Annotated in this window: 53 protein-coding genes and 7 pseudogenes (2 of these 60 only partly in view); 29 read left to right on the top strand and 31 right to left on the bottom strand. The window is 61.0% G+C overall.

Annotation, left to right across the window (positions count from 1 at the left end; genetic code table 11):
• Together ACVWW1_RS15725 and ACVWW1_RS15720 are read left to right on the top strand one after the other, a co-directional pair.
• Nucleotides 1-231: the 3' portion of a hypothetical protein gene (locus ACVWW1_RS15725; protein ID WP_456656444.1), read on the top strand. 3 nt of this gene lie to the left of the window's left edge; only the last 231 of its 234 coding nucleotides appear in the window; its start codon lies off the left edge, out of view; it ends in the stop codon at nt 229-231.
• A 102-nt stretch (nt 232-333) separates the two neighbouring features.
• Entirely contained in the window at nt 334-1,506 is a 1,173-nt protein-coding gene (locus tag ACVWW1_RS15720) for a patatin-like phospholipase family protein (RefSeq protein ID WP_456656443.1), read from the top strand.
• An 11-nt stretch (nt 1,507-1,517) separates the two neighbouring features.
• Here ACVWW1_RS15720 and ACVWW1_RS15715 read toward each other — a convergent pair whose 3' ends face one another.
• The 4 genes and pseudogenes from ACVWW1_RS15715 to ACVWW1_RS15700 all read right to left on the bottom strand — a co-directional run bounded on the left by ACVWW1_RS15715 (nt 1,518) and on the right by ACVWW1_RS15700 (nt 4,892).
• A complete protein-coding gene (locus tag ACVWW1_RS15715) occupies nt 1,518-1,919 on the bottom strand; it encodes a hypothetical protein (RefSeq protein WP_456656442.1) in 402 nt (133 codons plus the stop codon).
• Nucleotides 1,916-2,839: an alpha/beta fold hydrolase gene (locus tag ACVWW1_RS15710; RefSeq protein ID WP_456656441.1), complete on the bottom strand. Its 924-nt coding sequence runs from the start codon at nt 2,837-2,839 to the stop codon at nt 1,916-1,918. The genes ACVWW1_RS15715 and ACVWW1_RS15710 overlap by 4 nt, the downstream gene beginning before the upstream one ends.
• Before the next feature lie 11 nt (nt 2,840-2,850).
• Nucleotides 2,851-3,678: a hypothetical protein gene (locus ACVWW1_RS15705; RefSeq protein WP_456656440.1), complete on the bottom strand. Its 828-nt coding sequence runs from the start codon at nt 3,676-3,678 to the stop codon at nt 2,851-2,853.
• Nucleotides 3,679-3,700: 22 nt separating this feature from the next.
• Nucleotides 3,701-4,892, bottom strand: a pseudogene (locus tag ACVWW1_RS15700) (thiolase family protein).
• A 369-nt stretch (nt 4,893-5,261) separates the two neighbouring features.
• Here ACVWW1_RS15700 and ACVWW1_RS15695 point away from each other — a divergent pair.
• From ACVWW1_RS15695 to ACVWW1_RS15645, 11 genes and pseudogenes are all read left to right on the top strand, one after another.
• Nucleotides 5,262-8,111, top strand: coding sequence for an ATP-binding protein (locus ACVWW1_RS15695; protein ID WP_456656439.1), 2,850 nt, complete (start codon nt 5,262-5,264; stop codon nt 8,109-8,111).
• Between the two features lie 249 nt (nt 8,112-8,360).
• Nucleotides 8,361-8,645: a hypothetical protein gene (locus ACVWW1_RS15690; RefSeq protein WP_456656438.1), complete on the top strand. Its 285-nt coding sequence runs from the start codon at nt 8,361-8,363 to the stop codon at nt 8,643-8,645.
• Nucleotides 8,646-9,118: 473 nt separating this feature from the next.
• The gene (locus ACVWW1_RS15685) at nt 9,119-9,604 is read left to right on the top strand and encodes a carboxymuconolactone decarboxylase family protein (protein ID WP_456656437.1); all 486 of its coding nucleotides are present in this window, start codon (nt 9,119-9,121) and stop codon (nt 9,602-9,604) included.
• Nucleotides 9,605-9,673: 69 nt separating this feature from the next.
• Nucleotides 9,674-10,378, top strand: a complete 705-nt coding sequence (locus ACVWW1_RS15680; RefSeq protein ID WP_456656436.1) for a glutathione binding-like protein — start codon at nt 9,674-9,676, stop codon at nt 10,376-10,378.
• A gap of 134 nt (nt 10,379-10,512) precedes the next feature.
• Nucleotides 10,513-10,981: pseudogene (locus tag ACVWW1_RS15675) on the top strand (2,4'-dihydroxyacetophenone dioxygenase family protein).
• A 93-nt stretch (nt 10,982-11,074) separates the two neighbouring features.
• Nucleotides 11,075-11,803, top strand: a complete 729-nt coding sequence (locus ACVWW1_RS15670; RefSeq protein ID WP_456656686.1) for an alpha/beta fold hydrolase — start codon at nt 11,075-11,077, stop codon at nt 11,801-11,803.
• Nucleotides 11,804-11,815: 12 nt separating this feature from the next.
• Nucleotides 11,816-12,757, top strand: coding sequence for a D-2-hydroxyacid dehydrogenase family protein (locus ACVWW1_RS15665; protein WP_456656435.1), 942 nt, complete (start codon nt 11,816-11,818; stop codon nt 12,755-12,757).
• A gap of 49 nt (nt 12,758-12,806) precedes the next feature.
• Complete coding sequence (locus ACVWW1_RS15660) at nt 12,807-13,952, top strand: SDR family oxidoreductase (protein ID WP_456656434.1); 1,146 nt, start codon at nt 12,807-12,809, stop codon at nt 13,950-13,952.
• A 17-nt stretch (nt 13,953-13,969) separates the two neighbouring features.
• Nucleotides 13,970-14,720, top strand: a pseudogene (locus ACVWW1_RS15655) (SDR family NAD(P)-dependent oxidoreductase).
• Between the two features lie 30 nt (nt 14,721-14,750).
• Entirely contained in the window at nt 14,751-14,948 is a 198-nt protein-coding gene (locus ACVWW1_RS15650) for a DUF2798 domain-containing protein (protein ID WP_456656433.1), read from the top strand.
• A gap of 966 nt (nt 14,949-15,914) precedes the next feature.
• Complete coding sequence (locus tag ACVWW1_RS15645) at nt 15,915-17,342, top strand: hypothetical protein (RefSeq protein WP_456656432.1); 1,428 nt, start codon at nt 15,915-15,917, stop codon at nt 17,340-17,342.
• Nucleotides 17,343-17,486: 144 nt separating this feature from the next.
• Here ACVWW1_RS15645 and ACVWW1_RS15640 read toward each other — a convergent pair whose 3' ends face one another.
• The 4 genes from ACVWW1_RS15640 to ACVWW1_RS15625 all read right to left on the bottom strand — a co-directional run bounded on the left by ACVWW1_RS15640 (nt 17,487) and on the right by ACVWW1_RS15625 (nt 20,562).
• On the bottom strand, nt 17,487-18,410 hold the full coding sequence (locus tag ACVWW1_RS15640) for a glycosyltransferase (protein WP_456656431.1): 924 nt from the start codon (nt 18,408-18,410) through the stop codon (nt 17,487-17,489).
• Nucleotides 18,411-18,805: 395 nt separating this feature from the next.
• Nucleotides 18,806-19,645 carry a universal stress protein gene (locus tag ACVWW1_RS15635; RefSeq protein ID WP_456656430.1) on the bottom strand — a complete coding sequence of 280 codons (840 nt, stop codon included), beginning with the start codon at nt 19,643-19,645 and terminating at the stop codon, nt 18,806-18,808.
• 185 nt (nt 19,646-19,830) lie between these two features.
• On the bottom strand, nt 19,831-20,406 hold the full coding sequence (locus ACVWW1_RS15630; RefSeq protein ID WP_456656429.1) for a hypothetical protein: 576 nt from the start codon (nt 20,404-20,406) through the stop codon (nt 19,831-19,833).
• A 9-nt stretch (nt 20,407-20,415) separates the two neighbouring features.
• A complete protein-coding gene (locus ACVWW1_RS15625) occupies nt 20,416-20,562 on the bottom strand; it encodes a hypothetical protein (protein WP_456656428.1) in 147 nt (48 codons plus the stop codon).
• 684 nt (nt 20,563-21,246) lie between these two features.
• On the opposite strand from ACVWW1_RS15625, the gene ACVWW1_RS15620 reads away from it, so the two are divergent.
• Entirely contained in the window at nt 21,247-21,465 is a 219-nt protein-coding gene (locus ACVWW1_RS15620; protein ID WP_143046844.1) for a hypothetical protein, read from the top strand.
• 250 nt (nt 21,466-21,715) lie between these two features.
• Here ACVWW1_RS15620 and ACVWW1_RS15615 read toward each other — a convergent pair whose 3' ends face one another.
• The 8 genes from ACVWW1_RS15615 to ACVWW1_RS15580 all read right to left on the bottom strand — a co-directional run bounded on the left by ACVWW1_RS15615 (nt 21,716) and on the right by ACVWW1_RS15580 (nt 28,918).
• Complete coding sequence (locus tag ACVWW1_RS15615; RefSeq protein ID WP_456656427.1) at nt 21,716-22,270, bottom strand: thioredoxin family protein; 555 nt, start codon at nt 22,268-22,270, stop codon at nt 21,716-21,718.
• Nucleotides 22,271-22,541: 271 nt separating this feature from the next.
• Nucleotides 22,542-23,384, bottom strand: a complete 843-nt coding sequence (locus ACVWW1_RS15610; RefSeq protein ID WP_456656426.1) for a DUF1194 domain-containing protein — start codon at nt 23,382-23,384, stop codon at nt 22,542-22,544.
• Between the two features lie 879 nt (nt 23,385-24,263).
• Complete coding sequence (locus tag ACVWW1_RS15605; protein WP_456656425.1) at nt 24,264-24,998, bottom strand: transglycosylase SLT domain-containing protein; 735 nt, start codon at nt 24,996-24,998, stop codon at nt 24,264-24,266.
• Nucleotides 24,999-25,542: 544 nt separating this feature from the next.
• Nucleotides 25,543-26,154, bottom strand: a complete 612-nt coding sequence (locus ACVWW1_RS15600) for a hypothetical protein (protein WP_456656424.1) — start codon at nt 26,152-26,154, stop codon at nt 25,543-25,545.
• Nucleotides 26,151-26,486: a recombinase family protein gene (locus tag ACVWW1_RS15595; protein ID WP_456656685.1), complete on the bottom strand. Its 336-nt coding sequence runs from the start codon at nt 26,484-26,486 to the stop codon at nt 26,151-26,153. The genes ACVWW1_RS15600 and ACVWW1_RS15595 overlap by 4 nt, the downstream gene beginning before the upstream one ends.
• Nucleotides 26,458-26,673 carry a recombinase family protein gene (locus ACVWW1_RS15590; protein ID WP_456656423.1) on the bottom strand — a complete coding sequence of 72 codons (216 nt, stop codon included), beginning with the start codon at nt 26,671-26,673 and terminating at the stop codon, nt 26,458-26,460. Before ACVWW1_RS15590 ends, ACVWW1_RS15595 begins: the two co-directional genes overlap by 29 nt.
• A complete protein-coding gene (locus tag ACVWW1_RS15585) occupies nt 26,636-27,178 on the bottom strand; it encodes a recombinase family protein (protein ID WP_456656422.1) in 543 nt (180 codons plus the stop codon). The genes ACVWW1_RS15590 and ACVWW1_RS15585 overlap by 38 nt, the downstream gene beginning before the upstream one ends.
• 846 nt (nt 27,179-28,024) lie before the next feature.
• Nucleotides 28,025-28,918: a 3'-5' exonuclease gene (locus ACVWW1_RS15580; protein WP_456656421.1), complete on the bottom strand. Its 894-nt coding sequence runs from the start codon at nt 28,916-28,918 to the stop codon at nt 28,025-28,027.
• A gap of 349 nt (nt 28,919-29,267) precedes the next feature.
• Between ACVWW1_RS15580 and ACVWW1_RS15575 the strand changes: the two genes are divergently transcribed.
• Nucleotides 29,268-29,480 (top strand): hypothetical protein, encoded by a 213-nt coding sequence (locus ACVWW1_RS15575; RefSeq protein ID WP_456656420.1) that lies wholly within the window; start codon nt 29,268-29,270, stop codon nt 29,478-29,480.
• A gap of 158 nt (nt 29,481-29,638) precedes the next feature.
• A complete protein-coding gene (locus ACVWW1_RS15570) occupies nt 29,639-29,821 on the top strand; it encodes a hypothetical protein (RefSeq protein ID WP_456656419.1) in 183 nt (60 codons plus the stop codon).
• Between the two features lie 953 nt (nt 29,822-30,774).
• Here the strand turns inward: ACVWW1_RS15570 and ACVWW1_RS15565 are convergent.
• From ACVWW1_RS15565 to ACVWW1_RS15520, 10 genes and pseudogenes are all read right to left on the bottom strand, one after another.
• Nucleotides 30,775-31,858: pseudogene (locus tag ACVWW1_RS15565) on the bottom strand (alpha/beta fold hydrolase).
• Nucleotides 31,855-32,700, bottom strand: a complete 846-nt coding sequence (locus ACVWW1_RS15560) for an alpha/beta fold hydrolase (protein WP_456656418.1) — start codon at nt 32,698-32,700, stop codon at nt 31,855-31,857. The pseudogene ACVWW1_RS15565 and the gene ACVWW1_RS15560 overlap by 4 nt, the downstream one beginning before the upstream one ends.
• Complete coding sequence (locus tag ACVWW1_RS15555) at nt 32,582-33,313, bottom strand: alpha/beta fold hydrolase (protein ID WP_456656417.1); 732 nt, start codon at nt 33,311-33,313, stop codon at nt 32,582-32,584. The genes ACVWW1_RS15560 and ACVWW1_RS15555 overlap by 119 nt, the downstream gene beginning before the upstream one ends.
• A 13-nt stretch (nt 33,314-33,326) precedes the next feature.
• Nucleotides 33,327-34,091: an SDR family NAD(P)-dependent oxidoreductase gene (locus tag ACVWW1_RS15550; RefSeq protein ID WP_456656416.1), complete on the bottom strand. Its 765-nt coding sequence runs from the start codon at nt 34,089-34,091 to the stop codon at nt 33,327-33,329.
• Between the two features lie 33 nt (nt 34,092-34,124).
• Nucleotides 34,125-35,837 (bottom strand): thiamine pyrophosphate-binding protein, encoded by a 1,713-nt coding sequence (locus tag ACVWW1_RS15545; protein ID WP_456656415.1) that lies wholly within the window; start codon nt 35,835-35,837, stop codon nt 34,125-34,127.
• Nucleotides 35,838-35,867: 30 nt separating this feature from the next.
• Complete coding sequence (locus tag ACVWW1_RS15540) at nt 35,868-36,125, bottom strand: AEC family transporter (RefSeq protein WP_456656684.1); 258 nt, start codon at nt 36,123-36,125, stop codon at nt 35,868-35,870.
• Between the two features lie 52 nt (nt 36,126-36,177).
• Nucleotides 36,178-36,807, bottom strand: coding sequence for an AEC family transporter (locus ACVWW1_RS15535; RefSeq protein WP_456656414.1), 630 nt, complete (start codon nt 36,805-36,807; stop codon nt 36,178-36,180).
• Between the two features lie 45 nt (nt 36,808-36,852).
• On the bottom strand, nt 36,853-38,406 hold the full coding sequence (locus tag ACVWW1_RS15530; protein ID WP_456656413.1) for an AMP-binding protein: 1,554 nt from the start codon (nt 38,404-38,406) through the stop codon (nt 36,853-36,855).
• A 33-nt stretch (nt 38,407-38,439) separates the two neighbouring features.
• Nucleotides 38,440-40,318: pseudogene (locus tag ACVWW1_RS15525) on the bottom strand (TRAP transporter large permease).
• A 5-nt stretch (nt 40,319-40,323) separates the two neighbouring features.
• Nucleotides 40,324-41,346: a TRAP transporter substrate-binding protein gene (locus ACVWW1_RS15520; protein WP_456656683.1), complete on the bottom strand. Its 1,023-nt coding sequence runs from the start codon at nt 41,344-41,346 to the stop codon at nt 40,324-40,326.
• 138 nt (nt 41,347-41,484) lie between these two features.
• Between ACVWW1_RS15520 and ACVWW1_RS15515 the strand changes: the two genes are divergently transcribed.
• Genes ACVWW1_RS15515 through ACVWW1_RS15505 form a run of 3 tightly spaced genes read left to right on the top strand, consistent with a single transcriptional unit; the run spans nt 41,485 to nt 42,421 of the window.
• On the top strand, nt 41,485-41,739 hold the full coding sequence (locus ACVWW1_RS15515; protein WP_456656412.1) for a GntR family transcriptional regulator: 255 nt from the start codon (nt 41,485-41,487) through the stop codon (nt 41,737-41,739).
• A 10-nt stretch (nt 41,740-41,749) separates the two neighbouring features.
• The gene (locus ACVWW1_RS15510; protein ID WP_456656411.1) at nt 41,750-42,196 is read left to right on the top strand and encodes a GntR family transcriptional regulator; all 447 of its coding nucleotides are present in this window, start codon (nt 41,750-41,752) and stop codon (nt 42,194-42,196) included.
• A 27-nt stretch (nt 42,197-42,223) separates the two neighbouring features.
• The gene (locus ACVWW1_RS15505) at nt 42,224-42,421 is read left to right on the top strand and encodes a hypothetical protein (protein WP_456656410.1); all 198 of its coding nucleotides are present in this window, start codon (nt 42,224-42,226) and stop codon (nt 42,419-42,421) included.
• A 430-nt stretch (nt 42,422-42,851) separates the two neighbouring features.
• On the opposite strand, the gene ACVWW1_RS15500 is transcribed toward ACVWW1_RS15505, so the two are convergent.
• Nucleotides 42,852-44,525, bottom strand: a complete 1,674-nt coding sequence (locus tag ACVWW1_RS15500; protein ID WP_456656682.1) for a reverse transcriptase domain-containing protein — start codon at nt 44,523-44,525, stop codon at nt 42,852-42,854.
• Here ACVWW1_RS15500 and ACVWW1_RS15495 point away from each other — a divergent pair.
• The 4 genes and pseudogenes from ACVWW1_RS15495 to ACVWW1_RS15480 form a co-directional block, all read left to right on the top strand.
• Nucleotides 44,526-44,678 (top strand): annotated as a pseudogene (locus tag ACVWW1_RS15495) (zincin-like metallopeptidase domain-containing protein); the annotation flags it as partial.
• A gap of 258 nt (nt 44,679-44,936) precedes the next feature.
• A complete protein-coding gene (locus tag ACVWW1_RS15490) occupies nt 44,937-45,572 on the top strand; it encodes a ParB/RepB/Spo0J family partition protein (protein ID WP_456656409.1) in 636 nt (211 codons plus the stop codon).
• Nucleotides 45,573-45,851: 279 nt separating this feature from the next.
• Nucleotides 45,852-46,277 carry a thermonuclease family protein gene (locus ACVWW1_RS15485; protein WP_456656408.1) on the top strand — a complete coding sequence of 142 codons (426 nt, stop codon included), beginning with the start codon at nt 45,852-45,854 and terminating at the stop codon, nt 46,275-46,277.
• 196 nt (nt 46,278-46,473) lie between these two features.
• Nucleotides 46,474-46,761, top strand: coding sequence for a hypothetical protein (locus ACVWW1_RS15480; protein ID WP_456656407.1), 288 nt, complete (start codon nt 46,474-46,476; stop codon nt 46,759-46,761).
• Between the two features lie 376 nt (nt 46,762-47,137).
• Here the strand turns inward: ACVWW1_RS15480 and ACVWW1_RS15475 are convergent, their stop codons facing one another.
• Nucleotides 47,138-48,241, bottom strand: coding sequence for a Fic family protein (locus ACVWW1_RS15475; protein WP_456656406.1), 1,104 nt, complete (start codon nt 48,239-48,241; stop codon nt 47,138-47,140).
• A 593-nt stretch (nt 48,242-48,834) separates the two neighbouring features.
• Between ACVWW1_RS15475 and ACVWW1_RS15470 the strand changes: the two genes are divergently transcribed.
• Genes ACVWW1_RS15470 through ACVWW1_RS15460 form a run of 3 tightly spaced genes read left to right on the top strand, consistent with a single transcriptional unit; the run spans nt 48,835 to nt 51,440 of the window.
• Nucleotides 48,835-49,329, top strand: coding sequence for a hypothetical protein (locus tag ACVWW1_RS15470; protein ID WP_456656405.1), 495 nt, complete (start codon nt 48,835-48,837; stop codon nt 49,327-49,329).
• Nucleotides 49,330-49,370: 41 nt separating this feature from the next.
• Complete coding sequence (locus ACVWW1_RS15465) at nt 49,371-51,134, top strand: ATPase, T2SS/T4P/T4SS family (protein WP_456656404.1); 1,764 nt, start codon at nt 49,371-49,373, stop codon at nt 51,132-51,134.
• Between the two features lie 3 nt (nt 51,135-51,137).
• The gene (locus ACVWW1_RS15460; protein WP_143046845.1) at nt 51,138-51,440 is read left to right on the top strand and encodes a DUF2274 domain-containing protein; all 303 of its coding nucleotides are present in this window, start codon (nt 51,138-51,140) and stop codon (nt 51,438-51,440) included.
• A 113-nt stretch (nt 51,441-51,553) separates the two neighbouring features.
• Here ACVWW1_RS15460 and ACVWW1_RS15455 read toward each other — a convergent pair.
• Nucleotides 51,554-51,664, bottom strand: a pseudogene (locus ACVWW1_RS15455) (uracil phosphoribosyltransferase); the annotation flags it as partial.
• 265 nt (nt 51,665-51,929) lie between these two features.
• Here ACVWW1_RS15455 and ACVWW1_RS15450 point away from each other — a divergent pair.
• From ACVWW1_RS15450 to upp, 3 genes are read left to right on the top strand one after another with little or no spacing between them, the layout of a single operon-like run.
• Nucleotides 51,930-53,177, top strand: a complete 1,248-nt coding sequence (locus ACVWW1_RS15450; protein WP_092126772.1) for a GTP cyclohydrolase II — start codon at nt 51,930-51,932, stop codon at nt 53,175-53,177.
• A gap of 8 nt (nt 53,178-53,185) precedes the next feature.
• Nucleotides 53,186-54,430: a URC4/urg3 family protein gene (locus tag ACVWW1_RS15445; protein ID WP_456656403.1), complete on the top strand. Its 1,245-nt coding sequence runs from the start codon at nt 53,186-53,188 to the stop codon at nt 54,428-54,430.
• Between the two features lie 14 nt (nt 54,431-54,444).
• Nucleotides 54,445-55,074 carry a uracil phosphoribosyltransferase gene (upp, locus tag ACVWW1_RS15440; protein WP_456656402.1) on the top strand — a complete coding sequence of 210 codons (630 nt, stop codon included), beginning with the start codon at nt 54,445-54,447 and terminating at the stop codon, nt 55,072-55,074.
• 34 nt (nt 55,075-55,108) lie between these two features.
• Here the strand turns inward: upp and ACVWW1_RS15435 are convergent, their stop codons facing one another.
• Entirely contained in the window at nt 55,109-55,606 is a 498-nt protein-coding gene (locus ACVWW1_RS15435) for a deoxycytidylate deaminase (protein WP_244549813.1), read from the bottom strand.
• 137 nt (nt 55,607-55,743) lie between these two features.
• A protein-coding gene (locus ACVWW1_RS15430; protein ID WP_456656401.1) for a LysR family transcriptional regulator crosses the window boundary here: on the bottom strand, nt 55,744-55,958 show its 3' end. Its footprint extends 700 nt past the window's final position; the window shows 215 of its 915 coding nt (coding positions 701-915); its start codon lies beyond the right edge, outside the window; it ends in the stop codon at nt 55,744-55,746.

The following is a 55,958-nucleotide window of genomic DNA, read 5'->3' as shown; positions in this document are numbered from 1 at the left end:
AGCACGAACGAACACCCGATCGCGAGCCTCGTCCGGGCCGCCGGCGCCGACCGGAGCCGTTCGATCCGCGCGAAGGCGGTCGCAAGCGAAGCGATTCAGATCCTGCGCGCGACCGCAAGGGATGCCTTGTTCGCCTACGCGATGACGGGCAGTGCGGTGGCGAGCCTGGCCATCCTCGTCGCGCCCCATCTCGAGATGTTGCTTCGCTGCTCCGCCCACGGACGCGGCTAGGACATAACGATATCGACCATCGTGGCGGTCGGAGGACCGATTGACATAACGCCATCCCGGCCTTGAATCGGCGAAGAGTTACTTGAAATTAGGAGACCCCGCATGAACCGACCGACTGAACGGCTTGAGGCCACGGATCGTTTGCAGCGCCGGGCGGATCGCGCTGACCTCCCGGGACAGGTGGTGCTCGTTCTGCAAGGCGGCGGCGCATTGGGATCCTATCAGGCCGGTGTCTATCAAGGGCTGCAGGAAGCCGGAATCGAGCCGGACTGGATCATCGGCACCTCGATCGGCGCCATCAACGCAAGTCTGATTGCCGGAAACGAGCCGCAGCGCCGGCTAGAGCGGCTGCATGCGTTCTGGAGCCGCGTACAGCGCGTCGCGCGCTGGGGCTTTGAGGGCGCTTTCCCTGGACTGGACGGACGGTGGTCGCACTGGAGCACGCTGACCCAGGGCATCCCCGGATTTTTCAAGCCGAACCCGCTTGCCTATGCCGGAGACGCCTTTCCGCTGGGCGCCGACCACGCCGGCTACTACTCGACGGCGCCGCTCGAACACACTCTTGCCGAGCTGGTGAACTTCGACCTGATCAATCAGGGAAGGCCGCGCCTGACTGTGGGCGCGGCGCATGTGCGAACCAGCCGGATGCGCTATTTCGACACCCGCGATGGCAGGCTCGACGTGAGGCATATCATGGCTTCTGGGGCTCTTCCGCCTGCCTTTCCGCCCGTGCGTATCGACGGCGAACTTTACTGGGACGGCGGCATCCTTTCCAATACGCCCACCGAGGCGGTATTCGATGACGATCCGCGAAGAGACTCGGTTATCTTCTCTGTCCATTTGTGGAATCCGGTGGGACCCGAGCCGACGACGATGGCCGATGTTCTCAACCGTCACAAGGACGCCCAATATTCGAGCCGCATTGCGAGCCAGATCGCGCGCCTCCAGCAGACGCATCGTTTGCGTCACGTCATCAACGAGCTCGCGTCGCGGCTGCCCGAAAACGAGCACAGCAACCCGGAAGTCAGGGAGTTGCTGGGCTACGGCTGCCAGACCCGTATGCATGTGGTCCAATTGCTCGCGCCGCAGTTGGTCCACGATGATCACACCAAGGACATCGATTTCAGCCAGGCCGGAATCCGGCGGCGTTGGGAAGCAGGTTACGCGCACGCCAACGCGGTGCTCGCGCGCAAGCCATGGCTGGCCCAGTTCGACCCGTTGTCGGGTGTCATCCTTCACGAAGCCAAGAATTTGGGGACGCCCGCCGCCGAATGAGCGGCCGCGAGTCAGGCGCCGGCGGCCACGCTCAACTGGTAGAGCCGACCCGTGGCATCTAGATCCTCCACCCGCCATGCGCCGCCGACGCCGGCGATCATCCAGCTGAGCAGCGCCCAAAGATCAGCGTCGATCTCCGGATCGTTCAACGGCTCCAACGCATCGGGCACGGCGTAGACCTCGATCCCGTCGGGAAACGGTTCTCCGCTGCGGCCGATGAAGACGAGCGCGTAGACCATTCCCGAGGGCGCCAGCACGTAGCCGGGACGTGATAAGGCGTTCGCGTCCAGAGAAAACTGCTTGACGAAGAATTCGCGGAATTCCGGGTAATGTCCGACGCGGTCTTCGGCGAGCACAAACGCTCTCCTCTTGCCTTCGAGTGTCGGATTTTCGATGACGTGGATCGTTGTCATGACTGCCTTCCCTCGATGCGGTCCAGGAAACCGTTGATCTTGCCGGCGATCTCCTCGCCGGAGTCCTCCTGCAAAAAGTGCCGGCCCGTCACCAGCTCGGGTCCCTCGGCATGCGGCAAGAGCTCTTTGAAGCGTGTTGCGAACGTCTTGTGGTCGAAGACCTCGTCTTCCCGCCCCCAGACCAGCAGTGTCGGGAGTTTTGACTTCTTCAGCTCGCGTTCGAGCCATTCGAAGCGGGCCAAGGCGCGCGCGCTCTTGTCGAGCGGGATCCAGCGCGGCCAGGTCCAGGTAAGCAGACGCGACGCGGGATCCGGCAGGACGCTCTCATAGACACTCTGGGCCTCTGCCCTGAACCTCTTGCGGTCGACCACGGAAAGATACATTCCGCGGCCTGCAAGCGCGTTGTGGCGTCCGAGAAGGTAGGGCCCGACGAGGGGCGCATGCATCATGCGCCAAGGGAAAATCCGCTTGTGGAATTCGGCCGGAGGCAGCGGCCAGGCCCACGTGCTCATGATCACCAGAGCGCGGACGCGGTCCGGATTGGACAGGGCGAACCCGAGGCCGGTAGGTCCTCCCCAGTCGTGACAGACGATGGTCGCGTTGCGCACATCGAGCTGTCGCAACAGGCCGGTCAGATTGGCGATGTGGCCGTCGAGCGTGTGGGCCTGTTCGCGGACAGGCTTCTCGGACAGCCCGAAGCCGACCATGTCCGGAACGATCACGCGCCTACCCGCCGCAGTCAGCGGTTTGATAAATTTCCGGTACAGAAATCCCCAAGCCGGATTGCCGTGCAGGAGAACGACCGGATCGCCGATGCCCTCGTCGACGTAGTGCATGCGCCAGCCGTTGACTTGCTTGAATTTCGGTTCGTACGGCCATTGCTCTTGCGCGAACTGCTGCACCGATCTCGATGCGTCCATCTTTTTCCTCCCTATCCGAAGAAGATCACGGCCTGGCCGTTGAGGCCCGGCAGCTTGGCCGCTGGTCCCAAAGATTTGCCTGTCGCGTAATCGAACGCGACGACTTCGTCCTGGGCCACGCAGTAGAGCTTCCCGTCCGACCCGAAGCGAAGGCCCCGTGGTTTCCTGAATTGGGTCGTGCGATCCGGAGAAAGTACGCGAACAAGCCGGCCATCGGATCGATCGTATTCGCGGATGCTCGTCATTGCATCCGGATCTCCGAAGGGATGCTCGCTGCTCACGACCACATTGCCGTTCGGTGCGATTGCTAGATCGAGCGGGCTCAGCTCCGGATCTTCGATTTTCCAAGCAGAGTTGAGCTTCCGCGCCCGACCGAACGCCAAAATAGTGTTGTCGCCCGCGCCGCCCGGACCGATGCCGGACGCGAGAAAAAGGGTGCCGTCCGGGCCGAATGCAAAACCACGGGGAAACGGGACCACCATGGAAGGGAGAATGGCTTCCCCCGGGGCATCGAGCGTCGGCGCAAAGGCGAGGATCGTCCGCGCGGCGCGCGATCCGACATGGTAGCGCCCATCTGGCCCAAAATTCCCGCCGCCCGGGTTCAAGCCCGCTATCAGCCCACTGTCACCTACGACTTGACCCTTGCGGTCGAGTGCCAAAATGCGGTTCGAGCCACTGTTAAGAAAGAGGAAGGCACCTCTGATGCCGACACCGCGCGGATCGACAATCCGGGCGTCCTCACTGAACGGGCCAAGCTGCTTGCCGTCCGCATCAAAGGCCAAGAAATTGCCGTAACCCGTGCCATTCACGCCCGAGGCGCTCGTCACAAGAAGGACCATGGAGAAGCTCCTGCGGTTATGCTCAAGCGATCATCTCGAGGGCCAGAGCGATCCCCTGGCCGCCGCCGATGCACATCGTGACAATACCTTTCGTGAGGCCGTCCCGACGCATCGAATGGAGAAGGCGGGTCGTCAGCACAGCGCCTGTCGCCCCGATGGGATGACCATGTGCAATCGCGCCACCCTCGACGTTCACGATCTCGGGCGGCAGGCTGAGTTCCCGCATGACCGCAAGCGTTATGGCGGCAAAGGCCTCGTTGATTTCAACACGCTCGACGTCACCATTGCTCCAGCCGGCGCGCGCCAGCGCCTGTCTGACGGCGGGGATCGGGCCGAGCCCGAACATGCCCGGTTCCACCGCAGCGATGCCGTACGACACCAGTCGGGCAATCGGCGACAGACCGCGTTTGACCGCCCAATCCTCTCCTGCCAGCACCATCGCCGCAGCGGCCGTATTCAAGCCCGGCGCATTGCCGGCGGTGATCGTACCGCCATCGCGGAAAGCCCGGCTTCAGCTTGGCCAGCGCCTCGATCGTCGCGTCCGGACGGTTATGCTCGTCGACCCGGAACGTGCTCGGTCCCTTTCGCACGCGAACTTCGACGGGCACGATCTCGCCGTCGAATTTACCGGCGCTCTGCGCTGCAGAGAAGCGTCTATGAGAACGCAAGGCCCATTCGTCTTGCTGCGCGCGGCTGATCTGAAACTTTGTGACCAGGTCTTCCGTGTGCCAGCCCGAGTGCGCGTCTGAGAAGGCATCGTTGAGGCCGTCGCGCAACACGCTGTCGTAGATGGAGCCGTCCCCCAAGCGGTGGCCCCATCGGCCGTGCGCGACCAGGTACGGAGCTGCGTCCATGTTCTCCATGCCGCCGGCGATGGCTGCATCCACCGAGCCCATCAAGATTTCGTGTGCCGCGGAAACGATTGCCTGCGCGCCGGAGCCGCAGACGCGATTCACCGTCATGGCAGGTACCTGCACCGGAAGTCCCCCGTGGATCGCGGCCTGGCGCGCGGGATTCATCTTGTTGCCGGCCTGCACCGTGTTTCCCATGACGACCGTGCCGATCTCGTCAGGCCGCAGGTTGGAACGCTGAAGAGCGGCATTGATGGCCGCCGCACCCAGTTCGACGGCCGGAATATCCTTCAAGGTGCCGCCGAATGTTCCGATGGCCGTTCGAACCGGCTCAACGATCACGACCGAGTGCTTCGATGTCATGAGAAAAGGCCTCCACCGAGATGACGCGCAGGGAACGCGTGCTTACCCAAATTGCGGCGCCGGCGACGATCTCGGCAGAGCGCTTGTCGCAATAACGTCTATTCCTGCTTGGAATAGAGCGCCTTTTTTCATCGAAATCGTGCCTCGCCAGGCTCCAAACTTGTCGACTTCGCGCCGTCGGCGTATGCTGTACCTCCTTGTTTGCACTGCAATTTCGGCCGCATCCGACAGACGAGCCGATGGGTGGACGCGCTGGCGGGCGAGTCGCCCAAGGGAGGGAACGCGCGCTAGAATACGGCGGGTCCGGCGCGGGCAGTTGCCTTGCGCAAAGAGAGCCGCGATAGCGAGCTAACACCGCGGAATGCTTGTATGAACGCTCGTCGCAACATCCAGCCCGGTGACGTGTTTTCCTTTGGTCCGTTCAGTCTGTCCGTGGCGGGCAGGCTGCTCAAGAGGGATGACGAGACGATACCGCTTGGCGGACGCGCCCTCGACGTCCTGATCGCCCTGATGGAACGGGCGGGCCAGGTCGTCAGCTACAGCGAACTGATCTCGCTCGCGTGGCCAAATGTGACAGTGGATGAGGCCAATCTCCGCGTTCAGATTGCAACCTTGCGGAAAGCGCTCGGCGGAGAGGAAGGGGCTCGCTACATATCGAACGTTGCCGGTCGCGGCTATTGTTTTGTCGCGCCCGTGTCGTGTTCGACGGAGCCACTGACCGTTGCGGGAGGATCTCCGGACGGCGAGCAGCCCAGAAGACTGCCGCCGCCATTGGCGCGGATGGTCGGTCGAGATGAAGCTGTTCGAGCCGTATCGGAGCAGCTCGTCACGGACCGTTTCGTGAGCATCGTCGGTCCAGGCGGCATAGGCAAGACCACCGTGGCCATTTCGGTGGCGCACGCATTGTTGAGTGGTTTCAGTGGTGCCGTTTCCTTTGTCGATCTGAGCGCGTTGACGAATGCCCAGCTCGTTCCAGCCGCAGTCGCCTCTGCGCTCGGCTTCATGATCCAGGCTCACGATCCCTACGGCAGCCTTGTGGCGTTCCTGGGCGACAGGAAGATCCTCCTCGTTCTCGACAACTGCGAGCACGTGATCGATGCGGCGGCGAAATTGGCTGAACGGGTCGTCGGCGAAGCACCGCAAGCGCATATCCTGGCGACCAGCCGCGAAGCGCTGCGGGTTGAGGGTGAACGCGTCCATTTGTTGTATTCACTCGATTGTCCGCCCGCGGAGAATGCCGACCTCACTGCCGCGGAAGTGCTGAGATTTTCGGCGGCTCAGCTTTTCATGGAACGGGCTGTAGCGAGTGGCTATCGCGCAGCGTTGAGCGACGTAGACGCACCGACCGTCGCAATGATCTGTCGTCGGCTCGATGGGATCGCCCTCGCCATCGAACTCGCCGGCGGTCGCGCAGGCTCTCTCGGGATTCGTGGAATCTGGGAATTGCTCGACAATCGCTTCAGTATGCTTTGGCATGGACGCCGAACCGCGCTCCCTCGACATCAGACGCTGAACGCGATGCTCGATTGGAGTTACAACCTCCTTCCCGATCACGAAAAGGCTGTCTTTCGGAGGCTCTCGGTCTTCGTGGGAGATTTCACGATTGAGGCAGCCTGCGCTGTTGCGTCGGGAACCGACCTGGATGAGGCGCGCGTTGCGGAGAACATCCAAGGCCTACTTGAGAAGTCGCTGCTATCGACCACTCAGGCGATCGGGTCCGTACTCCACCGGATGCTCGACACGACACGCGCATATGCCAGAGCAAAACTCGACGAACGAGGGGAAGTCGCTCACGTTGCCCGACTTCACGCTGAATTCTATTTCAAGTTTCTCCAAAGCGACGAGATCCTCCGCTCAAGGATCGGTAGGCACGATCTATCCGTATACGCACCACACATCAGCAACGTGCGTGCGGCGCTTGAGTGGGCGCTGTCCGATCGCCGCGATTCGGCCTTTGGAGTGGCTCTTGTTGCGCAGGCGGCGCCGCTTCTGCTCGGCCTATCTCTGTTGGAAGAGTGCAGGCGCTTCTGCGAAAGGGCCCTGGCCGTTATCGACGATATCGGCGATTGCGCGAGAACGGAGATGATTCTCCAGGAGTCGCTGGCTCTGGCGTCGATGTACACCCGCGGGAACCACGGCACGGTTCGCGCGGCGATCGATCGCGGGCTCGCGCTGGCCGAAGCGCTCGGGGACAGGTCCCGCCAGTTGCAGCTGCTCGCAAGCTTGAATCTCCTCCTCGTCCGGAAAGGCGACCTTCAGGGCGCCAGGGCGGCTGTTGAGCGTGGAAGGAGCGTAGCACAGGCAATATCAGATCCTGCGGGCCTCATTTGGGCCGAGTGGATGATAGGTGTCTCGCACCACGTGAGTGGAGATCAAGCCGCGGCGCAGTCTCATCTCGAAAGAGGAATGTCGCTTGCAGCCGAACTCGGCTCGCATCACGCCAACTACTTCGGAACTGTCAATCGAATAGGAGCTATCGTGGCTCTTGCTCGAGTCCTGTGGCTGCGCGGGTTTCCCGACCGGGCAACAGGAGCCGCGCTGAAGGCAATTGAGGAAATGAGCCGCGGCCGAAATCATCCGGTCTCTGTTTGCACCTCACTTCTCTATGGCGGTTCGGTGATTTTCTGGACGGGTGATTTCACTAGAGCGTGGAAATTGGTCGAGCAGTTGATCGGGTTTGCCGGACGACACTCGTTGGGACCCTATCGTGCCGCGGGGATTGGGCTGAAGGGCGAACTGCAGGTCGCGAGCGACGAGGTGCGGGCGGGAATACAGTCATTGAGGGAAGCTTTGGAAATCATGCAGGTTGAGCAGTACAATGTGGTTCGCGGCACCCTTATGGGGGCGCTCGCAGGTGGCCTTCTAAGGGTGGGGGACCTGGAACACGCGCTCTTCACGGTGAATAGTGCAATTTCTCGATCGATCGAAACGCGCGCCGAATTTGACTTGCCCGAATTGTTGCGTATCAAAGGGCAAATCTTCGCAGCGCGAAAGGACCACCTTGCGGCGACGACATGTGTGAAGGAGTCGATTGCTAAAGCTCGGACTCAACGTGCGCTCAGTCTCGAGCTCAGATCCGTCATGACACTCGCACGTCTTTTTCAGGACGGAGGCGAGAGTGCGGAGGCGCGTCAATGCGTGGCTGGTGTGTACGACCGATTTACGGAAGGATTCGATACTGCGGATCTAAAATTGGCGCATGCGATCATAACGGCATAGCCCAAAATCGATGCAGCTTGCGTAGGTTAAGCAGAGATCTACAGGTGTAAGAGTCCGATTTACAAGTTTTTACATCATACAATGAGCAAAGGTTCGGCAACTGGGGCATGTTGTTGGGTATGATGTCAATCCCGACGGTCGCTGATTCATATGCCAAGCCCCCGTTCTTCGACGAATGGACCGACTACGCTTCCACCCCTAATTTCGGAGTTTGTGGGCGCTGCGAATAGCTTCGACCTGGATCGGTTGATGGCCACATTTGCCCATGACGCGCTCGTCAACGATCAACTGCGCGACTACTGGGGTGAGACTGCCGTTAGGAACTGGGCGGAGCGGGACATCATCGGCGAGAAATTGTCGATCGCGGTTACAAAAGTTGTGAGTCATTACGGCAATTTCATTGTCACTGCCAATGTTGATGGAAACTTCGACAAGCGCGGCTTGCCGGACCCTCTTGCCCTGGCCCTTTACTTCACGCCCCACAACGAACTCATCGTCCAATTGATCATTCTGCGCAATCGTCACGATATCTGACGTTCACCAGCCGTCGGGTCCCCAATTTCCAGCAATGTTTGCTCGCCCGTCACGATTTACAAAATCTTAGAACCTTTAACTCGCCTCCGACAAGAAGTTGCGCGACGTTAGCGTCAGCGGTTTTCCATTTTCGCCACGCGATCCGAAGAGGGAGCGGACGAAGCTGGACACTCCGCGCAAGGAGAGGAACGGAACGCAATCGGGAGGACGTCTCGGGAGCCCTGCGCGGCCCATCGCCGCTGCTCAAGGGAATTGATGGCTCATTTGCAGAAGGAGACCCATTCCCCATCGGAATAAATAATATCGCCAGATCGCGTCTGCCGCAGCGCCGGGGAATGGGTGAGGATCCGGTCCCACATTGTGACCTCGAGAAGGGAGAGAAAAATGATCAACGGCTTCACGCTTCACGACACAAACACCGCGCGGCGGCTTCCACTGAAATCCTCAACGGCGTTCAGAAGTCTTGGGGTTTCGTGCCCAACCTGCACCGCGTCCTCGCACAAAGTCCGGCAGCACTTGAGGCCTACAGCTCCCTTTGGGGGATCGCCGAAAAGACGAGTTTCACCCCGCAGGAGCGCAACATCGTCTATCTCGCTATCATCTACGAGAACGAGTGCACTTATTGCATGGCCGGTCACACCAATCTGTCGCGCATGGCCAAGGTAGAGCCGGAGGCGATCTCCGCCGTCCGCGAGGGCCGCCCCATCGCCGACGCGAAGCTCGAGGCCTTGCGCCAGTTCGCGGCCAAGGTCACCCGGCAGCGCGGCGTCGTGAGCCAGGCCGACGTCGCCGCCTTCAAGGCCGCGGGCTACGACAATCAGTCGGTGCTGGATGTGCTCGTCCTCGCCGCGACCAAGCTCATCTCCAACTACACCAATCATCTCGCCGAGACCCCGAACGATTCGTTCATGAAGGGCGCCGAGTGGAATGCGCCCGGCAAACTGAAGCCGGCCGCCTGACGGCACCGAAGGCTGTCCTCGCTATTGCGCGGGGGCGGCCTTTGCACCTGGCGCACAAGGAGACCGGAGATGATCCAGCTCTACTACTGGCCCACGCCGAACGGCCACAAGATCACGATGTTCCTGGAAGAAGCCGGGCTGGAGTACGCGATCCATCCGGTCGACATCAGCGCCGGCGATCAGTTCAAGCCCGACTTTCTCGCGATCTCGCCGAACAACCGCATGCCGGCGATCATCGACACCGCGCCCGCTGACCGTGGGGAGGTAATCAGCGTGTTCGAGTCGGGTGCCGTTCTGCTGTACCTAGCTGAGAAGACCGGCCGCTTCCTGCCCAAGGACGTACGTGGCCGCAAGACCGCGACGGAATGGTTGTTTTGGCAGGTCGGTGGCCTTGGGCCGATGGCCGGTCAGAACCACCATTTCGGAGTCTACGCGCCGACCAAGATCCCCTACGCGATCGACCGCTACGTCAAGGAGACGAACCGTCTTTACGGCGTGCTCGATCGGCACCTCGAAAACCGCGCGTTTATCGTCGGCGACACCTACAGCATCGCCGACATGGCATCCTATCCATGGGTCGTGCTCTGGAAGCGCCAGCAGCAGAATCTGGACGACTTCCCGAACCTGCGGCGCTGGTTCCATGCGGTGCGCCAGCGCCCCGGCACGCAGCGGGCCTACGCGAAAGGCGAACCATACTCGAGCCGCCCTGCGGTTACGGAAGAGGGAAAGAAGATCCTCTTCGGGCAAACAGCGAGCAGGGTGTCGGTGGCCTGACGGAGAGATAGAATCTCGTTTCACGCGATGGAAGGAGAACAGCCATGAAGTCCTCGTCGGAAAACATGCAGGCGTCCGAAAGCAGGTCCATCGATCAAAGGAAGATCGCTTACCAGAAACCGCAGCCCATTGGCATGGTGCCGGATGTATTCGTCGGCTCTGCGCTGGAGCTTGACGGGGACGAGCGGGAATGGGTGCCGCAATCGCCGACCGTCGCCTTCAGGCCGCTCGTGCTCAATGTGAGAAGGCTACTACATCAACATCCTTCGAGTCCGATCCTCTGGCGTGTTGTCGCGCCACCGGCATTCCGGACCGGTGCATGCCTTCACGTTGCGAGGAAGCTGGCGGTACCTCGAGCACGACTGGGTCGCGTCCCCTGGGGACTATGCGTTCGAGCCGCCCGGCGAGACGCACACGCTTGTTGTTCCGGATGACGTCAAGGAGATGGCCACGCTCTTCCACGTGACGGGCGGGTACACGTACGTCGATCCTTACGGCGAGGCGCTCGGATACGAAGATGTCTTCACCAAGCTCGAACACGCCATGCAGCACTACGAAGCCGCCGGGCTCGGCAAGGACTATGTGAAGAGGATCGTGCGATGACGAGAAGAGAGACTGTCGATATGGGGGGCGTGCCGATCAGTTATCTGACAGCCGGAAAAGGCGGCCCCTTGGTTCTCCTGCTTCACGGCACCTATTGGAGCCGCGTCTGGCAGCCTGTGCTCGAGGGCATCGCTTCCGCCGGTCTCCGCCCAGTGGCGGTCGATTTCCCCGGCTTCGGCCGCTCCGGAGGCGAACTCGGCCCTGAGCGAGGCTTCGGTACCACGTCTTTCGGCTTGGCTCGTACGTTTCCTCCAGATGCTCGGGCACAAGGGCCCGGTCATGGTTGCCGGCCACGATATCGGGGGAGGCGTCGCGCAGCATCTGATGCTTGCAAGGGAGGTGGAGGTGCCGCGCGTGGCCGTCGTGAATGGGATCATGTACGATTCATGGCCGGTACCTGGCGTTGCCCGCTTCCGGGATCCGGCGGTCGCTACGGCAACGACGCCCGACGACATTTTGGCTGCGCGTCGCGTATCCGTCGTGAAGGCGCTCGGACGACCGGCCAGCGAGGCCGAGATCGCGGAGTATCTCGATCCCTGGACAGACCCGAGGGTTGCCCGCTCCTGGCTGGCGCTCGCGGGCGCCGCGGACCACCGCTACACCATGGAGATGCTGCCGGCTCTTCTGCAGTCAAAGACGCCCAAGCTTCTGGTGTGGGGCGAGGACGACCCGTTTCAGACGATCGACTATGCCGAACGCTACGCACGGGAGATCCCGGAAACGCGGCTCGTCCGGATCAAGTCTGCCGGTCACATTCCGATGGAGAACGATCCCAAGGCGGTGGCTGGAGCTCTGGCAGAGTTCTTCGCCGCCGAACGCTGAGGGAGGGCTGCAATGAAGATTGCTATCCTGGACGACTACCAGAATGTGGCGCTGCGGCTCGCTGACTGGTCTGCCGTCCGTCGGCACGCCGAGATTGTCGTATTCAATGACCACCTGGTCGAGCCCTCGGCGGTCATCGAACGGTTGCGACCGTTCGATGTGGTGTGCATCATGCGTGAGCGCACGCCGCTTCCAAGGGAGATCCTGCAGCAGCTCCCGAACCTCAAGCTGATAGCTTCGACGGGACCGCGAAACGCGTCCATCGACAGCCAGGGCGCAACCGATCTCGGCATCGCGCTCACCGCGACGGGCTACGATTCTACCCCGACCATCGAGTTCACCTGGTCGCTGATTCTGGCGAGCATGCGGGGCATCGACCGGGAGGCAGCGTCGCTCAGGGCGGGTGGGTGGCAGATCGGGCTCGGCTCGAACCTGCGGGGCAAAACGCTCGCGGTCGTCGGATTGGGCAACATCGGGAAAGAGGTCGCGCGTATCGGCCTTGCCTTTGGCATGAAGGTCATCGCTTGGAGCCAGAACCTGACCGAGGAGACGGCCAGTGCCGCCGGCGTCACCCGCGTCGACAAGCCGACACTATTTCGCGAGGCGGACGTCGTCACGGTGCATGTCGTCCTGAGCAGGCGCACCACAGACCTAATCGGGCGCTCCGAGTTCGCCCTGATGAAACAGACGGCGAGGCTCGTCAACACATCGCGCGGTCCGATCGTGGACGAAGCGGCTCTGATCGAAGCGCTGCAGGTGCGCCGGATCGCCGGCGCCGCCGTCGATGTGTTCGACATGGAGCCGTTGCCTATCGATCACCCCTTCCGGAAACTGGAAAACGTCCTGGCGACGCCTCACATCGGCTACGTGACCGAAGATCTATATCGGACCTTCTACGGCGATGCCGCAGCCAACATCACGAAGTGGCTCGAGGCCAACGCCGCGCCTGCGTAACCCGTCCTCACGCGCGACAAACGCTTACTAGACAACGAGGATTGAAATCATGAGCGCGACCAATCAGAGCAAAGACATTCCGAAGAAGGTCTTGATCACAGGTGCTAGCGGCCTGCTGGGCGTCGCGGCCATCGAGAGGTTTCTTGACGCGGGTTGGGAGGTCGTCGGCGTCTCGCGCCGCAAGCCAGCGCTGCCGAGCGGCCGCAACGTCGACTTTCTGTCGGTCGATTTGCGTGACCAGGACAAGACCCGAGCCGCATTCGAACCGCTGACCGACGTCACACACATCGCCTATACGGCTCTCCACGAAAAGCCCGAGCTGGTCGCCGGCTGGTCGAGCAAGGATCAGATCGAGACCAACAATGCCATGCTGCGCAACGTGGTCGAGCCGATCGTCCGCGGCGCCAGGAATTTCCAGCACATCAGCATTCTGCAGGGGACGAAGGTCTACGGCGTCCACCTGCATCCCATTCCCATCCCAGCTCGCGAACGTGATGCCCGCAAGGACCACCCGAACTTCTTCTTCGACCAGGAAGCCTATGTCGGCGAGATGGGTGCCAAGCACGGTTTCAACTACACGGCTCTGCGTCCGCAGCTCGTCACCGGTCCCACCCCAGGCGCGTTGAATGTTCTCCCTGCCATCGGAGTCTACGCGGCGATCCGCCGCGAGAAGGGGGAGCCGCTCGGCTTCCCGGGCGGCCCGTCGTTCGTCTGGGAAGCGGCCGATGCAGATCTCGTCGGGGACGTGGCGGTTTGGGCTGCGCAGTCGCCTCAGGCAGCGAACGAGGCTTTCAACATCACCAACGGCGACGTGTTCGAGTGGCGCAATGTGTGGCCGGGCATCGCCGAAACTCTCGGTGTCGAGGCCGGACCGGACACGCCAATGAGTGTGACGGCGTACCTCGCGGAAAACGCCGACGTTTGGGACAAGATCGTCGCGAGGTATGGTCTTCGCTCGCGGAACCTGCGGGATCTGGTCGGTCAAGGGGACCAGCATGCCGACTTCGCTTTCGCCTATGGCGCCCCGGCGGGACCGAGGGCCTTCGTGAGCACCGTTAAGCTGCGCCAGGCCGGCTTCGCAAAGGTGGTCGATACGGAGGTGTCGTTCCGCAAGGCCCTGCAGTCTCTGATCGGCAATAAGCTCTTGCCGCCGGCCTCGAAGCAGGTGGCTGCCCGGCTCTCAGTCGCATCCTGATCGGAAGGAAGAGAATGATGCCAAGACTGCAAGGCAAAGTGGCGCTCATAACAGGCGGTAGCAGTGGTCTCGGACTCGCGACGGCCCAGCGGTTTGCGAGGGAGGGGGCATTTGTCTACATCACAGGTCGCCGCCAGGACGAGCTCAAAATGGCGGTTACCCTGATTGGAGAGCGTGCGGCGGCCGTTCGAGGGGACGTCCAGAACCTCCAGGATCTCGATCGGCTCTACGAGAGGATCCGGAGCGAGAAGGGAAGGATCGACATTCTGGTCGCAAACGCGGGCTTCATCGATCCGCAACCGCTCGTTGAGGCGACGGAAGAAAATTTCGACAAGACCTTCGGCATCAATGTACGCGGGCTTCTCTTCACGGTTCAGAAGGCGCTGCCTCTCTTCCGTGACGGAGGCGCCATCGTCCTGATTTCGTCCATCGCCGCGTTCAAGGGCATTCCGCGCTACACCGCCTACAGCGCAACCAAGGCCAGCGTTCGCTCCTTTGTGCGCACGTGGACGGCCGAACTGAAGGACCGCGGCATCCGTATCAACGCGATCAGTCCCGGCGCGATTGACACGCCCATCATCGACGCTCAGGCGGCAACGAAAGAAGGCGCCGACGCGATCAGGGAGAGCTTCAAGGCTGCCACCCCGCTCAACCGCCTAGGTCGCCCGGAGGAGATTGCTGCGGCAGCGCTGTTCCTGGCTTCTGACGAAAGCAGCTACGTGGCCGGGAGCTGATCTCGTCGTCGATGGCGGACTGAGCGCGCTTTGAGTTTGGGGAGGCTATGTTCGCAATCCCGCGTTGCTACAGTCACTTCATCTTTGGCGTCATCCAATCGGGATTGCGAGCCTTTCCGCGTCCGCAACCGGCCATTTCCTGTGGAATTGGCTCGGCTCATGGCTGGTTTCTTGGGCCGTGATGTTGCCTGTTGTCCTGCTCGCCGCGCCGATAGTACGATCATTATCAATGGCTCTTACACGAGAAGAGTCGACGGACTAAGGGCGCCAGCGCTGCAAACGCGTGATCGCGTTCAGTTTCGCCCCCTGGACTGAAAGACTTCTAACTGCAGTCCTTCAGTAGTCGACAATTACGCCGAAACATGTGCAGGCGAAGTCATGCGGGGCAAACTTTGCGGGAGGGCAGCTCTTCGCAGTTCGACTGACTATTGACGGTATCGGGCGGAAATTGGCGAGAGGCCAAGAGGAGGCCGTTCCGACTTAGTATACGTCTACTGCGTCGATTGATTCCGATACTTGCCGAAGTTACCATGCCTCCGAGCCGCGCAAATTTTACTGTGAATTCAAGATCGAAAAGTTGGGACGGATGTACCGCCGGGATTTGTCCGTCAGCTTTGAGAGATTGTGCTTGCGACTCAACGCGGTACAGAAGTCATAGATAATTGAGTGGGAGTAGGGCGGCCGGCCGCGATCGCGCAGTTTTGCGTAGTCTGGTGGAGTTGATCTCGCTTCCTTTCGCACTGGGGACGCTAACCGAAGTAGTGAGCTCGGCTTATCCCGGTGGAGGTCGGTAATCCACCTCGCTTTGCTAACAGCGTATTCCAGCGGGCTTGATCGTACAGAAGGGCGGGGCGTCCAAAGATCCAGCTTCGAGTTCCGGCAAGCTTTGGTGACAAAGCCGACATTGGCAGGAACGCGAACGTCTGCGCGGCAACCGTCGACAGGGGATCGGCGACCTCCAAGTTGACGGATAGCCGATCTCAACTAGCGGGCCCAGCCCGGACCAATCGGGCATCGGCCATCATGTCTCGTAGACGCGCGCACTGACGGGAAGGGCGAAGGAGCCCGAGAGCACGTCATGTCCGCCGATGTTCTTGCAGAGCGTTTTGGTCTGGCAACTAGCTGGGGTAGCATTCGAGCTTCATTTCAGTGGGAGGCGGTGGTGCGGTCGCAGCGCGAAACTCCAGCGCGTACGACGGGCGGAGCGGCGTCCCCGTGGCCGTGGACCATGCTGGCGTGGGCCGCGCTGGTGGTGGCGATCGCCGCGTCGTCCAGGCCCGCGGTCCCGGTCATCTGGGGCGACACGCCATCCTTCGTGGAATCTGCATTTCGTACGCTCGAGGCCGGACAGCCGACGGTGGCGGGTGGGCGCGATCCGGGCTACCCGGCGTTGCTGGGCGTGACGTTCGCGTTCGGAGGCGACCTCGGGACGGTGGTGCGCCTGCAGCAGGCGGCGTGGACTATCCTGATCCTGGCGCTTGCAGCAACCGCGCAGGCGACGACGCGCAACGCCGGTGGGCTTGTGCCGATCATCCTCGTGGCGACGTATCCGGGCCTGCTGCTGTTCAGGAATGTCATCACCTCGGAGCTTTTCTTTACGGTCTTCCTCAATCTCGCAATGGCCGGATTGCTCGTTACCACCTGCGTCAACAAAACGGCGCGGTGTTACGCGGTCGCTGCCGCTATCCTATGTGCGGCGCTCTCGGCCTGCTTGAGGTCGCAAGGAGCCCTGGTCCCGATCGTCGCCGTCCTGGTGGGCGCTAGCCTCGCCCGCCCAGACACGCCTGTGCGCCTTGCCGTGATTGCCGTGTCCGTCGCGGCAGCGCTGGGGCTCCTCGCCACCGGTTCCCGGTTCGGGGCTTCCAACTCCGATCAAGCCTCCATCGTGTTCGTCCCCAAGACATTGTTCTGTAATCACCTGAACATCGTGCTCGCAAGCGATGCAGCGCGACGCGAGATCGCGTCGGCGGCCGGAGACCGCGCCGAGGCCACGATGGCGCGGCTTGTCGCCGACTTCGCGGCGGAGCCGGGTCGGTGGCCGGCACTCGGGTTCTTCGGCGACGCGTGCCTCTTCGACACTACACTGGATCGAGACGTCGCCCGCGATACCGGAAATGCCGACGGCGCGGCGAGAGCGTATCGGCGCATCTTCCTGGCCGCCGTGCGCGACCGACCGCTGGCCTACGCGGGCAAGGTCGCCCGTCAGATGGCCTATGGGGCCACGGTCGCATGGCCGGCTTACGGACTCGACCCTGCCATCCCGGTGTCGACCGACGATGTGCCGCACGTGTCCGACATCATGACGCGGCACGGCCGGGCGGCTCAGCCGATCGATCTGCAAGGCGGACCAGTTCGGATCGGCCTGCTGTCTGATTTCCCAGTCATCTCCGCCTATCTGTTCAGGGCCTTGTCCATCGCGTTCGTCATCGCCGTAATATATTGGACGGTGACCGCCGTGTGGCGTTGGCGCCCCGAGTTCTCAGCGCGCGGAGGTATCGTCATCGTGATGTGGGCGGCCTCGATCGGGACCGCCGCCGGCGCCCACACCCTCGACGTCTGGCGATACCTAATTCCCGCAGTGCCGATGGTCGGCCTCATGCTGGCCCTTTTTACTGTCGAACTGGTCGAAATTATTGCATGCCTGCGGAGGGGCTAAGCGCATCGTTCGCGAGCTCCGGTGCGCAGAAAGGCGAGCGCATCGCTCTAGCGCCGCAACGTTGGCTGTCTCCTGAACCTGTGAGCTGTCTTTGGAAGAAATTCGTCCCTACGGAGCAAGCTCAAGACGAATGAACGACATCTCCTATTCCGGAGGCCGCAGGGCCAAATAAGCAAGCCGCCGTAACTCGCGACGGCCACGCACGACAGTGTCGAGAATCATTCCACTGAAGAAGCTAAGGAAGGCGAGTATCATGAGTCCTGTCGAAAGAACCGCGGTTGGCAAACGCGGCACTAAGCCGATCTGAACATACGTGACGGCAAGAGGTGCCGCGATCACGATCGAAACGAACCCAAGCAACGTGCCAATGATACCGAAAAAAAGCATCGGTCTTTCAATTCGAAATAGCGTCAGGATGGTCAACAGGATGCGACAGCCGTCGCGGAACGGGGAGAGCTTGGACTTCGAACCTTCCGGCCGTACTTTGTAAGCAGTCCCGATCTCGGCCACTGGCATGTGCAACCCAAGAGCATGGATGCTGATCTCCGTCTCTACCTCAAAACCTTCCGAGAGGGCGGGGAAGCTTTTTACGAACCGGCGCGAGAATACGCGATAGCCCGAGAGGACATCGCTGAATGAGCGACCGAAGATTTGCGACAACATTCTAGTGAGGATCGCATTGCCGAGGCGATGACCTGGCCTAAAGGCGGCGTCAGCGACCGCACTTCGCACACCGACCACCATGTCCAGCTGGCATTCGATCAACGCCTTTATCATCGTCGGTGCAGCCGCTGCGTCATAGGTCGCGTCGCCGTCGGCCATCACATAGACATCGGCATCAATGTCCGCAAAACTCCGGCGAACCACGTTGCCCTTACCTGGCGTTAGTTCGGTTCGAACTATCGCGCCAGCAGCACGAGCCACATTCACGGTATTATCAGTCGAATTGTTATCGAAGACATAAATGGCAGCGTGGGGCAAAGCCGCACGAAATGCTGTTACCGTGACCCCGACGGCCGCCTCTTCATTGCGACAAGGGAGGATTACCGCCACACTTTGTTGCTTCATAGCCGGACCATAGAGCCTGCACTACGCGCTCAAACCGACAGTAAGCCGAAGCTTCCGCGGGCCAGTGCAGGCATCACCATATACGGCTCGGGTTGAACGCTGCTTCGTCGCGTGCTTGCCATTCAGCTCAATTGTTTCAGCCAGACCTTGCCGCCCGCAAGTCTGGTCCAGTCCTGAGTGCACCCTGCTACGGCGGGATTGCTCGGATCGACGAGCAGCGCCACGGGGCCTCGGGAAGCAGCCGCCCGTTACACCCTACCACGTATCGCCGAATTGAGCGCAGCGTTTTGCATCGCGGCAGGATTGGCCGCCGCCGCCTGCCTTGGGTCAAAATGCGACTTCGCGGTTGAGGCAGCTTCTCGCAAAGACAGGCGGAGCGAATTGTACGCGCAGTTCTAATGCGCCATCAGGACGGGTAAATCCGCGTGTTCCATGATATAAATGGTCGCGCCACCGAATATCATTTGCCGCAGCCTGTTGCGGGTAAAGGCTCCTTTTATCAACAGATCGCAGCCTTGTGCTCTGGCGGCATCAAGAACCGCCTCACCGGTGTCGCGGTCTTCCAGTTCAATGCTCACCAGGTTGGTCGCAATGTCGTTGTACCGCAATTGTCGGACAATCTGATCGGCAGACGGGCCTGGTACCGCTTGTCCGGCAATCACGGTCAGCACCGTTACCCGTTCTGCCAGACGAAGCAGCGGCATAGCAAAAGCGTTGACCCGAGCCTGCTCGGTACTACCGTTCCAGTGGATCACAATGTTTGTCGCGATGCTTCTCGGCGCATCTGGTGGTGCCAGTAGAACGGGTCTACCGCTCTCAAACAGTGCGGATTCAATGGCGCGCCGGTGAGGGCCGGCAGCATCAACGTCGGACCGTGGCATTACAATGACGTCGAAAGCTCGCCCATAACTTCCAACAAAGTCTTCACCCTCAGGCGCGGTTTCCAGCCAGCCGAAGCATGGTCGGCTCGCGCGCGCAGTGGCTGGAGGAATATCGTGCTTTAGCATGAACGCTTCGAACAAACGGTGCATTTCGGCTAACTCTTCCTGGCTCTTCGCATAGTAGGAATCCAAAGGGATGCCAGTAGCCAATTCTGCGACTAAGTATTGAGGGATACCGAACCGGAGCGGAAAGCCTTCGATGTAGGCGCCGGTACGTTGCGCGAGACGTGCGGCGGCCTCGAGGGTGGATGTCATGATCGCAATGTTTTGGATCGGGACCAGGATCGTCTTCATTCTCAACCCCCATGTTTCAGGTGAACATTGACTTACAATTTCTAGTTGGCCTTGAAGGCTAACGGCTTGCGACTGAGGTTGATAGAATCCTCCGGTCGCGGTGCAGATCGTTATTAAAATGCCGAGCGATTAGCCCTCCATGTTAGCACTGCCCGGCGGGCTGTTCGACATCGGGCAAAACACGATCACGTCGCCAGCGAGCAAGCCGGCGAACGCCAGTCCGCGCTTTCGTGGGCTACGATCCACGTAATCCTGCAAGGTGCTGCAATTCTGGGCGTTCTTAACGCGCGTGGAAGGGTGAGGGCGGCGCGCTCCTGCAGACGCTCGCGCAAGGCCGGACCCATCAGCGCTCCCGGCGTCCAAATGCCGCCCTCGCCCTGCACGTTGCGCCCGAGGCAGAGAGCGCTCTCGGCGATCATCTTGCTGGTCGAGCCGTAGCCCGGATCGCGATCGCCCGTGACGACCGCTTCGACCCGTCGGCCATCCGGCAGTTCGCCCAGGAAGAGGATGTCGTAGAAGCCCTTCTCGCGCTCGCCCCGGGTCGGGCCTGCGCCGGGGGTGAGACCGCCGGTCCCGAGCAAGGAAACCATCGTGGCGAACGTCTCCGTCGTCGCGCTAGCGATATCCCCCAGTCCCGGCGCGACCATCATCTCGTCGTAAACGAAATCCGTCCCGTATGGATGCCCCAACAGGAAATTCGAGCGGTGCACGTTCTTGGTGTTGACCGGCGCCATGGGGAACGGCACGAGCAACACGTTCATGCTCGGATCCTATTCGGGGATGAGGCCCGACGGCTGAGACGGCCCGGTGAACCCCGGCGTCAACGCGAAGGGGTCGGTCAGCAGGCGGATCAGGGCCGGGTCGCGCGCGGCGGCCGCAAGCGTCGCCTGGGCGCTCGCTGCGGTGCCGCCAGACATGCCGCCTTTCGCCTTGCGAAGGCGGGCTTTAACCCGCTGTGCGGGGCGCGCAGCAAGTGCCATTCGAGGGGCAGCCGCTTTCATTGAACCGTCCCACCGCGTTGACGGAGGATACCACAGTTCCTGTCCTGGGGTGCGCAACGTCCGGTTGGAGTCAATACGCCGTTTTGACCGTGGGCGAGCCACTTCCGGTTTAGCTCCAGGGTGTGTGAAAACGCGGTGACGCTCGATCGCGATAGAACAAGTTATTCGTTCAATGCCGCTTCAGCCGCCCGAGCCGCAAGCCCATTCAATTTTGAAAATCGAACCCGAGAATATCATTCTCGTCGCGCTTCGAGTTTTTGAGTTTTCACACAGCCTGGCTCGATAGCGGACAGTTTCCGGGCGGGTTCCAGACGGGGCCTGGCGCTGACATGCCGCGCCGCCCCGTCGGCCGTGTCGAGCCCGGAAGACCTTATTCCCCTGCGGAGCGCGGGGCGAAGGTCCCCGTGCGTGCGGCACCGTCCGCTGGGCATCACCAGTGATTGAGACGGGGGCTCCCGCTCCCGGTTTTCGTCCCCTAGCGTGCGCGGAAGTGCATGGGCAATCGCGCGGGGTTGATCCTCGGGGGCGGTCCAATCGCGTACCGCCCGATTTTCGTGTGCTACTTAGTTGGTTAGCTAATGGTAGCAGGAAAAGCAGATCATGACTGACGATCAGGTCAATCTTACCGTTCAGCACCTTTGCGAGCAATTGCACCTGGCGCTCCGATTGAAGGGCAGCGAGGCACACCCACCAAACGCCAAGGATATTGGGTTCGATCCTGCCTCTATAAGGACTGTATTGCTGAGCGGCTTGCGTTCGGCGGGGGTCACGATCCACCACGAGGCCGCCGGGACTAGCGAAGAGCCGCCATGGTCCTAGACACAAAACGCGGGATAGACGCCCCGCGCCGATGTCTCAGTTGGGGCATTTTCGACCGACTTAGCCGGTTATCTCACCGGTTGATGTCCGTGCTGCCCCGGAAGCAGAATTGAAGGAGAAAGGGGCGGCGAATGCGACCCCGGCAGCAGCCGCAGGGCCCTCGTGATGCCGCCAGTCAAATCGCACCTGTGCAGCAAATGCTGCCGCACAGGGCGGTCTCAAATGCGAAACCTGTTGACAGGGATCGGCTTCATTCGTCCTTCCATTTGATCGAGCAGCCAATGGACGACTTTTGGTCAGCCGGCGCCAGACCGGTGGTCGCAATCGCGCGCATGGCCTCGACAAGCTCCCGGGGCGCCCCCGCGCGAGGCGGAGTTGTGCGCCCTTCGTCGAGCCGGCCGCGATACTTGAGCTTGCGGTCGGCATTGTAGCCGAAGAAGTCCGGCGTACAGACCGCCCCATACGCCCGAGCGACTGTCTGGGTCTCGTCGTGGAGATATGGAAACAGGAAATCATAAGCCTTCGCGAAACGCTTCATATTCTCAAATGAGTCTTCGGGATAGCTCGCCGCATCGTTCGAGCAAATCGCCGCAAAGCCTACGCTCTCCGACATCAGCACGCGGGCGTCCGAAACCATGCGGTCGATCACCGCCTTAACATAGGGACAATGGTTGCAGATGAAGACGACGACCGTGCCTTTTTTGCCCGCAACGTCGTCCAGTGCGTAAGTCTTGCCGTCGGTGGCCGGAAGCCGGAACTCCACCGCCGGCGTATCAAGAACGAGTTGGGTAGCTGGTGTCGCCATATCGCACCTCCTCGTGCCCCAATATACGCTGATGACGGCCTGCTGGGGCACAGTTTCCAAAACCTTTTCGCCAGTCGCGTCGTTTTGACCGTACGTCGACCCTTCCCGGTCGACCCTTAACAGCCGCCATTTGGACAAGCGCGGGAATTCGTCGGTGTGGGCCACGAACGGACGTTAGCACCTCCAATGCCCCGGCGCGTGGGGCGGCGACCATAATACGGTGCTGTCTAAAGTTTGTTCGTCCGGCGCCTCTGAATGATTGCCTCGACACTCACCGCCGGCCGCGCTCCTGCGATTTTTTTTCGCCGATCAGACAGGGCACCCGGGGCTCTTTCTCCGCGGCTGGCACGATCCCGGTCTCGTGCGTGAGGCCCGCAACTTCGCGAACAAGCTTGGTCCGGATCGCTTCCTGGAATTTTTCGCGATCCTTGATCGTCATGACGAAGGCGCCTGGCCCTCCGATCACGCAGTCCTCGTAATAGAGATCGAGATTCTCGATATCGGTCGTCGAGAGGGATGGCTCCTTCACCATGATCGGGAGGCCGTTGATAATGATGCCTTTCTCCAGGGCAGCGTCGCGGGCGCCGGTTACGGGGGCTCCGTCGTTGTTCGGCCCATCGCCGGAAATATCGATGACGCGCCGCAACCCGCGATAGGGGTTCTCTTCGAACAGCTGCACCGCAAAATCAATCGCGCCGGAAATCGAGGTACTCGAACCGCGACGAACCGGCGCTTTCATGATCTCGGCGGCCACGGCATCCGCCGATTCCGGGCCGTCGATCACGCGCCAGGGAATGATGATCTTCTCGTCGCCCGACATCGACCACTCGAAATAGGTCACGGCCACCTTGCTGCCCGGAACGGCCCTCAGCGCCTGAAGGAAGTCTTTCGACACGATGGCCTGTGCATAGCCCTCGCGCTGAATGGCAAGTTCGTCCATATCCATCGAATAGGAGACGTCGACGGCGATAACGAGCTCGACATTGACGGGCTGCACACCGTGGTTGGTGTCGGCGAATCGAGAGTTCGGGGTCGGCGCGGCAATGCCAGCAACGTGAGCTCCGACCATCGCCCCCGCAACAAGCACCGCCTCGACCGAGACACACCAGCGCATGGCGGCCCTCCCGTCCTTTCACGAGCATGGTGACACCCGAAACGCGCTCCGAAAAGCGGAAAACATGCAATTGCCCGGAGCCCGCTTCGCTGGAGATTCTGCGCCCTTCGGATCACAATCCCTCACGCCAGTGCACGATGAACCCCTCGCCGGAGGCACTCGGTCACGCATTTGCCTGCGGCATCGCTATCACTAATGCGCGCGCCGGGTGCCGTTATTAACCGGTCTCGGGGCTGCACTCGTTCGCGCGTCTGCCTGCGGCCCCGCTATCACTGACACGCGAGCGGGTACGTTTTCTCTGGCCTCCGCGTTGCTCCAGCGTTCGACCGTTCAGCCATCCCGGGACTGATAACAATTCTCTTATGCAGCCACACCAGGCCGGCCGCTTCAAGGCCAAGCCCTACGGGCGCTTCGCGGCCTTGACCCGTCCGTTCTGGCGCGGCATGGGGCTTGGCATGGATCTCGGGCATCCGAGGACCAGCACCAAGCGATCGTTGAGGGGCTCGCTGCCTGCGAATTGCTTCGGTCTTTTTTGTAGTGCATCGGGAGAAACTGCTCTCCGTCGCTCAATGAAGCCATGCAGCCCAGGAGCTTCGTGACGCGTTCTGGCTCCGATTGGTTTCCAGGCCCTGTGGAATTTTGACCGCGTTCCCGGACCACTGTGGAGTGTCAGCCCCGAGGGGGTCCTCAAGCGGACGATCGTCGAAGATGGCCGAGTTGCTTGCATGGAACGCTCCCGGTGGGCTTCGGCATTCCCGACTGCCGCTGAGATGCTTCCATTGGCTTGAGCCAGTTCAAGCGGCCGTGATCAGTGTGAGGCTTGCAATTGCGGGTGCGGAGCTTTGCGGCGAAGTGCTCCTGCGGCATGCCAGCTCTGGCTCAACTTTTGTCGTTTGCTGCAAGCTTCTGAAATTGACGTTTCATCTCGTTGACCTTCGCAATGTATGCCGCGACGAGGTGGTCGCCGCATTGTTCGCCCGCGGCAGGCCGGAAACCGCGACGCACGAAGGCCCGTCCGGGGCCGGCGCCGCAGAGATGGATCAGCGCGGCGAGATCCTGCTTCTGCCGGGAACTGACAGTGTTCTTCGGTGCGGCGGCGAGCACCTTGGCGACGTTGCGGTCCAGGTATATCGCTGCGAGCTCCGTAGCGTGGCTTGGTAGCGTGCGAACATAGAGGTCATTGAACCTGCAGTCCGCGGTGACGACCATGTGCTGGCGAATGCAATAACTGTTGGCCTCCGCGAACGCCGGGTCTGTCATTTGATACAGGCCGACAGCGCTCGAGGCGGGCTTGTATATCGCGAGCGGATTCCAGGTCAGTCGCCAGCGCCAATACGTGCGTGCCACCGGATTGCCGGAGCTCTCGGTCTGGGCCAGCGCAGCCAGGAGCTCGGGCGCGATGGTGTCGGTGGAGGAGGAACGGAAGTGTGCTTCGTACCGCCGCCACGTGTCTGCCGGCTCCTTGTCCAGCGCCGTGCCGACGAAAAAGAGCAGCTCGGTCGGCTTGCGGATGATCTGATAGGAGACATTGGCCAGCGGAAGAAGCGCGACAAGCGCCGCACTGACGACCGCAACACGCATCGAGGCCGGCATCGCTTCGACCTTCCGCCACATCTTGCGTGCGGCGCACTGGCTGCAGGTCAGCCAAATGGCTGGGGTCCTGCCTTGCCGAGCGCGCCTCTTGCGAGCGACTGGGCTGGTGGCGGGCAATGAGGACACGGAATTATCAGCCTGTCAGCAGCTTCACGCAAAAGGAGAACGGTTGAACGCAGCGAGAAGCTGTCTCGGATTTGCGTGGGTGGGCTCCTTGCCGCGGGCATGTTTGAATCGCGAACCCACACTGAAATAGAAAGATTGCCAATGTCCTGACGGCTAGTCGGGCCAGTGCGGCGATACAGGTCGCGAATGTTGGTCACCGGCGACCCGCCGTGCGCAGCGGAGGCGGCATACCCCACCGCATCAGGACCGTCACCGGCGCTGCGGAGGACCGGGGCCGGGCAGTCGGGAAAAACTCCCGGCAAAGGCGCAAAGTTGCCAACGTGGCGGTTTGCGACTCGGGATAGATTCAGGATGGCGGCTTGGTTGTTGAGTAGAAGTTACACATGAAGTTAAGAAAATTTTGCCAAGGCTAGTCTTGGAACCCCCATTTTGCGCTCGATCAGCGTCGTGCGCCACCCGACTTTCTTGCGGAGCGGTTTGTTGTTTGTGCCGGTATCTGACCGAGCTTGCGGAACGAGGTTGGGGAGGTCGCGTTTTCAATTTGCTTCGCCAGAGGGAGAGCGCGAATCCTGCTGCATTCTTCTCGCGACGCACGCAGCCTGCCATAAAGAGCGGCCATAACGGCCTCAAGGCTGTCGAGTCGCATTCGACTAAAGAGACGGTCCGACACGCGTAGCTTCTTTCTGTCCTTCGTCAACGGAAGCGCAGCGGTTGGGAGAAGGAAATAGTCGCGAATGCGGCTATTGCCACTGTCCATCCGAATCAAGAGCGTAAGTTCAGCCTTTTGGTACTTGAGCTTCCGTACCTCCCATCGGTGAGATCTGGTATCACCGTCCGAAACGGCGCGTGCCACCGCTACCGATACGGTCAATCCTCCGGAAATCGTAACAAGGTACAGTTCGTGCAAAAAGGAGGCGTTCACGCCAAGCCCCCTGAGATTGATGATGATATCATCGACCACCGAGCAGATCGTGCGATCAATTTCGACGGCGATCTCCATAAAGCGGTACCGATTGCCGGGCCTGTAGCCAACTAGTTCATAGGCTCTCATGAGCGACCCAAATCTGTTTGTGTATACAGCGGGGTGACGCACGCCCTTTGCCGCCTGGATGATGTGCACTGACAATCGACCCTTTCGTCGCAGGAGAGCCGCCAACTATCGAGCAACTGCTGGTCAGTTTCCTTCTTGTTGTTTGCGACTTCAGCGAGCCGCTTTCGTGCCCGAGCGAAAAGACGCGGATCGACGATACCTTCGAAAGCGTTGTCGTGGCGGATCATTTCAGGCGGGTTGTCGACACGTCGCCCGGCAAGCTTCATTGAGCTGCGATTGAAAACGATATGACCCAAATAAATCTCATTCGCGGGGAGGTTGCTGACAGTCAGCGCGTCGTTTTCCGCCGGGACTTAATAGGCCTTCAGCGTTGAGTTCCTCCGCAATTTGCGTCCTATTTTTCCTGTGTATCGCGAACGACGAGAAGATGCGGCGGACGGTCTTGACTTCCGAGCTGGGCCCTCGGACGAGAACGACCCGTTCAGATTTCAAGTTCTTCTGCTGGCCGCGCTCCAGCACTCCCTTTACGCTTGCGGTTTGCGTCGACGAGCATCCGACGCAGTCCGTAGGGTGCCGCTCCGCCCCGCCAGTATCCTCGGTCGACGATATTCGATTGGCCCATAAATGTATTTCGCGACAGGTCCCGGCTGAAGCCAGCAGCTCCCGCGCGCTTCAAGTTCTTGAGTATCACTGATGACAGGCTGCCATCGTTCTCAAATTCTTCAGAGCAATAGTGAACCGATATTCCCGCCCGTCTGCAGATGAACTCGTAGAAGGCGCTTTCGTCAGTGTCTTGAAACCGCCCCCAACGGCTAATGTCGAAGACGAGGACGCAATCAAAATCCGATCGTCCACTGTCGACGTCATCAATGAGTTCCTGCAAACCTTTACGGCGGGCAATGGTAAGACCGCTGCGCCTTGGATCAGAATAGGTGCGGACGATTTCCATACCTCGGCGTGCTGCGTAGACAGCGATGGCGGCTACCTGAATATCGATCGAGTATTTTTGAGGGTCGGACGACATCGGACGACATCCGCACGTATTGTGCTGCACGAAGCGTCGGGGGCGATTGCTGATGCGCTTGGACGGCGGTGGTATCTGCAGGCCTTCGCCCGCGTGGCACCGTTGCACGTTCTCTGACCTTCGGAGAAGATGATCGTGGCCTCGGCACCGTCGAAGACCTGTGATATCGATGCAACCGTGCAACCGCCGCAAGTCGGTAATGCCGACAATGCCCATATGGTTCCTTGGAAAAGCCGGGACGAGCAGGCTTATCCCTGCGGTCTCATTCCCAAACGTTGGCCGCAGATGCTGCCATACATGCCCACAACTCCACCAAGTCCATATCCGGCGTTCGAGTCTTCGGTATTGAGTTGTTGGACAACCCCAGTAGGCGAGGTGATGACGCTAACCTTGCAATAGCGCGTGCTCGCCGTGCCCCATCCTCGGTCGGTTTCAATGTCAGTTACAGCGGAGAGCTGCCAGACGTAAGACGATTGTCCGCTGTTCATCTTAAACGTACTGGTCGGTGGTCCGAACTGTACGACCAAGGTGTCTATGTTCTTCCCTATGTATTGGTCACCAAGTCTTGTCACGACCTCTTGCTTGGATGCCGCGCAGCCAGCCAGCACTGCGCAGGCGGCAGCGATACTCAAAAGTCTCATTCTCTATATTTCTCCCCAGCAATGGCGACACTAAGCGCAACCAGAGGGCGAGATCAACGCTGATGTGACTAAAGTCTTAGGGAAGCGCGGTGGACCCCGGCCTGGTGAGCTAGCGATCGCCCGGCCACCAAGTTTCACAAGGGCAGGTGACGGATGATCGCATCGCTGATCCAACCGCAGTTTCCCGGCTGACGCGCTGGGGCGTTCAGATTCTCGCCGAAAAGCGGTTGAACGCAGTCAGGATCTGGGTCCGGATACTGGCGTCCCGTTGATAGATGATTTCCTGCAGATACTCGATTTCGGTGGCCTGATTGCCATCATCGACGTCGATGTACCAGGACCGTGGCCGGCCATCGGTGCCATCGCTCCAGCGATAGCCGCGCCGCTTGAGCTCGTCCTTGAGCTCGAAGGGCGACTGCTCGGCCCACACCCTGATCGTCCTGCGGCGGGCGCGCTCGAGCAACACCGACAGCACCGTGCGATTGAGCTCGGGCAGGGTCATCGCCAGGATCTCGAGCAGTGCCTGGCAATCGTCGACCGCCCGGTGCGCCTCATGAAACAGGCCGGCCTTCATCAACAGATAGGACAGGCGTGATCCCTCGAAGCCGTGTCGGCGCCATTCGACCTCGCTGACCGAGCAGGCCCACGCCTTGTGCACGAACAGGGGCGCGTAACGTTCCATGAACTTGCGATCAAAACCGGCATTGTGGGCGATGACGACGACCGCATCGGACGCGAACGCGTTGATGCGCTCCTCATCGAGGCTGTGGCCCGCGACCATGTCGTCGGTGATGCCGGTCAGCGCAGTGATCTCGGCGGGAATTGCGACCGAGGGCTGGTTGAAACAGCTGAAGGTTTCGATGACCCGGCCGATCCGTCCGTCGGCCAGATAGCTGAACTTGACCATCCCGAGCTCGATGATCTCGTCTTTGGCCGTATCGAGGCCTGTGGTCTCGACGTCGAGCAGGATCGCGGTCTTCTCCGGCTGCCCGGCGGGCGGCGCGAATTCGGCCCGTGGAACCAGCCGGCGCAGCACCCGGTAGTCGGGCGACCGCTCCAGCATGTCAGCGATCTCGGCGAGGGTCGATTGAGCGGTCATATCGAGGTGCGGATGGGATAGAGGCGTTGTGATATGTGGCCGGCAAGCTTATCCGATCGGATCGGGCCCGGCATCGCAGCGCCTGTGGATAGGTCTCCGGTGTGCGGGCACCCGGCAGAGGGTGGGCCTTGCGGGGAACTGGCCTTGTGATGGAGAGCAGTCTTGCGCGCCGCCGAATGCGGGCGGGCTCTTGCGAACCGCGCCGCTTCGCGTCACGGCCTGGCGACTGCGATCCCTCGCGACGACCGGTTACACTCCGATCACAAAATTCGGAAAAGGCGAAATAAGACTCGACGAGACACCCAACTCACTCGTATCATCATGTCTCGATGCAGGTGAGGTAGCCGCAATGGCAGATCAGCAGGTCAGGTCCTCGGACCTCGTTGAAATCGCTCGCAGAAGCGGTGAGTTTCGCAAGCACTACGGTGTCATGCTCGGAGCATTTCTGTACCTCAGTTCGATCAGCGCGGCGCGGCCGCGCTCGATCTGGTGGAGCGGGGTACTGACGGCTCTGATCGGAGCGGCAGCCGTGTGGATCAAGAGCCGGGGCAGTGGTGGCTAGCAAGTGACCTTTAGGTATTTTTCTCCGACAAGTGCAGGAAGCCAGACGCGAAGGCGCGGGTACGTGCCGTGCTTCGTCTCGCGCAGAACTCGGACCCTTGCTCTGCCACCGAGACTCACCGTAGCCCGGATTGATTGATCTTGACTGGGGACTTACCGATGAAGCGGTCGAACGGGATGCCGGACAACGGCTATGCATTGATTGTTGATGGTCAGGTAAAGACGGAGTTTATGACGAGAGAGGGAGCCGAAGCTGGCGCCAGGGACTTGAAACGACGGTTTCCGATGTTGCAGATCCGGTTGTATGACGCCGAGGCAAAAAGAGTCGAGGAGTTCGCGTGACCAGCCAATCCGTCGGAAGGCGAGCCGATCTGACATCGGCGATTTTGAGGTATTTGGAGCGGAACTCGCAGCGCACCGCCGCTTGCGTTTTCGACCTCGATGGGTTCTAAGCCGGTGCTTCATGACCGCTGGCAAGAATCAGAAGCGCTTTGGGCGGTTTCTCCGCGTTCCAGGCAGAGTTACATTGTAACTCGCGCGCACCGAATTCGAAGGAATCCCGAAATGGCGAAGATGACCAAAGGATCAACTGATCGACGCGATAGCGGAAGGCACGCAACTTGCGAAGGTCGACGTGAGGTCGATCATCGTTGGGTACAAGGAGCTGAACGAGTCCGGTGAGTTCGTCATACCCCGTTTTGTGAAGATGTCAGTCGTGCACAAACCTGCGACTGAAGCGCGCAGCGGCGTAAATCCTTTCAAAGAACCGATGGAATTTGCAGCAAAGCTTTGCCAGCAAGTCGGTCAAGGCTTCGCCTCTCAAGGTCGCCAAGGACGCGGTTTAAAGGAATCGTGCCGACGATGGCAAGGAACAGGATTGTCCGGGTCATCGTCGGTCTGAAAATAGATGCATGCGATCCGGAAGCGTCCGGCATCTCGCATCGCCAGTTTCGCAGCGCTCGTGGTTTAGCTGACGCGATGATGCACAAGAAGTGATCGAAGAAATCAGTAGCTAAGACGGCTGAAAAGCGGTGCACGGTCCTGGCCTGACACCGCGCATGCGCAGACCGACGCGTTGGCGCAGCTCGTCGCCAATGCCGGCAGGCGATGGTGCACGAGGCGCTGAGCTGTGGCATCTTTCACGAGCTGCCAGCAACCGCGGCCGGAGACGTTCGTGGGGCAAGTGAAACGCACAACCAGCGTGAAGTGTGACGCGATCGTCAATACCGCAGCAATATAGGACAACGAGCTGGTAGTCGACCTGGAGCGAGATTGTGCTCCAGGACAGGTTACACTTATGTTGATCTCCTTCCCAACCATGAGTCTAGTTTCGGCCAGAGTCGCTTGATCGCATTCGCGCCGGCAACGAGTGAGACGTGACCGCCCTTCAGCATCACCTCTTCCTTGTCCTGCGATCCGATCTTGGTGATCAGGTGCTTTGCCGCGTCATATGGCACGATGTGATCGTGCTCTGCGACTGCGTGCAGGATCGGAACCTTGATGTTCTCCAGCTTTGCCGTCCGGCCGCCCACCGACATGGTGTCGTTGAAGAGTTTATTATCCCACATCAGGTCTTTGGTGATCGATCGGAAATATTCACCGGCCAAAGGCAGTATGTCCGTCGCCCAGCGGTCAAACATCCGGTACGACCTAACGTACTCGTCGTTCCAAATGTTGTCCCAGAGTTGCATCTGGCTGACGACTTTTGACGCCGGCCGCAGCATGTCGAACGATTGCAAGATCAGTTCGGGCGGCATGTTACCGACGCTGTCCACCAGGCGGTCAACGTCAAAATAACGGCGATCAGCAAAATTCGAGAACAGCTTCATCCCCTGAAAATCGATCGGTGTGGTGAAGCAGATCAGATTCTTCATCGGCCCATCGTTGAAGATCGAGCCGTATAACAGCGAGAGTACACCGCCAAAGCAATAGCCGACGACGGAAACATCCCGCTCGCCGAAATCCTGCTGTACCCGGCGGATGCAGTCCGGAATGAAGTCGAGGACGTAGTCTTCCATTCGTAAGAATTTCTCTTCCGGCCGAGGCGGGTTCCAGTCGAGCATGTAGACGTCATAGCCACGTTTGAGAAGGAACTCGACAAGGCTCTGGCCCGGTATCAGGTCGAGAATGTAGCCGCGATTGGTCGTGGCCATCACGATCAGCACCGGCACGCGATAGACCTCCTCCGCGAGAGGCCGGGTAGTGATAGAGCGACATGGTGCCCCGCGAATGCAACAGGTCCTTTGGTGTCAAACCAAGTGAGGGCCCCGACGTCGAGAAGTATGCCACGCCCTTGATGCTGCGCTGGATCGCCCGTTGGACCTCGGACTGAATGCGCTCCGGAGCCAAGGTAAGGTCAAGGCTAACCGCTGCACTCATTTAGAGTATCCCTCTATCGTCGAGCTGACATCGTCCGGTGTCGGTTCGGCGTCGGGTCGCCCTATCAATTCGATGCCAATACCGCGCAAAATTCCCGGCAATTCGAGCACGCTCTGTAACAGGAACCAGCCCGTGGAGATGAAATGCGTGCGCGGCGCATCCGTCAGTGGACGATACGGCGCATCTAGAACGATCACATCGGAGATCCATTTGCCGTGCGACTGAGCTGTCCGCAGGGCACGCGCCATTCCGACGGAATGCGTGATCAGAACTGCCTTTCGCCCAACCCGCTCTGCGTTATCGCGAATTGCGTTCGAAAGAGCTCGCTCGCGTGCTGTACTGTCCAGAGTGACGAAGAGGTCTGTGGTGACCGGGCGGTAGCCGATGGCGCGAAGCCATGCAGATAGCGGCAGAAGCATAAGGTCGTTGCCAAGCCGCGGCGCCACTAGGATCACCGGTTTGCCGTCACCGAAGCGGGACGCGCTTCCTGCCATGATCGACCGTCGGGCGTAGGTCAGCGAATCATATGAGGCCGATGTGAGCAGCAGTGGCCACGTCGTGAGGATGTTAACCGCGGAGGTAAGCAGGTTCGATGCCGGCTGCTCGGCGAACTGACGATTGTCTGCCGGTGTGATCGCTTCTTCATCGTCGATGGAAGCGAGGAACGCTACGATGTGATGGATGCATTCTTCCGTGCGTTCCCAGAGCACGCGGTGCCCGCCTTCAGGAAGGACGATCAGCCTCGCCTTGGGAATTCGCTTTGCCATCATGAGCGAGTTCTGGGGTGGAATCAGTTGGTCCAGGTCGCCGGTCAGCACGAAGAGTAGGACAACGGATATCACCGAGCGCTCTCGACCCGTCAAATTCGGCGAAGGCCTGGAACTGCAGATCGGCCGCATGCAAGGGCGTGGGCAGCGCGATTTCGCGGCGCATCTGCTCCGTAGCGGCGTCCCGATTGCCCGTCAGATACGCAGGCGCGTAAGTGACCTTCCAGATTTGTCGGGCGACCTGCTCCGGAGACAGGCCGTCGAGGTCGCGCATGACGCGAACGACGGGAGCATTCGCGTAAGTGGCGTGCACGCCTCCACACATGGTCGCGCAAAGGATTAGGCACCTCACGCGTTCGGGAAACTGGCGCACGAACTCCTGGGCGATCGCGCCGCCCATGGAATAGCCGAGGAGATGGACACGCCCGAGATTGAGAATGTTGAGCAGGGCGTGAATGTCGCGGGCCATGTTGGCCAGCGCGTAGCCATGAACCGGCTTCTCACTTTGTCCCGTGCCGCGATTGTCGAACGTGACGAGCGTGAACTGGCGCGCCAGCATGTCGACAAAAGCTGCGGGCCATGCCGCGGAGCTCAGCCGATAGCCCATCACAAGAACCAAGGGCGGACCGCTACCCTGGACCCGGTACGCAATGTCGATACCGTTGGCCTCCGCGATTTGCATCGTCATCTCGCTTCCTGGTCTATAGGCCGGACACGAGGTGACCGCCATCGACTGCGACGACACTGCCGGTCATGAACGATCCCGCATCGGAAATCAGCAGTAACAGCGGTCCGTCGAGCTCGTCGAGCTGGCCTAGGCGACGTTGCGGGACGCGTTTGATAAGCGCCTTGCCGTAATCGCTCTCGAAAAAATCGTCGTTGAGTTCGGTGGCGAAATAGCCCGGCGCAAGCCCATTTACCCGGATGCCGTAGCGCGCCCACTCGAGCGCGAGCGCCTTGGTCATCTGGATCACGCCCGCCTTGGAGACCGCGTAGGGCGCGACGGCGCCGGCGACGCGCAACCCTAGAATCGATGCGATATTGACAATCGAGCCGTTCACCTTGTTGGCGACCATCCGTCGCGCGGCCGCCTGGGCAACCAGCCAGACACCTTTGAGATTGGTGTCGATGACACTGTCCCAGTTGCCTTCATCCTGCTCCAGCGCAGGCTTGGTCGCAGTGACGCCGGCATTGTTGACGACGGCATGAATGGGACCGAAGGTCGCTTCGGCCTCCTCCATGGCTTCGCCGACTTTGGCGGCCAGTCTGACGTCGAGCGGGACACCTTGTGCTGTGCCGCCCGATGCTTCGATGTCCGCAACCACCGATGCCAAGGCGTCCACGCGCCGTGCGGCCAGTGTTACCTTCGCGCCATTGCCGGCTAGAAAGCGTGCAAAATGACGGCCAAACCCGCTCGAGCCGCCGGTCACCAGAACGTGTTGATCGCGCACTTCAAACACAGGCATCTCCCAAATTCGATTTCGGCGGCAGCAGCTACTTCAAGAGGCTCTCCATTTGCGCTCGGCTTCGTCCCAGGCCGCGAGCGGTTGAAGATCTGGCACCCAGGCAAGACCCGTCTTGCCGTCCGAGGAGATGGCGTCGGGTGTCACGACCATGTCGAGAAGGGCAGGGCGATTGGCGAGCGCGCGCTCGATTGCAGGTCCAAGCTGTTCCTCGGTCTCGACGCGCTCGGCATGCATGCCGAACGACCGTGCCATGCCGGCATAGTCCGCAACCTGCAATCTGGTCCCGACCACCTTGCCGTGCGTGACGGTCTGGTCATGAACCTCGATCTGCCAGGCGCCGTTGTTGGCGACGACGATCAGAACGGGGGCCTTGTGACGGACGGCGGTGTCGACCTCGATGGCATTGAAGCCGAAAGCGCCGTCGCCGGTCGCGACCACGACCGGCCTGTCGGGGAAGGCGAGGCTGGCGGCGATGCCGTAGGGGACACCGATGCCGATACAGCCGAACGGACCGGGATCGAGCATCAGCGGTGCATTGAGCCCAACGCGCGCGAAGGCGAGGAAATCGCCGCCGTCGGTGATGACGATAGAGTCGTTGCCGATGGCCTTTTGGAGCACCGACAGTACCTTGTTCGGGTGAAGCTTGCCGTCGGACCCATTTGGCGCAGTCGCCATGGTTTCCTGCAGCTTCTTGGCGCGCTGCTCGTGCCCGGCGCGCAACTTGGCTGCCCAGACACGATCGACCTTGGACTCCTGGTTGCCGGCATGTTCCACCATCGCACGCAGTGTCTCGGCCGGAGAAGCCAGGATTTCAACCGCTCCGCGACGATTATCACGCATTTCCGACGGCGTATCGCCGATGCGGACGAACTTCGCGGCCTGGAACACGGCGGGCGATCCATAAGCGAGCTGGAAGTCGAGACGACGGCCGATCGTCAGGACAACGTCGGCATCGCTCATCACTGCGCCGCGCATCGCGCCGACGACGGACGGATGGCTGTCCGGCACCAGGCCGCGGCTCTCGCCGGTGTCGAGATACACCGCGCCAAGGCGATCGAGCAGCGAAATCAACTCAGGTGCCGCACCGCGGGCACCCCGACCGGAGATCACCAGGACGCGGCGGGCCGACCAGAGGAGGTCGACCGCTTTCGCGACCTGATCCGGATCCGGCCGTGTGACCGAACGTGGCTTCGCCGCGAGGTGCTCTTCCAATTGCAGCGCCTTCGGCACGATGCCGCGTAACGTATCGGTTGGAAAATCAATGTAGGACGGGCCGGGCTCACCGCCTTCCCCGAAGGCGCGCGAGATTGCCTCGTCAAGTTCCTGGAGCACCAGCGACGGTTCGCGCACGGTCCGAGCGTAGCGGGTGATGGATCGCACCAATTGCGTATGATCCATGTCCTGAAGCCCGCCGCGGTTCTCCTGAGGCCGGGGGTTGCCGCCTGACAGCACCAGCACAGGCGCTCGCGAGACGTGCGCATTGGCAATACCGGTGACGGCATTGGTCATGCCGGGGCCCGCGGTGACGAGCGCTACACCGAGTTCGCCGGTGAGCTCCGCATGCGCCTGCGCCATATGCACGGCCGCGCGCTCGTCGCGGACGTCGATGATGCGGATGCCTTCTGCGTCGAGGCGCATCCAGATCGGCATGATGTGACCGCCACACAGCGCAAACACGCGCGTGACGCCGCGACGCTTCAGGAGACGTGCAATCAGGTCGGCAGCACTATCGGGCAGGACTTTCATCTGACAACTCCCTCTTGTGTGATCATTTCGTCAAATCTGAGCTAGCCAGCCGACCAGCAGTGAAACGGTCAGGACGGCGAAGATGTGCGACGCTAGAATCGAACCCGATGTTACGCCGGCCTCGATGCCGTAGAGCTTTGCGATTGTGAACGGACCGGATCCGATGGGCAGCGCACTCAGTATGACGGCTGAATGCGACCACAGTGGCGGCATCGAAAAGACGTAGAATGCGAGGAGCGCCGTGACCGCAGGCTGCAGGACCAGCTTTAGCGCGACCAGGATGGCGATCGACTTCGCATCGTCGGTGACAACGCGCTCTTGCGCCAGGAAGAGACCAATGCTAAACCAGTGCTGCGGGCGAAGCGGCGCCGCCCAGCAAGCTCGTATAGCTCTCCACAGGAGCCGGCAATTTGAATCCGCTCAAGCCAACGGCGAGACCGGCGACCGGGGCGATTAGGAGTGGACTGCGCAGCACGGAGACGATCACGCGTGCGCCGGTCAACCAGAAGCGGTCGCCCTTCCGCAGGTCGACTTCGACGACGATCACCGCAAAAAGAAACAGGACACATGCCGTGAAGAGCGTTGCGATGATCGATGCTGGCGCGCTTTCCGGACCGAACACCAGCAAGCACATCGGAATGCCCATGAAGCCGACATTGCTGTAGCCGGCGTCCAGACCCTCGATGCTGGCGCCGGCCACGCGGCGACCGCGGCAGCGGCTGATGACAAAGGCGACCGCAAAGCTCACGGCGAATCCGCCGCAAAAGGCTCCGATAAAGCCGAGCTGGCTTACCTGGTCCATTGTAATCTTCGACATCGCCACAAACATGAGCGAGGGAAGCGCAAGGTAGACTGCGAAGCGGTTGAGGTTGTCGGTCGCGACACGATCGAACACACCGAAATAGCCGCAGGTGAATCCGGTCAGGATCAACGCGAAGATCGGAAGTGCGGAATTCAAGACGGCGTGCATGTAACGCGGATCCCGATGCGCGATAGCTCATCCCGACGGTCATGTTCAGCTGCTGAACTTCTTCTTCAGCTCGCGATGGAGAACCTTGCCCGTGGCGTTGCGAGGCATCTCGCTTTCCGCGATGAAGGCATAGGATCGCGGGCGCTTGTAACCGGCCAGCCGTTCCTTCGACCATTCCATCAGGTCGGCTTCCTTCAAGTTCGCGCCGTCATGCAATACGATGACCGCGTGAACGCGCTCGCCCCATTTCGTATCCGGTAGACCGATCACCGCGACGTCCTTGACAAGGGGGTGGGCACCAACCAGCGCCTCGACCTCGGACGGATAGATGTTCTCGCCGCCGGAGATGATCATGTTGCTCTTGCGATCGGAGAGGTGGATGTAGCCATCGTCGTCGCGGCGCGCCATGTCGCCGACGGAGCAATAGTTGCCGCGGAACGCCTCCCTGGTCTTCTCCGGCAAGCGCCAGTAGCTGTCGAACGTGTGGGCGTTACAGGAGTAGAGCTCGCCCGCCTGTCCATCCGGCACCTCGTTGCCGGCTTCGTCGAGGATCTTGATCGGTGCGGCGCCGACGCATTCGCGGCCGACAGATCCGAGCTTGGTGAATTGCTCGTGCGGATGCAGCATGGTGACCCAGCCGGTTTCGGTGGCCCCATAGAGCTCGAACAGGCCCGAATTGGGGAACATCTCCATGATTTCGCGCTTGGTCTCGGGGCGCGCGGGCGCAGATGAAATCATCAGCTTGGTCACGGCATCGTAGTTGTACTTGTTGCGGACCGCCTGAGGCAGGCCCAGCATCATGATGTAGTGCGTCGGCACCAGCGAGGTGAAGGTCGAGCCACCCTCGGCCAATGTCCTGACCGCGTGCTCGGGATCGAAGCTCTTGCGTGAGTAGATCGAGTTGACGCCGCCGCAATAGCCGAACGCACCGAAGAAATTCAGCGAATTGGCATGACACATCGGCATCACCAGTAGTGCGCCGTCATTGCGGTGCAGCCCGAGCTCGATTTCGGTGACCATCGACAGCAGCACCGCGCTGCGGTGGCTGCGTACGACGCCCTTCGGATTGCCGGTAGTGCCGGACGTATACATCAGCGTCCACGGATCCGAGAGCGCAACGATCTGCGAAGGTTCACTGCCGCTTCCGGCGGCAAGGAAGTCCTCGTATGGACGGTAGCCGGCCGGGCACGGACGGCTGCCGAAATGAATGAAACGGTCTTGCTTGATCGGCAGATCCTTGCGGATCTCCTCGACAACGCCGACGAGTTCGTCCTGGACGATGACGGCCGAGGCCTCTGCATTATCGATGATGAACTGCACTTCCTTGCCGATCAGGCGAAAATTGATCGGCAGGGCAACGAGGCCTGCCTTTGCGGTGGCCGCGAAGATTTCGCACCATTCCACGCAATTATAGGCGAGGATCGCGACCCGATCGCCCTTGGCGAGACCCAACCCGAGCAGCGCGTTGGCGAGCCGGCATGAGCGCTCATTCCATTGCGAAAACGTCATGGAGCGTTCGAGGTCACGGGCGCCGACACGATTGGGCGTGATACGTGCGTGGACCGAAAGCATTTGTCCGAAGTTCAGAAGGTCTTTCATGTTCTGCTCCGCAGGGCGTGGGTCAATGCGTGTTCACAGAAGTCCAATTGAAAACCATGGCACAGCCGCTATCAGGATGGTGCCGATCAGGAGTGCCACGATGTAGCCGAGCATCGGCTTGATGCCCTCATCGGGATGGATCCGGCTGATTGCGCAGGCGGCGTAGTAGCCGACGCCGAAAGGCGGAGCGAACAGGCCGATACCCATCGCGAGAATGACCACCATCGCGTAGTGAACCTCGTGCACGCCGACCTGTTTGGCGATCGGGAATAGCAGCGGCCCGAAAAGCACGATGGCGGGGATACCTTCCAGCACGCTGCCAAGGACAATGAAGGCGAGGACGGTCACGGCAAGGAACGTTGGTGCACCGCCCGGAAGGCCGGTCATCATCGTCGCAAGCGATGAGGAAAAACCGGACTGGGTCAGCGCCCAGGCCATTCCGGTTGCCGCACCGATGATGAGCAGGATCGCACCCGACAGCGCCGCAGTCTCGACCAGCATCGGATAGAGCCGGCTCCAGTCGAACTTGCGATAGACCAGTAGCCCGGCGAGTGCCGAATAGACAATGCCGATTGTGGAGACCTCGGTCGCGGTGGCAACTCCGCCGACAACCGCTGCACGGATAACGAAAGGTAATGCGATGGCAGGCAATGCGACCAGCAGCGCCCTTCCGATCTCCCTCGCGGCGGCTTTCTTGACATGAGAGAGGTCGTCGTTGCGATAGCGACGCCAGACAACGGCGCACAGCATCACCGCCAGGACGAGGCCAGGCAGCAGGCCGCCAGTAAACAGTGCGGCGATCGATACTCCGGTCACCGATCCGATGGTGATAAGCACGAGGCTCGGCGGAATGGTTTCCGTCTGTGCACCGGTTGCCGATAGCAGGGCCACCAAATCGCCGGGCTTGGCGCCGCGCTTGATCATCTCCGGGAACAGCACCGGGGCGACGGCTGCCATGTCGGCTGCCTTTGCGCCGGAAATGCCCGAGACGAGGTACATGGCTGCAACCAGTACATACTGCAGGCCGCCGCGGACATGGCCTAGCAGGCTCGCCAGAAATCCGACCATCGCACGCGCCATTCCGGTCATTTCGATCAGCAGACCAAGGAAGACGAAGAGCGGCACTGACAGCAGGATGAGATGGCTCATGCCTTCATCCATTCGTCCCACGACCACGGTCGCAGGTGTAGACGTCGTCAACGTGATGTATGCAAAGGTCGCAAGGCCGAACGCGAAGGCGATCGGAACGGCTGCGAAAACCATCACGGCGACGAGGCCGACGAAGAAGATGAGCAGGTTGATGTTGCCGAGCGGAATCAGGATCGGGCTGAGCAAATAGAAGAGCCCGCCGACGGCCAAGATGAGAGCGACGGCGCTACCGGTCAGCTTCCAGTCTCCGACTGAAACGAGCCGCAGAAGGGCGAACAGGATCATGAGGCCGAGACCGACGGGAAGCGCGGCCGCACGCCACAGATTGGAGATGTCGAGGGCGGCCGTCGTCACGAAGAGCTCGTCGGACGCAAATTCGTAGGCTGGATGAATGACCAACAGCAGAAAGGAGAGGGGGGCCGCAATCGCGAGGACGTCGAGGAAGGCCCGTGCCTTCGGCCTCAGCATGCCGATGACGGCCGTCATTCTCATGTGCTCGGCACGCTGGAATGCGAGCACGGCACCGAGCATGGCCAGCCAGAGAAACAGGATGCCGGCGAGCTCGTCGGTCCAGATCAGCGGCTTGTGGAGCAGATAGCGGGAGGAAACTCCCGCAAACAGGAACGACGATTTCCGCAACAACGAGCGTCGCCGCGACGATTCCGACGACCGTTGCCAGAAAGCGCTCGGTCGTCCGCAACGTGCCGGTAGCGTTCGCATGATGACGAGCAGCCGAAGAGACAATGTCTTCTGTCAAATGCATGACGATTACCCGATGTTGCCGGCATACTTCTGCAGCAATGACCAAGCCTCGTCGCCGAACTTGGCCTTGGCGTCCTTGTAGAAGGACGTCTTGGCCAGCGCTGCCTGGAAAGCATCGGCCTGGGTCGTGTTAAAGGTCAGGCCCTTGGATTCCAGCAGCTTCTGATATTCTGCGTTGGCCTTGACGATGTCGTCGCGTTGCTTCTTGGCGGCAGCGTTGAAGTGCTTTTGCAGGACTGCCTGGACATCTTTCGGAACGGTCTTCCAGACCCTGCCGCTCGAAATCAGCCAGAAGCCGTCCCATGCGTGATTGGTCAGCGAGCAGAACTTTTGGACTTCGTAGAATTTTGCGGATTCGATGAGCGCGAGCGGATTCTCCTGCCCGTCGGCGATCTTGGTTTGCAGCGCGGAGTAGGCTTCGTTGAGCGGAATGCTGACGGGCGCCGCACCCAGGGCGGAGAACATGGATACCCAAAGGGGCACGACCGGAACGCGGATCTTGAAGTTCGCGAGGTCTTCTGGCGTCTTGATCGGGCGAGTGCTGCTGGTGATCTGGCGGAAGCCGTTGTCCCAGACGGCCTCGAAGGGGACGAGCCCCGTCTTTTCGATATTGCCACGGACGAACTTGCCGACATCGCCATCCATCGCGGACCACACGTTGTCGTAATTCGTGAAGGCAAAGCCGACGCCGGTCAGCGAGGCGGTCGGGATCAGCGTCGACATCACAGTGCCGGGCATGGTCGCCAATTCAAGCGCGCCGGAGCGCAGCTGCGCCATCATGTCGGTATCGCTGCCGAGCTGGTTGTTGGGGAATAGGCTGATCGCAACCTGGCCTTTCGTTTCGGCCGTGATCGCGTCGATCGCTTCCTTCAGCCGCACATTGACGGAATGGGTGGCGGGTAAGTCGTTGCCGAACTTGAGCTTGAGCGGAGCGGCCTGCGCCAAAACGGCCGGGCTTTTGAGCAGGGCTCCTGCCGCGGTGGCCCCGACAGCGGATTTCAACAGCGAACGACGGCTAACCGTGAGCATTGCATCCTCCCATGAGACACCGCTTTCGCGCGGCGTTGAACTCGAATACGGAATTCGTATTCTGAATTCGAATGCAATGCAATGGATTTTTTCACGCTGCGATGCTAATGATTCGCAATCGGCCCTTCTGGAGTTCGCATGTCTCAAATCCAAACCCAGCCAACCTTGGTCGAACAGGTTGTAAATGCTATCGTTTCCGAGATCGTAGACGGTGAGCTGCCGGCTAATTCGCGGCTGATCCAGGACGAGCTGGCCCGTGCCTACGGCGTGTCGCGGCAGCCTGTGCAGCAGGCGTTGTTGCTTCTGCGAGATCGCGGAATGGTCAAAGAGGCCCGCCGGACGCGGCCTGATCGTTGCCCCACTCGACGTCGGCTTTGTCCGAAACCTCTATGAAATCCGAGCCATGCTGGACGGGCTAGCAGCCCGCCTTGCGGCCGAGCGGGGCGCAGAGCGCGCACGACTTGAAGGCGCGGCCTATCTCGATCTTGGGCGCGATGCAGTCAAAAGCGGATCACTGAACGAGCAGATCGAAGCCGACATGCGGTTTCATGCCTTTGTCAACGAACTCGCCGGCAATCCCTTGATCGGGGAGACCACGGCGCCGCACTGGCCTTATCTGCGCCGCGTGATGGGCGAGGTCCTTCGCGACGACGAGCAGATGCCCCAGTCTATTCTGAGCGAACATGTCGCCATCCTCGACGCGATCATCGCGGGCGACGGTGCGCGCGCAGAGGAATTGAGCCGCGAGCATATTTCTCGAGCTGCCAAGATTTTCGTCCAGCGGCTGCAGGCTCATCAGGATGCGTCCGAGAAGAAAATGCGGGAACGCCCCGCTCGACGGATCCGGTGATGCAGTTTCGGGGTGCCAGTACATTCGTTGCTCAACGACGCCTCGGGGCCGAATCTTTTCGAATGGAAATCGATTAGCGGTGACGATGTCTTTGGCGACAAGCGCATCGCCTTGTTTGCTGGTGCATTCACGCCGGCGTTTTCGAAAGCCAATCTCCCCGGCTACGAACGCCATTACGAGGATTTCAAGCAGCTTGGAAAAATCACTGGTTCACTGGAAAGATAGAACGATCAAATGAATGCGGATTGCGCGTGAAAGTGAAGGCGGTTGCGTCGGGTCAAAAAGTGCTGGGAATGGCTCCCGGAGCAGAGCAGGACGATGCCCGCAATCAGATCAGGCACGAGCAGTTGGCGAAGGCGCGCACTCGGCCGGCGGACTTGCTGAGCACGATTGGGCCTTAGGCAGCGGCGGCGCGCTTCCTCAACTGGGAGGGCTGCTCGATTGCAGCAGATCGATCGGTGGTATTCGGGCGAGGGACGGATGTAGCCCAACGTCATTGCCGCGGTTAGAACGGCAACTCCCCCTCTCGACCATAATCCAGTAGGACGCGGGACGGGCTCTCGTGAACCGTGCCGCTTCGCGTCACGGTAGGGTAGGCGCGGGACACCTCGAGGAGGATATCCCTACGCCTCCCCCCAAACCGTGCGGGCACTTTTCAATGCACACGGCTTTCCGTACGCGCATGCTCTCGACCGGAGACGGCTGCACGGCATGACGGGCACAGGACAACGGTCTTGCGCCGCCAACCGGACCGTTTCCAGACCGTCAGCGATCCGCTTCGCAGGTCACCGAGGCGGCGGAGATGATGCATCTCGAATGGTCCCGTCGTATCGCTGCACGCTTCGCATTTGCGAGCGTTAAGTCGATCGATCAGATCATTTGGGCTTTTGACCCACCACGCACCTGCCGTGACGTTGTCGATAGTCGGACTTGTCCAGTAGGCTCGGGGCAGATGCTTCAGTCTCCACAGCTTGATGCTGCGAAGCTTACCACGGACCACGGAGCTAACCTCGTAGTCCGTGCCTTTCCACAGGCGCGCCATGGTTTTTGCTCTCGTCGTCCGATGTCGCATCGCCAGCGTCTTCACAAGACTGCGGAACACGACAAGCTCCAGCAATCCCAAGGCGCTCTTGATGTCGTCGGCAAACGAATGGTAGTTCGCAAACCCACGGAACTCTGAGTTATAGGCGAGGACGGTTGCAACGTCGCTGGTTACCAGGAACTGCTCGCGCGGACTGCCGGTCTTCTTGGCGAGATCGCCATAGCCGTGTTGCTTGCAGAACTTGGTGACTTCCTTGCGCGGCACCCGCAAGCTGACATTGCCGGTGGTGGGCCGACGCATCACGCGCCATGTCCGTCCAGCCGGTCCCTTGCGGCTGGATTTTCGTCCTGCCCCGTAGGAGGTATATGTCGAGATGCGATAGCTGAGGAAGGTCACTCCCTTTGAAGCGGCGTAAACCCCACTTTTCTCGGGCGACACGGCGAGCTTCAAGGTCTCCGTCAGGAATCGTTCGACGCAGGCCATGATCTCACACGCTTCCCGCTTGCTCCCGATCACGCCGATGAGGAAGTCGTCGGCATAGCGGCAGTAGCGGAGCCTTTTGAAGTTGGGGTCCATCGGATCGACGGAAGGCACTTTCCGTCTCTCCTTATTGATGGCTTTGATCTCCGCGAATGCAGCGTTGATCTCGGCCCGATCCGCGCCTTCGGCGCGGAGCCGTTCAATCTTCCGGCGGAGACTGAGGACGCGCCGTTCCAGCGCCACGTAGCGCGGGAATGGACGTCGCTCACGGCCTTTGTCGAATTCCGCCTTCATCATCTGCACGTGCTGGTCCAGCTCGTGCAGATAGATGTTGGCGAGCAAGGGCGAGACAACGCCGCCCTGTGGCGTGCCACTGTAAGTGCGTCCGAAGACCCAATCTTCCATGTAACCTGCTTTGAGCATTCCTTCGATCAGACCGATGAACCTGTCGTCATCGATCCGCTTCCTTAGAAGCCCAAGCAGGATGTCATGGTCGATGTTGTCGAAGAACCCACGCACATCCACTTCGATCAGCCACTTGCAGCCCGTCCAACTCTTCTTGATGAGCTTGAGCGCGGTATGACAGGATCGCCCCGGGCGGAACCCATGTGATTCATTGAGGAACACAGGTTCATAGATCGCTTCGAGCAGAATCCTGACCGCCTCCTGAACGAGCCGGTCTTCCACCGTGGGGATACCCAGTGGTCGTGTCTTGCCGTTGTCCTTCGGGATATAAACCCGCCGGACCGGCCGGAAGCGATAAGTGCCATCTGCCACGCGCCTGGCGATGTCGGCGAGCTTCTCCAGCGACATGCCGACTACATCGGCAGCTGGATCGATGTGCTGCGCGCGGACAATCGCGCGATCTTTCGCGCCGCGAGCAAGGCCTCGAAGGCCGCCGACTTCCTGCTGGGCTTCCGTGCAGCGGTCGCCAAAGACCGGGACAGGCAGGAGGCCTAGCGCCTCCCGTCACGGCGGCAAGAGCTGGCCCCAGCGCAACCCATGGCCTCCCGAAATCGGGCTCGTCGGCTAGGCTACTCCCAACTGTTGAGCCTGCACCACAACGTCAACCGAAGGAGATAAGACAATGGACCTGCAACACATTCCGCTGAGCAACCTCAAGGTGCTACCGTCAATGTCCGCCATGGGCGCAAATCGCCCGACGTTTCCGACATCCAGCCGTCGATCCGCGCGCGCGGCGTGCTGCAGCCACTCTAGGTGCTGCCCAATGGAGAAGGCTTCGAGATCATTGCAGGGCGGCGGCGCTATTTCGCCGCGAGCAAGGCCGCCGAAGAGAAGGGCGTTGCGCCGGACGAGGTGCTGCTGCCGTGCGCCGTGACGGCTGTTGGCGACGACACCGGCGCGATGGAAGCCTCCCTGATCGAGAACGTCGCGGGCGAGCCCATGGACGAACTTCAGGAGTATGAGTCCTTCGCCAGGCTGCTCAAGCAGGGCCGCAAGGTAGAGGAGATCGCCGCGACGTTCGGCGTGACCGAGCTTCGGGTCAAGCAGTGGCTCGCAATCGCGGGCCTGCACCCAAAGATCAAGGAGGCGTTTCGCCAAGGCGCGATCGAGAGCGAAGACCTGCGCCTCCTCACGTCGGCGACCAGGAGCCAGCAAAAGGAGTGGGTCGATGTGGCTGACCCCGCCGATTCGGCTGCGGCGGCCTCCGCCGCGGCCGCCTTCGGGAGAGCCCGAGTCGTGAATCAAACCCTAACACCCCGGAAAATAAGCCTGAGGCACGAGCCCTGCGACTCAGACTATGAGTCCGGCGCGATCCACGGAAGGAACTGGACGGAGCCGAGCCCATGCAAAATGCATTCAGCGTCTTTGTTGACGGCAGTGCCATGGTGAAGCGCTGCGTTGCACAGGTTCTGATCGGAGGGGCGACGCTGACCGCGACTGTCGTGGTGCTGGCGCGGGTCGTTTCCTCCCTGAGCGTTGGCAAGCCGTAGCGCGTGGGCCTGACAAGTGGAAACCGGGTCTCCGCGTGGATTTGGCTAGCTCGAAGATGTCGCCAGAGTTGGTCTTCGTTCGGTTGAATCAGGTGTTGGCACGGCAGCCGTTTGTGAGCTGCGCGCTCGCATTGCTGGTGATTGCCACAACGCCGGCGAAGCAGGCGCGCGCCGCGACGTGACCGGGCAAGCGAGCGTCATCGACGGCGATACCATCGAAATCCATGGTGCGCGCGTGCGCCTTTACGGGATCGACGCCCCCGAGCACGACCAGCTCTGCCACGACCGGCGCGGCGAGCGCTATCGCTGCGGGCAAGTGGCGTCGAACGCGCTCGCCGAGTTCATCGGCAGGCAAGCGGTCGCGTGCGTCGAGGTCGACCGCGACCGCTACAGCCGAACGGTTGCCGTCTGCACCGTCGGAAGGGTCGACCTTGCGGACTGGCTGGTGCGCGGCGGACTCGCGATCGACTGGCCACGCTACAGCAGGGGCGACTACGCGCCGGCCCGAAATCGAGGCGCGAGGCAAACAGGTCGGCATGTGGGCTGGACGATTTGTCGAGCCCTGGCGCTACCGGCAATGCATCGGCGCGGGAGGCCGCCCTGAGGGCTGTTCCGCTGCAGGAATCGGCGAGCGGCGATAACGCGCGAAGCCATCAGGGGCACATCATCCGGTCCGGTGAGAACGACGGCCGGAGCCAAAAGCTCTGAAAAACCGGACCCATGTGCATCAATTCAGTGGCTGCTCGAGCCGTGTGCACATGGGGCCGGTCTGATCGTCGCCGCGTCCTCGGACGAACATCTTGCATAACCATCACGATGGTTCGCGATTCCGCGGCGGCTTGGGCGTGCGAAAAACCGTGCGCTACTTCTTCATCTTCTTGGTCTTCTTCGCGACCTTCGTGGTCGCCTTCGCCGTCTTTTTCGCCTTCTTCGCTTTCTTGGCCATGTCGTCCTCGTGGTTTGATTGGCTTGACGAATGCGCGGACGCCGTGAGCCGGTGCGCGCGCCATCAAGCTAATATGAAACTAGCAAAATTGATACCACGTTGGGTTAACGCACTGGTTGAAGTGTCGCGGCCTCGCCGATGATGAGCAGTGCAAGGCCTCTCGCTGATGTCAGGACATGCAATGTTTGCGATCCGCAGACGGTGATGAAGCGTTGTGATTTGTCAACGTGCCAGCGGCGCGGGCCGCGATTGGCGTAGGGTCTGCGCGGTCCGCACGCGGGAGCCGACAGCGACAGGCTCACATAGTCCTTGCGGCCGTTTACTCGGAACGGATTCAGCAGCCGCCGGTCGGGATGCATCTGATGACAACGTGGAGCCGGGTGAGTATACTATGTCCGCGAGAGTAGTATAATTCGCGGTGGGGCCTCCGCGTCGGGGGCCGGTAGCTGCCCCGGTGGACAATGATCGCCGGGAAGGCTGGACGGTCCAAGGGATGCGCTTGCCGCAACCAACAGCATTCAAGCAACCAGCGAATAGCTTGTACTTCGGCCCCCGCCCTCGTCCTTGGCGAGAATGGCCTGATCAACGAGGTCCTGAATGTCGCGCAAGGCAGTGTCGGGCGAGCACTTTTCTATCTTTGCCCATTTGCTCGATGTCAGCTTGCCCTCGAACCCGTCCAGCAGGCGGTTCAACATGTCGCGCTGCCGCTCATTGATCCGGGCTGTCGCATGTCGTTTCCAGAAGTCGGCTTTTTCAAGCACAGCTGCGAGAATGGTCTCAGCTCCAGTGAAGGCGCGGTCGAGGCAGCCCAGGAACCATTCGAACCACGGCGTGACGTTGAGGTCGCCCTTCTGGGTGCTCTCCAGCATGTCATAGTAGGTCTTCCGCTCGCTGCGTATCTGGGCCGACATGCTGTAGAAGCGCTGCGGAATTCCTTCAGAGCGGGCAAGGGACATGTCGGCGATGGCGCGCGCGATTCGTCCATTGCCATCCTCGAAGGGATGGATCGTCACGAACCACAGATGCGCGATCGCGGCCTTGATGACGGGATCAATCTTCTCCTCGGTGTTGTACCACTCCAGGAACGCGGTCATTTCAGCATCGAGCTTTTCGGCGGTCGGCGCCTCGTAATGGACGTGCTCACGACCATAATCGCCCGAGACAACCTGCATCGGTCCCGCCGACACATCTCGCCAGGCTCCCACCGTGATCTTCTTCAGGTTGCTGCGGCCCGTTGGGAAGAGTGAGGCTTGCCAGCCGAAGAGCCTCTCCGTGGTGAGCTCGGCTTTGAATTTCTGGGTGGCGTCGAGCATCATCTCGACAACACCTTCGACGTTGCGGTCTGCCGACGGCAAGGCGCCCGCGTCCATGCCAAGGCGACGCGCCAGCGAAGAGCGCACCGCATCCTTGTCGAGTTTCTCTCCCTCGATTTCGCTGGACTTGAGGACTTCTTCGGTCAGGGTAGTCAGGACAGCTTCTTCCTGCTGTGCAAAACCCAGGGTCTGCATCCGCCCTATGAGCTGGCCTTGCCGAAGCCGGACAGCCGCGAGCAGCTTCGCCAAGGCGTCGAGATCCCAGGAAAAGTGAGGCCAATCAGGCAGTTGGTGGATATATCCTGGCATTCTCCGCACTCCTTGCGGAGAATATGGAGACCATTCTCCGCATCCGCAAGGGAATTCGCCGCGATTTATGCGGAGAATAGGTGGCTGTTTCCCTGCCTCCAGCTAGTTGGAACGACCTCGCAAATCCGCTCACGCGTAGACGTCCTCGCGACGATCGCTTAGCCATGAGCCCGGGATGGGGACGATGTGGGGTCACCACAGTGACAGCTGAGGGACCGCTCTCTCGCCCAAAATTATACTCGCTTCACGGAATCAGGATAACCGGCCCCGTTTTCGGATTTTCAGCTGATGCCGAGGATTCAAGAACGAACGCCCAAACGAGGTCGTTCGATTCGCCCGCTTCTTTGCTTACAACGTCGGTGAGCTGAGCAATCAGCTGAGCCAGACGATTGATCCAGTTTGATCATGCTCTTCACCTTCTATTGAGGCGCTTCCTCACCCACGCCGACGCTGGCGCACCGTCGATCTCTCACTGACGAGCTTGATCGATACGGATCTCGCTGCCGACCACGATTTTTATTCCGGTTGAATGCTCACCGGACTCCCGCTTTTCATCTCGCCGCGCTCGCCAACGCGAGTGAGTGGGGCGGAACATGTTTCCAGCAAAAATCTACATCGGTCAGATCACTGCCGTCTTCGGCATCGTGATCGCGTCGACGTGGGGAGCAACGCAATGGACTGCGGCTGCGCTTGATCGCTTTCTCAATCCTGAGCGGGACGCAAGCGGCGATGCGGCGCTGATCCGAAGGCTGGACCGGATGAGCCGGCAACTGGAACGAGCCGACCGTGACGTGAGCGTCCTGGCGGAGACCATCGCACTTTTCATCCGTTATTACTTGACCATCACCCCGCCGCTGCCTTCGCAAGATCAGGATGCAGCGCGTGCGCTGGGCCGCGAGCGGTTCGAAATGTTTGTTGCCCAAGTCGGCAAACGCGGTCGCCTCCGGTGGCCGGCTTGTCGCGGACGTCATGGATCGCGTCAGCGCGTCGAAACCAGATCTCTTCATGCGGAACCTCGAGGAGGGCGGTCCTCTGGGGGCTGCCCAACCCAGCGATACTGGATCCCGCGCGCAGGGCGCGACGGGTGAGCCGCCGGAGCATTCTCCGGCAGGGCGAGAGGAGGTCGGCAATGTCTGATCTCCTCTCGCCAGAAACCCGCGAACGTCGCAGGGGCATGCTGCGGACCGCGATGGGACCGGCAATCGCCCTGGCTCTGGAAGAGCCTGAAGTCGTCGAGGTCATGGTCAATCCCGATGGGCGGCTTTGGCTTGATCGGCACGGGACGGGTCGCGCCGATACCGGCGTCGTTCTGACGCCGCTGGAGTCGGAGCGGATCATCCGGCTTGTTGCAAGCCATGTGCGGGCGGAAGCGAGCAGTTCGTCTCCAATCATCTCGGCGGAGCTACCTGAGACTGGTGAACGCTTTGAAGGTGTCCTGCCGCCGGTCTCGCTCGCGCCTTGCTTTGCCATCCGCAAGCCCGCAACGACCACGTTCCGCCTATCCGATTACGTCAAGGCGCAGATTGCCTCGCCGCTAATGGCGAAAGTGCTGACATCAGCGGTCACCGAGGCGCGCAGCATCCTGATCGCCGGCGGCACCGGTTCGGGCAAGACGACGCTTGCCAATGCGCTCCTTGCGGAGATCGCTGGCCTCGGAGAGCGGGTGGTCGTCATCGAGGACACCCGTGAGCTGCGCTGCGATGCGAAGGATGCCGTGACGCTCCGGACCAAGCCGGGCGCGGCGATACTGATTGCGCTCCGACCGCATTCCTTCAAGCCGTCGGAGCGGACGGAGCTCTATAATACCGACCGCAAGCAGACCGCCGAGGGCTTGAGCAAGCTGCCAAAGTCCTATGAGGAGTTGCCGCCATCGACACCGCGGCTTGGACCGCCGTCGCCTGGGGACATTGGCCGGGCTTTTGCGGAGAACGAGAAGAAGGCTGGCGTCGCGTCGGACACGGGCTTCCGGACCAACCCGGAGGAGGACGCCGAAAGGGCCGAGCGGATCCGCCAAACACGGGTCGCTCAACAGGCGAAAGAGTCGGGCTTGTTCGTCCGCCTGTCGGAGAAGCAGGATAAGCGCAAGCAGGCGGCTACGGCCGAAGCGCCGGCGGCTTCTCCATCCGCGTTCCGGCCCTCAACGTCCGATACGGGACCGTCTGCTGCGGAACTTGCAAAGACCACGCAGGCGATGGTCGACCGCTCCAGCGAGATCATTCCCTCGTCGCAGGCGCGAAAGGTGGCCTTCGTCGGAGCGAAAGCCGACACGGAGACCACCAATCCCCATGCGCTCAAACCGGCGCCATCCACCTATGCCGTCATGGCGGGATCGATCATCCCAGCAAGCCTCGTCACTGGACTGAATTCGGACTTGCCTGGGGCGACTATCGGCCAGGTTATCGAGAACGTCTACGATACGGTAACGGGTGAGCATCTTCTGATCCCGCAAGGGACGAGAATCGTGGGGAAGTACGACAGTGTCGTTGCGTTTGGTCAGAAGCGAGCGCTAGTCATCTGGACACGGCTCGTACTGCCGAACGGCAATTCGATCGTGATCGAGAACCTTGCGGCCACTGACGTTGCGGGCTACGCCGGGATCGAGGACCAGGTGGACTTCCATACTTGGCAATTGCTCAAGGGCGTGGCCCTGGCGACCCTGATCGGAGTGGGGACACAGCTATCGATTGGAAACGACGAGAGCGACCTCGTGAAAGCGCTGCGGGAAAGCACCCAGCAAACGACCAATCGAGCCGGCCAGCGCCTGGTCGAGCGCGAGCTCGACGTGCAGCCGACGATCACGGTGCGGCCGGGCTGGCCGTTGCGGGTGATTGTTTCGAAGGATCTGGTGCTGAAGCCGTACCACGACGTTCAGACAGCGGCGAAGGGCAGGTGAGGGATGAAGCTTGCGAAGCTGCCTGATCGGACGCCGGTGAAGATGAATGTTGTGCTTACGCCAGGTCTCGCACAGAGGCTGCGAAAGTACGCTGACTTCTACGCCGAAACCTACGGTATCAAGGAGGAAGTGGGTGAGCTGATTCCGTTCATGCTGGAGGCGTTTCTCGATGGCGACGCGGATTTCAGGCGAGCGTGCCGAGCAGGTGGCGTGAAGGATACGCCTGACGCCGCTCCCCGTACTCCCCAAGTTCACCGGACCCGCAAAGGTCAGGATCTCGGCGGGGAGAGTTCACGTAAAGATTAGGCGACCCCGGCATATTGCAAATATTCTCCTCCTGCGCTTGACACGAGCGCGCGCAAGCCGCCTCGTCAGGGACAGGTGGATCAAATCTTTCAATTGTTAGCTTTGAAGGTGTCTTCGTTCAGCAGCTCGCGAAACCCCTTGGTGGAGCGATCTTTGTCGCGCATCAGCGAGAGCTTGTGCTGGACCAGGGGATGGTTGACGAGGTTCACGCTTTGCTTGGTCATGAGATCGCCTCTTCCAGAGTAGCACGTGCGATGTTGCAAGGAGCGTGCCCCATGCCGCGACCGCCACTTCGTTCACCGGCGCGCAAACAGGGGGCGGTCACGGCTCCACGGGTCATGATCGCGTTGTAAACCCTACGGTTAATGCCCCACGACCGTTCGAAACGGCCGTTGTGTTCAGCCGCAATTCGGCCATACTGAAGAATCCTTCGATTGCCGGCAACCGGGCTTGTCCGCCCGGCCGGCCGTCGACATCTCGTGGTGCGTGATGACTCGTTCTAATCGAACTGATCATATTCGGATTACGTCGCATCCGGCGCCGGGTGCGAAGATTGAATTCCCGATTCATTGGGGAGCGGCGACGGCACGTGAACGCGGCCCAGTGATCGGGACGGTTTCGCGCCCCCAGCAGCGCAATGTTATCGGCACCCATAGCGGCTCCTATTCGATCTATCGCGCGCTGGCGGTCTCGTCGGGCGCGCTCGATCCGATCCGGCGGCCGGACCTGACCAACACGCAACCTGCCGCCACGATTGGGCCATTCCCGCAATGGACCGATCCAAACCGGATCGTCTCGCTCGATCCGTGGGGACACCTGGCTGCACAGGCGTTCTCGAAAGAGATTGCCGAGGGCGTCGATATCCGTCCGAGCATCGCGATCACCCGCGCCCGCCTCGATTTGCCCGAATTGCAGGCTGCGATATCGGCCGGACGGCTCAAGCGCGACGGCGCTGTCGTTCACGAGGGGGGAAGCGTCTCCGTCGTCAAGATCGCGATCGACCCGGTCTGGTATCTCCCGGGAATTGCGGCGCGCTTCGCCACGACGGAAAGCAATCTGCGCCGACAGCTGTTCGAGCAGACGGCCGGCATGTTTCCGGAACTGGTGACACGGCCCGACCTCCATGTGTTTCTACCGCCGATCGGCGGTACGACGGCCTATCTGTTCGGCGATGTCGCCAAACTGCCGGACCATCGCACCAGCATCACCTGCCGCGTGCATGACGAGTGCAACGGCTCCGACGTGTTCGGCTCGGACATCTGCACATGCCGCCCATACCTGCTGCACGGCATCGAGGAGTGCGTGCGCGCCGGGCAGACCGGCGGGCTCGGCATCATCATCTACAACCGCAAGGAAGGCCGCGCCCTCGGCGAGGTCACCAAATTCCTGGTTTACAATGCGCGCAAGCGGCAGGAAGGTGGCGATGCCGCCGCGCAGTATTTTGAGCGCACCGAATGCGTCGCAGGCGTACAGGATGCGCGATTCCAGCAGCTGATGCCGGATGTCGTGCACTGGCTCGGACTGAAACGCATCGACCGCTTCGTCTCCATGAGCGACATGAAGTATGACGCGCTGGTGAGTCAGGGCATCGACATCGTCGAACGCGTACCGATCCCCGACGATCTGGTGCCGGCGGACGCCCAGGTCGAAATCGTTGCGAAGAAGGCTGCCGGGTACTACTCGCCGGAGGAGCCCACCCAGCGCGACTTCGTCGGCCGGTCGCTCGATAAATATTGAGCGCGGCCATGTCCTCCGTGATCTCCGAGACAGCGGCGGCCTTGTCATTACTCAATGCCGCGGCGGTGCGGGAGCGCGCGCACCGGCTGCTTGCCATCGGCCTTGAGGATCAGCTGCCGAACTTCCGCGTCCACCTCGACCGCATGGATTCGACGGCCGAACTGGTGGTGCAGACCACGCGAGCGGCGTATCCCTCGCTGGCGGTGCCGTTTCATTCGCGCTGGCGGCATTTCTCCACCAATGGCGTCGATCGCTGGGCGGGCCTGGCCAACCAGGTCGCATGGCCGGATCGCGCGGCACGGGCTCGCGCCGAATTCGATCTGGCGATGGTCAGCGTGTTTCTGGACGCCGGTGCCGGGCCGTCATGGCGGTACTGCGACCCGGTGACCGGATCGGCCATTGGCCGTTCGGAGGGATTGGGACTGGCCAGCCTTGCGATGTTCGCCGCTGGCGCGTTCTCGTCGGATCCGCGACAGCCGCTTCGAGCCGATGCCGACGTGCTGGCGAATTTATCCGTGACAGACCTCGCGAACGGCATGCAGGTGTCGGGTGCCAATCCGCTGGTCGGCATCGACGGCCGGGTGAATTTGTTGCGCAGCCTCGGCCGGCTGGTGGCCTCCAATCCGGCCGTATTCGGACGCTTCGATACGCCGCGGCCCGGCGGGCTGTTCGACCGGCTGGCATCGCTGGCCGACGATCGCAGGCTCCCGGCCGCCACGATATTGTCGAAACTGCTCAGGGAGCTCGGGCCGATCTGGCCGTCGCGGCTGACGCTCGGCGGCATCGCACTCGGTGATTGCTGGAAGCATCCGATGCTGGCGACCGGGGATGCGACCAGCCACCTGATGCCGTTGCACAAGCTCTCGCAATGGCTGGCCTACTCGCTGATCGAGCCGCTGCAGAATGCCGGAATTGCTGTGACCGATATCGACGGGCTGACCGGGCTTGCCGAGTATCGCAACGGCGGTCTCTTCGTCGACAATGGCGTGCTGACATTCCGCGACGATGGTGCAGCGCTCCGGGAGCATGACGTCGCTTCACCGCTTGTCGTGGAGTGGCGGGGGCTGACGGTGGCATTGCTCGACTGCGTCGCGGACAATGTGCGCCGACGCCTCGGGCTCGATGCAGCCGCTCTGCCGCTGGCGAAAATCCTGGAAGGTGGAACCTGGGCCGCGGGCCGACGGCTGGCGCGTCAACGCCGCGCCGACGCATCGCCTCCAATCAAGGTTATCAGCGACGGCACGGTATTTTAGGGCGGAGACTCGGCATGGAAGGCGTCACGATCGTTAGCCATCCGCTGGTGCAGCACAAGCTGACACTGTTGCGCAAGAAGGACACCTCGACTAAGTCGTTTCGCGAACTCCTCAAGGAGATCGGGATGCTGCTATGTTACGAGGTGACCCGCGATCTGCCGCTGGCCGATGTCGATATCGAGACGCCGCTCGCGAAAATGAAATCGCCGGAGATCTCGGGCAAAAAGCTCGTGTTTGCGCCGGTGCTGCGTGCCGGCGTGACTTTTGCGGAGGGCATGCTCGACCTCGTGCCGACTGCGCGCGTCGCCCATATCGGCCTTTATCGCGAACCCGAAACATTCGTGGCCGTGGAGTATTTCTTCAAAGCGCCGAGCGATCTGCACGAGAGATTAGTGATCGTGATTTCCCCGGTGCTGGCGACGGCCAATCTGTCTGTCGCGGCGGTGGATCGGCTCAAGGAGCGCGGTGCCAATGAAGTCCGGCTGGTCAGTCTGATCGCCGCTCCCGAAGGGGTCGAGCGCATGCGCGGCATCCACCCGGATGTTCCGATCTGGCTCGCGGCGATCGACCAAGGGTTGGACGAGAACGCCTTCATCCTGCCGGGCCTCGGCGATGCCGGTGACCGTGCCTACGGTACGCGATAGTCGAGCCTGGCGACCTGATCGGAAGGCTGCGCGATCAATCGTCTTCTTCGGATACATCCGGAAGCTCTGCGAGCCTTGGTATGAACCGCACCACGACGTTTGCTTCCTTCAGCATCGTGGCGGCGATCGCAAAATCCTGAGCCCAATTCGAATTGGGTTGGTCAGGTTCATAACCAACGACCTCCGATATGCCCGATTGAATAATCGCCTTCGTGCATTCCACGCAGGGAAACCAGGGCACGTAGATCGTGCAGCCCTTGAGCGCTATCCCAATGCGTGCCGCATTGAAAATAGCATTCTGCTCGGCATGGCAGCTCCAGATGTATTTTGAGCCCGTGATGCGGGAGTGTCGCTCGTCCACCGCATCGTTGACCCCGCGAGGCAAGCCGTTATACCCAGTCGAGCGTATTTCGTTGTCGGGTCCGACCACGACGGCGCCCACGCGGCGTCCCTTTTCAATGCTCCAACGCGCCAAATGATGCGCCAGAAGCATGAACCGCTCATCCCATTTTCTATCTCGCAATTCGTCCAACCTCGTTATCGTGTACCCAGCATCAAATAGGTGCGAAAAGCAGTCAATAGCCGGATTTCCAGGGCGTTTTCTAGCGAAGTGGCGACCGGTCCGCGTGAAGAAAACGCGTCAAACAAAGCACTAGAGAGCCTCCGGCATCATGCCGAACTTGCGTGCGGGCTGGTCGGACCGAGAACACGGCTTGCCTTTCGCACTTCGTCTAGGAACGCCTTGGCCAGGCGCGACAGGGGTTCTGCCTCCGACCAAAGCATGTGGGCTACGGCCGGTGTTCTGGGCGTGAAGGGCCTGACAACGAGGTCGTGGCTGCCGGCTTGGCGCGGCGAGAATGGATCGACGACGGCAGCGCCGACGC

It is taken from the genome of Bradyrhizobium sp. JR3.5, from assembly GCF_054057015.1.
Note: the sequence above shows the minus strand (reverse complement) of the source record. Positions and strands in the feature narration are given on the sequence as shown.

What these genes read in the sequence shown, in the direction of transcription:
- ACVWW1_RS15720 (WP_456656443.1), top strand. Translation starts at nt 334, where the DNA reads ATGAACCGACCGACTGAACGGCTTGAGGCCACGGATCGTTTGCAGCGC.
- ACVWW1_RS15715 (WP_456656442.1), bottom strand. Translation starts at nt 1,919, where the DNA reads ATGACAACGATCCACGTCATCGAAAATCCGACACTCGAAGGCAAGAGG.
- ACVWW1_RS15710 (WP_456656441.1), bottom strand. Translation starts at nt 2,839, where the DNA reads ATGGACGCATCGAGATCGGTGCAGCAGTTCGCGCAAGAGCAATGGCCG.
- ACVWW1_RS15705 (WP_456656440.1), bottom strand. Translation starts at nt 3,678, where the DNA reads ATGGTCCTTCTTGTGACGAGCGCCTCGGGCGTGAATGGCACGGGTTAC.
- ACVWW1_RS15695 (WP_456656439.1), top strand. Translation starts at nt 5,262, where the DNA reads ATGAACGCTCGTCGCAACATCCAGCCCGGTGACGTGTTTTCCTTTGGT.
- ACVWW1_RS15690 (WP_456656438.1), top strand. Translation starts at nt 8,361, where the DNA reads ATGGCCACATTTGCCCATGACGCGCTCGTCAACGATCAACTGCGCGAC.
- ACVWW1_RS15680 (WP_456656436.1), top strand. Translation starts at nt 9,674, where the DNA reads ATGATCCAGCTCTACTACTGGCCCACGCCGAACGGCCACAAGATCACG.
- ACVWW1_RS15665 (WP_456656435.1), top strand. Translation starts at nt 11,816, where the DNA reads ATGAAGATTGCTATCCTGGACGACTACCAGAATGTGGCGCTGCGGCTC.
- ACVWW1_RS15660 (WP_456656434.1), top strand. Translation starts at nt 12,807, where the DNA reads ATGAGCGCGACCAATCAGAGCAAAGACATTCCGAAGAAGGTCTTGATC.
- ACVWW1_RS15645 (WP_456656432.1), top strand. Translation starts at nt 15,915, where the DNA reads ATGCTGGCGTGGGCCGCGCTGGTGGTGGCGATCGCCGCGTCGTCCAGG.
- ACVWW1_RS15640 (WP_456656431.1), bottom strand. Translation starts at nt 18,410, where the DNA reads ATGAAGCAACAAAGTGTGGCGGTAATCCTCCCTTGTCGCAATGAAGAG.
- ACVWW1_RS15635 (WP_456656430.1), bottom strand. Translation starts at nt 19,645, where the DNA reads ATGAAGACGATCCTGGTCCCGATCCAAAACATTGCGATCATGACATCC.
- ACVWW1_RS15630 (WP_456656429.1), bottom strand. Translation starts at nt 20,406, where the DNA reads ATGAACGTGTTGCTCGTGCCGTTCCCCATGGCGCCGGTCAACACCAAG.
- ACVWW1_RS15625 (WP_456656428.1), bottom strand. Translation starts at nt 20,562, where the DNA reads ATGTCTGGCGGCACCGCAGCGAGCGCCCAGGCGACGCTTGCGGCCGCC.
- ACVWW1_RS15620 (WP_143046844.1), top strand. Translation starts at nt 21,247, where the DNA reads ATGACTGACGATCAGGTCAATCTTACCGTTCAGCACCTTTGCGAGCAA.
- ACVWW1_RS15615 (WP_456656427.1), bottom strand. Translation starts at nt 22,270, where the DNA reads ATGGCGACACCAGCTACCCAACTCGTTCTTGATACGCCGGCGGTGGAG.
- ACVWW1_RS15610 (WP_456656426.1), bottom strand. Translation starts at nt 23,384, where the DNA reads ATGCGCTGGTGTGTCTCGGTCGAGGCGGTGCTTGTTGCGGGGGCGATG.
- ACVWW1_RS15605 (WP_456656425.1), bottom strand. Translation starts at nt 24,998, where the DNA reads ATGTGGCGGAAGGTCGAAGCGATGCCGGCCTCGATGCGTGTTGCGGTC.
- ACVWW1_RS15600 (WP_456656424.1), bottom strand. Translation starts at nt 26,154, where the DNA reads ATGAGAGCCTATGAACTAGTTGGCTACAGGCCCGGCAATCGGTACCGC.
- ACVWW1_RS15585 (WP_456656422.1), bottom strand. Translation starts at nt 27,178, where the DNA reads ATGTCGTCCGACCCTCAAAAATACTCGATCGATATTCAGGTAGCCGCC.
- ACVWW1_RS15580 (WP_456656421.1), bottom strand. Translation starts at nt 28,918, where the DNA reads ATGACCGCTCAATCGACCCTCGCCGAGATCGCTGACATGCTGGAGCGG.
- ACVWW1_RS15575 (WP_456656420.1), top strand. Translation starts at nt 29,268, where the DNA reads ATGGCAGATCAGCAGGTCAGGTCCTCGGACCTCGTTGAAATCGCTCGC.
- ACVWW1_RS15570 (WP_456656419.1), top strand. Translation starts at nt 29,639, where the DNA reads ATGAAGCGGTCGAACGGGATGCCGGACAACGGCTATGCATTGATTGTT.
- ACVWW1_RS15555 (WP_456656417.1), bottom strand. Translation starts at nt 33,313, where the DNA reads ATGACGATGCAAATCGCGGAGGCCAACGGTATCGACATTGCGTACCGG.
- ACVWW1_RS15550 (WP_456656416.1), bottom strand. Translation starts at nt 34,091, where the DNA reads ATGCCTGTGTTTGAAGTGCGCGATCAACACGTTCTGGTGACCGGCGGC.
- ACVWW1_RS15545 (WP_456656415.1), bottom strand. Translation starts at nt 35,837, where the DNA reads ATGAAAGTCCTGCCCGATAGTGCTGCCGACCTGATTGCACGTCTCCTG.
- ACVWW1_RS15535 (WP_456656414.1), bottom strand. Translation starts at nt 36,807, where the DNA reads ATGCACGCCGTCTTGAATTCCGCACTTCCGATCTTCGCGTTGATCCTG.
- ACVWW1_RS15530 (WP_456656413.1), bottom strand. Translation starts at nt 38,406, where the DNA reads ATGAAAGACCTTCTGAACTTCGGACAAATGCTTTCGGTCCACGCACGT.
- ACVWW1_RS15520 (WP_456656683.1), bottom strand. Translation starts at nt 41,346, where the DNA reads ATGCTCACGGTTAGCCGTCGTTCGCTGTTGAAATCCGCTGTCGGGGCC.
- ACVWW1_RS15515 (WP_456656412.1), top strand. Translation starts at nt 41,485, where the DNA reads ATGTCTCAAATCCAAACCCAGCCAACCTTGGTCGAACAGGTTGTAAAT.
- ACVWW1_RS15510 (WP_456656411.1), top strand. Translation starts at nt 41,750, where the DNA reads ATGCTGGACGGGCTAGCAGCCCGCCTTGCGGCCGAGCGGGGCGCAGAG.
- ACVWW1_RS15475 (WP_456656406.1), bottom strand. Translation starts at nt 48,241, where the DNA reads ATGCCAGGATATATCCACCAACTGCCTGATTGGCCTCACTTTTCCTGG.
- ACVWW1_RS15470 (WP_456656405.1), top strand. Translation starts at nt 48,835, where the DNA reads ATGTTTCCAGCAAAAATCTACATCGGTCAGATCACTGCCGTCTTCGGC.
- ACVWW1_RS15465 (WP_456656404.1), top strand. Translation starts at nt 49,371, where the DNA reads ATGTCTGATCTCCTCTCGCCAGAAACCCGCGAACGTCGCAGGGGCATG.
- ACVWW1_RS15460 (WP_143046845.1), top strand. Translation starts at nt 51,138, where the DNA reads ATGAAGCTTGCGAAGCTGCCTGATCGGACGCCGGTGAAGATGAATGTT.
- ACVWW1_RS15450 (WP_092126772.1), top strand. Translation starts at nt 51,930, where the DNA reads ATGACTCGTTCTAATCGAACTGATCATATTCGGATTACGTCGCATCCG.
- ACVWW1_RS15445 (WP_456656403.1), top strand. Translation starts at nt 53,186, where the DNA reads ATGTCCTCCGTGATCTCCGAGACAGCGGCGGCCTTGTCATTACTCAAT.
- upp (WP_456656402.1), top strand. Translation starts at nt 54,445, where the DNA reads ATGGAAGGCGTCACGATCGTTAGCCATCCGCTGGTGCAGCACAAGCTG.